General features: G+C 62.6%; 55 protein-coding genes, 4 tRNA genes and 1 pseudogene (1 of these 60 cut by a window edge). 28 read left to right on the forward strand and 32 right to left on the reverse strand.

Going from position 1 to position 55,273, the window contains the following annotated elements; all coding sequences use genetic code 11:
- Window positions 1–541 precede the first annotated feature (541 nt).
- From groL to R6258_RS13600, 3 genes are all read right to left on the reverse strand, one after another.
- Complete coding sequence (gene groL, locus R6258_RS13590; RefSeq protein WP_318451156.1) at window positions 542–2,182, reverse strand: chaperonin GroEL; 1,641 nt, start codon at window positions 2,180–2,182, stop codon at window positions 542–544.
- Window positions 2,183–2,256: 74 nt separating this feature from the next.
- Complete coding sequence (locus tag R6258_RS13595) at window positions 2,257–2,550, reverse strand: co-chaperone GroES (RefSeq protein ID WP_318451158.1); 294 nt, start codon at window positions 2,548–2,550, stop codon at window positions 2,257–2,259.
- Between the two features lie 181 nt (window positions 2,551–2,731).
- On the reverse strand, window positions 2,732–3,244 hold the full coding sequence (locus R6258_RS13600) for an FxsA family protein (RefSeq protein ID WP_318451160.1): 513 nt from the start codon (window positions 3,242–3,244) through the stop codon (window positions 2,732–2,734).
- 158 nt (window positions 3,245–3,402) lie between these two features.
- On the opposite strand from R6258_RS13600, the gene R6258_RS13605 reads away from it, so the two are divergent.
- Window positions 3,403–4,164, forward strand: coding sequence for an SDR family oxidoreductase (locus tag R6258_RS13605; protein ID WP_318451162.1), 762 nt, complete (start codon window positions 3,403–3,405; stop codon window positions 4,162–4,164).
- Window positions 4,165–4,238: 74 nt separating this feature from the next.
- Here R6258_RS13605 and R6258_RS13610 read toward each other — a convergent pair whose 3' ends face one another.
- A complete protein-coding gene (locus tag R6258_RS13610) occupies window positions 4,239–4,508 on the reverse strand; it encodes a ComEA family DNA-binding protein (protein ID WP_318451164.1) in 270 nt (89 codons plus the stop codon).
- A gap of 229 nt (window positions 4,509–4,737) precedes the next feature.
- Here R6258_RS13610 and pyrF point away from each other — a divergent pair, with 229 nt between their 5' ends.
- Window positions 4,738–5,433, forward strand: coding sequence for an orotidine-5'-phosphate decarboxylase (pyrF, locus tag R6258_RS13615; RefSeq protein WP_318451166.1), 696 nt, complete (start codon window positions 4,738–4,740; stop codon window positions 5,431–5,433).
- Between the two features lie 9 nt (window positions 5,434–5,442).
- Here the strand turns inward: pyrF and lapB are convergent, their stop codons facing one another.
- From lapB to R6258_RS13630, 3 genes are read right to left on the reverse strand one after another with little or no spacing between them, the layout of a single operon-like run.
- Window positions 5,443–6,624: a lipopolysaccharide assembly protein LapB gene (gene lapB / locus R6258_RS13620; protein WP_318451168.1), complete on the reverse strand. Its 1,182-nt coding sequence runs from the start codon at window positions 6,622–6,624 to the stop codon at window positions 5,443–5,445.
- Complete coding sequence (locus R6258_RS13625) at window positions 6,625–6,930, reverse strand: LapA family protein (RefSeq protein WP_318451170.1); 306 nt, start codon at window positions 6,928–6,930, stop codon at window positions 6,625–6,627.
- Window positions 6,931–6,963: 33 nt separating this feature from the next.
- Entirely contained in the window at window positions 6,964–7,260 is a 297-nt protein-coding gene (locus R6258_RS13630) for an integration host factor subunit beta (protein ID WP_031383865.1), read from the reverse strand.
- A gap of 200 nt (window positions 7,261–7,460) precedes the next feature.
- Here R6258_RS13630 and R6258_RS13635 point away from each other — a divergent pair, with 200 nt between their 5' ends.
- Together R6258_RS13635 and R6258_RS13640 are read left to right on the forward strand one after the other, a co-directional pair.
- Window positions 7,461–7,742 carry a succinate dehydrogenase assembly factor 2 gene (locus R6258_RS13635; RefSeq protein ID WP_318451175.1) on the forward strand — a complete coding sequence of 94 codons (282 nt, stop codon included), beginning with the start codon at window positions 7,461–7,463 and terminating at the stop codon, window positions 7,740–7,742.
- Between the two features lie 37 nt (window positions 7,743–7,779).
- Window positions 7,780–8,088: a hypothetical protein gene (locus tag R6258_RS13640; RefSeq protein ID WP_318451177.1), complete on the forward strand. Its 309-nt coding sequence runs from the start codon at window positions 7,780–7,782 to the stop codon at window positions 8,086–8,088.
- 34 nt (window positions 8,089–8,122) lie between these two features.
- Here the strand turns inward: R6258_RS13640 and nadB are convergent, their stop codons facing one another.
- The 9 genes from nadB to uvrY form a co-directional block, all read right to left on the reverse strand.
- Window positions 8,123–9,673 (reverse strand): L-aspartate oxidase, encoded by a 1,551-nt coding sequence (nadB, locus tag R6258_RS13645; protein ID WP_412176384.1) that lies wholly within the window; start codon window positions 9,671–9,673, stop codon window positions 8,123–8,125.
- Window positions 9,660–10,856, reverse strand: coding sequence for an FUSC family protein (locus R6258_RS13650; protein WP_318451181.1), 1,197 nt, complete (start codon window positions 10,854–10,856; stop codon window positions 9,660–9,662). Before R6258_RS13650 ends, nadB begins: the two co-directional genes overlap by 14 nt.
- Window positions 10,857–11,035: 179 nt before the next feature.
- On the reverse strand, window positions 11,036–11,296 hold the full coding sequence (locus R6258_RS13655; protein ID WP_318451183.1) for a hypothetical protein: 261 nt from the start codon (window positions 11,294–11,296) through the stop codon (window positions 11,036–11,038).
- Between the two features lie 395 nt (window positions 11,297–11,691).
- Window positions 11,692–11,778: transfer RNA gene (locus R6258_RS13660), tRNA-Leu, on the reverse strand.
- 34 nt (window positions 11,779–11,812) lie between these two features.
- A tRNA-Cys gene (locus R6258_RS13665) sits at window positions 11,813–11,886 on the reverse strand.
- 103 nt (window positions 11,887–11,989) lie between these two features.
- Window positions 11,990–12,064, reverse strand: a tRNA-Gly gene (locus R6258_RS13670).
- Between the two features lie 58 nt (window positions 12,065–12,122).
- Window positions 12,123–12,671 carry a CDP-diacylglycerol--glycerol-3-phosphate 3-phosphatidyltransferase gene (gene pgsA / locus R6258_RS13675; protein WP_318451185.1) on the reverse strand — a complete coding sequence of 183 codons (549 nt, stop codon included), beginning with the start codon at window positions 12,669–12,671 and terminating at the stop codon, window positions 12,123–12,125.
- 60 nt (window positions 12,672–12,731) lie between these two features.
- Window positions 12,732–14,546, reverse strand: a complete 1,815-nt coding sequence (uvrC, locus tag R6258_RS13680; protein ID WP_318451188.1) for an excinuclease ABC subunit UvrC — start codon at window positions 14,544–14,546, stop codon at window positions 12,732–12,734.
- 87 nt (window positions 14,547–14,633) lie between these two features.
- The gene (gene uvrY, locus R6258_RS13685) at window positions 14,634–15,281 is read right to left on the reverse strand and encodes a UvrY/SirA/GacA family response regulator transcription factor (RefSeq protein ID WP_318451190.1); all 648 of its coding nucleotides are present in this window, start codon (window positions 15,279–15,281) and stop codon (window positions 14,634–14,636) included.
- A gap of 195 nt (window positions 15,282–15,476) precedes the next feature.
- Here uvrY and R6258_RS13690 point away from each other — a divergent pair.
- Window positions 15,477–15,552, forward strand: a tRNA-Ala gene (locus tag R6258_RS13690).
- A 93-nt stretch (window positions 15,553–15,645) separates the two neighbouring features.
- Here the strand turns inward: R6258_RS13690 and R6258_RS13695 are convergent.
- Together R6258_RS13695 and R6258_RS13700 are read right to left on the reverse strand one after the other, a co-directional pair.
- Window positions 15,646–15,927 carry a tyrosine-type recombinase/integrase gene (locus R6258_RS13695; protein ID WP_318451192.1) on the reverse strand — a complete coding sequence of 94 codons (282 nt, stop codon included), beginning with the start codon at window positions 15,925–15,927 and terminating at the stop codon, window positions 15,646–15,648.
- Between the two features lie 511 nt (window positions 15,928–16,438).
- Window positions 16,439–16,549, reverse strand: coding sequence for a hypothetical protein (locus tag R6258_RS13700; protein WP_318451194.1), 111 nt, complete (start codon window positions 16,547–16,549; stop codon window positions 16,439–16,441).
- A 476-nt stretch (window positions 16,550–17,025) separates the two neighbouring features.
- Here R6258_RS13700 and R6258_RS13705 point away from each other — a divergent pair, with 476 nt between their 5' ends.
- From R6258_RS13705 to R6258_RS13725, 5 genes are all read left to right on the forward strand, one after another.
- Complete coding sequence (locus R6258_RS13705; RefSeq protein ID WP_318451195.1) at window positions 17,026–18,711, forward strand: methyl-accepting chemotaxis protein; 1,686 nt, start codon at window positions 17,026–17,028, stop codon at window positions 18,709–18,711.
- Between the two features lie 291 nt (window positions 18,712–19,002).
- Window positions 19,003–20,100 (forward strand): acyl-CoA dehydrogenase family protein, encoded by a 1,098-nt coding sequence (locus R6258_RS13710; RefSeq protein ID WP_318451197.1) that lies wholly within the window; start codon window positions 19,003–19,005, stop codon window positions 20,098–20,100.
- 2 nt (window positions 20,101–20,102) lie between these two features.
- Window positions 20,103–20,855 carry a PIG-L family deacetylase gene (locus tag R6258_RS13715; RefSeq protein WP_318451199.1) on the forward strand — a complete coding sequence of 251 codons (753 nt, stop codon included), beginning with the start codon at window positions 20,103–20,105 and terminating at the stop codon, window positions 20,853–20,855.
- The gene (locus R6258_RS13720) at window positions 20,852–21,463 is read left to right on the forward strand and encodes an SAM-dependent methyltransferase (protein WP_318451201.1); all 612 of its coding nucleotides are present in this window, start codon (window positions 20,852–20,854) and stop codon (window positions 21,461–21,463) included. Before R6258_RS13715 ends, R6258_RS13720 begins: the two co-directional genes overlap by 4 nt.
- Before the next feature lie 19 nt (window positions 21,464–21,482).
- On the forward strand, window positions 21,483–22,121 hold the full coding sequence (locus R6258_RS13725) for a glycosyltransferase (protein ID WP_318451203.1): 639 nt from the start codon (window positions 21,483–21,485) through the stop codon (window positions 22,119–22,121).
- A 32-nt stretch (window positions 22,122–22,153) separates the two neighbouring features.
- Here the strand turns inward: R6258_RS13725 and argF are convergent, their stop codons facing one another.
- On the reverse strand, window positions 22,154–23,071 hold the full coding sequence (gene argF / locus R6258_RS13730) for an ornithine carbamoyltransferase (protein WP_318451205.1): 918 nt from the start codon (window positions 23,069–23,071) through the stop codon (window positions 22,154–22,156).
- 286 nt (window positions 23,072–23,357) lie between these two features.
- On the opposite strand from argF, the gene R6258_RS13735 reads away from it, so the two are divergent.
- The gene (locus R6258_RS13735; RefSeq protein WP_318451207.1) at window positions 23,358–23,705 is read left to right on the forward strand and encodes a Grx4 family monothiol glutaredoxin; all 348 of its coding nucleotides are present in this window, start codon (window positions 23,358–23,360) and stop codon (window positions 23,703–23,705) included.
- Window positions 23,706–23,950: 245 nt separating this feature from the next.
- Complete coding sequence (locus R6258_RS13740; protein ID WP_318451209.1) at window positions 23,951–24,589, forward strand: HPF/RaiA family ribosome-associated protein; 639 nt, start codon at window positions 23,951–23,953, stop codon at window positions 24,587–24,589.
- Between the two features lie 86 nt (window positions 24,590–24,675).
- Here R6258_RS13740 and rnt read toward each other — a convergent pair whose 3' ends face one another.
- The gene (rnt, locus tag R6258_RS13745) at window positions 24,676–25,341 is read right to left on the reverse strand and encodes a ribonuclease T (protein ID WP_318451211.1); all 666 of its coding nucleotides are present in this window, start codon (window positions 25,339–25,341) and stop codon (window positions 24,676–24,678) included.
- 202 nt (window positions 25,342–25,543) lie between these two features.
- Here rnt and R6258_RS13750 point away from each other — a divergent pair, with 202 nt between their 5' ends.
- The 7 genes from R6258_RS13750 to R6258_RS13780 all read left to right on the forward strand — a co-directional run bounded on the left by R6258_RS13750 (window position 25,544) and on the right by R6258_RS13780 (window position 32,241).
- Entirely contained in the window at window positions 25,544–26,764 is a 1,221-nt protein-coding gene (locus R6258_RS13750; RefSeq protein ID WP_318451213.1) for an argininosuccinate synthase, read from the forward strand.
- A gap of 56 nt (window positions 26,765–26,820) precedes the next feature.
- A complete protein-coding gene (locus R6258_RS13755; protein WP_318451215.1) occupies window positions 26,821–27,111 on the forward strand; it encodes an HlyU family transcriptional regulator in 291 nt (96 codons plus the stop codon).
- A 138-nt stretch (window positions 27,112–27,249) separates the two neighbouring features.
- Entirely contained in the window at window positions 27,250–27,915 is a 666-nt protein-coding gene (locus R6258_RS13760; RefSeq protein ID WP_318451217.1) for a glutathione S-transferase, read from the forward strand.
- A 70-nt stretch (window positions 27,916–27,985) separates the two neighbouring features.
- Window positions 27,986–29,050, forward strand: coding sequence for a DUF3524 domain-containing protein (locus R6258_RS13765; RefSeq protein WP_318451219.1), 1,065 nt, complete (start codon window positions 27,986–27,988; stop codon window positions 29,048–29,050).
- Between the two features lie 154 nt (window positions 29,051–29,204).
- Window positions 29,205–30,884 (forward strand): carbon starvation protein A, encoded by a 1,680-nt coding sequence (locus tag R6258_RS13770; RefSeq protein WP_318451221.1) that lies wholly within the window; start codon window positions 29,205–29,207, stop codon window positions 30,882–30,884.
- Window positions 30,885–30,919: 35 nt separating this feature from the next.
- On the forward strand, window positions 30,920–31,201 hold the full coding sequence (locus R6258_RS13775; protein ID WP_318451223.1) for a cory-CC-star protein: 282 nt from the start codon (window positions 30,920–30,922) through the stop codon (window positions 31,199–31,201).
- A gap of 38 nt (window positions 31,202–31,239) precedes the next feature.
- Complete coding sequence (locus tag R6258_RS13780; RefSeq protein ID WP_318451225.1) at window positions 31,240–32,241, forward strand: ArsA family ATPase; 1,002 nt, start codon at window positions 31,240–31,242, stop codon at window positions 32,239–32,241.
- A 10-nt stretch (window positions 32,242–32,251) separates the two neighbouring features.
- Here R6258_RS13780 and nth read toward each other — a convergent pair whose 3' ends face one another.
- Genes nth through metG form a run of 3 tightly spaced genes read right to left on the reverse strand, consistent with a single transcriptional unit; the run spans window position 32,252 to window position 35,964 of the window.
- Window positions 32,252–32,890, reverse strand: a complete 639-nt coding sequence (gene nth, locus R6258_RS13785; protein ID WP_318451227.1) for an endonuclease III — start codon at window positions 32,888–32,890, stop codon at window positions 32,252–32,254.
- A gap of 55 nt (window positions 32,891–32,945) precedes the next feature.
- On the reverse strand, window positions 32,946–33,884 hold the full coding sequence (locus R6258_RS13790; RefSeq protein WP_318451230.1) for an RnfABCDGE type electron transport complex subunit B: 939 nt from the start codon (window positions 33,882–33,884) through the stop codon (window positions 32,946–32,948).
- Between the two features lie 37 nt (window positions 33,885–33,921).
- The gene (gene metG, locus R6258_RS13795; RefSeq protein ID WP_318451232.1) at window positions 33,922–35,964 is read right to left on the reverse strand and encodes a methionine--tRNA ligase; all 2,043 of its coding nucleotides are present in this window, start codon (window positions 35,962–35,964) and stop codon (window positions 33,922–33,924) included.
- A 273-nt stretch (window positions 35,965–36,237) separates the two neighbouring features.
- On the opposite strand from metG, the gene R6258_RS13800 reads away from it, so the two are divergent.
- Window positions 36,238–36,828, forward strand: coding sequence for a hypothetical protein (locus R6258_RS13800; protein WP_318451235.1), 591 nt, complete (start codon window positions 36,238–36,240; stop codon window positions 36,826–36,828).
- A gap of 7 nt (window positions 36,829–36,835) precedes the next feature.
- On the opposite strand, the pseudogene R6258_RS13805 reads toward R6258_RS13800, so the two are convergent.
- The 4 genes and pseudogenes from R6258_RS13805 to R6258_RS13820 form a co-directional block, all read right to left on the reverse strand.
- Window positions 36,836–36,952, reverse strand: a pseudogene (locus R6258_RS13805) (class I tRNA ligase family protein); the annotation flags it as partial.
- Window positions 36,953–37,094: 142 nt separating this feature from the next.
- A complete protein-coding gene (nspC, locus tag R6258_RS13810; RefSeq protein WP_318451238.1) occupies window positions 37,095–38,252 on the reverse strand; it encodes a carboxynorspermidine decarboxylase in 1,158 nt (385 codons plus the stop codon).
- A complete protein-coding gene (locus R6258_RS13815) occupies window positions 38,252–39,457 on the reverse strand; it encodes a saccharopine dehydrogenase family protein (RefSeq protein ID WP_318451239.1) in 1,206 nt (401 codons plus the stop codon). Before R6258_RS13815 ends, nspC begins: the two co-directional genes overlap by 1 nt.
- A 229-nt stretch (window positions 39,458–39,686) precedes the next feature.
- Window positions 39,687–41,234 carry an alkaline phosphatase D family protein gene (locus tag R6258_RS13820; protein ID WP_318451241.1) on the reverse strand — a complete coding sequence of 516 codons (1,548 nt, stop codon included), beginning with the start codon at window positions 41,232–41,234 and terminating at the stop codon, window positions 39,687–39,689.
- A 207-nt stretch (window positions 41,235–41,441) separates the two neighbouring features.
- Between R6258_RS13820 and R6258_RS13825 the strand changes: the two genes are divergently transcribed.
- Window positions 41,442–43,805: a DNA polymerase II gene (locus tag R6258_RS13825; RefSeq protein ID WP_318451554.1), complete on the forward strand. Its 2,364-nt coding sequence runs from the start codon at window positions 41,442–41,444 to the stop codon at window positions 43,803–43,805.
- Between the two features lie 172 nt (window positions 43,806–43,977).
- Entirely contained in the window at window positions 43,978–44,640 is a 663-nt protein-coding gene (locus tag R6258_RS13830; RefSeq protein ID WP_318451243.1) for a hypothetical protein, read from the forward strand.
- Window positions 44,641–44,913: 273 nt separating this feature from the next.
- Here R6258_RS13830 and R6258_RS13835 read toward each other — a convergent pair whose 3' ends face one another.
- The 3 genes from R6258_RS13835 to R6258_RS13845 all read right to left on the reverse strand — a co-directional run bounded on the left by R6258_RS13835 (window position 44,914) and on the right by R6258_RS13845 (window position 48,829).
- On the reverse strand, window positions 44,914–45,423 hold the full coding sequence (locus R6258_RS13835; protein WP_318451245.1) for an Hsp20 family protein: 510 nt from the start codon (window positions 45,421–45,423) through the stop codon (window positions 44,914–44,916).
- 210 nt (window positions 45,424–45,633) lie between these two features.
- Entirely contained in the window at window positions 45,634–47,100 is a 1,467-nt protein-coding gene (gene thiI, locus R6258_RS13840) for a tRNA uracil 4-sulfurtransferase ThiI (RefSeq protein ID WP_318451247.1), read from the reverse strand.
- A 142-nt stretch (window positions 47,101–47,242) separates the two neighbouring features.
- Window positions 47,243–48,829, reverse strand: a complete 1,587-nt coding sequence (locus R6258_RS13845) for a diguanylate cyclase domain-containing protein (protein ID WP_318451249.1) — start codon at window positions 48,827–48,829, stop codon at window positions 47,243–47,245.
- Window positions 48,830–49,074: 245 nt separating this feature from the next.
- Between R6258_RS13845 and R6258_RS13850 the strand changes: the two genes are divergently transcribed.
- Complete coding sequence (locus R6258_RS13850) at window positions 49,075–49,617, forward strand: DUF421 domain-containing protein (RefSeq protein WP_318451255.1); 543 nt, start codon at window positions 49,075–49,077, stop codon at window positions 49,615–49,617.
- A gap of 23 nt (window positions 49,618–49,640) precedes the next feature.
- Here R6258_RS13850 and R6258_RS13855 read toward each other — a convergent pair whose 3' ends face one another.
- Complete coding sequence (locus tag R6258_RS13855) at window positions 49,641–50,261, reverse strand: rhomboid family intramembrane serine protease (RefSeq protein ID WP_318451257.1); 621 nt, start codon at window positions 50,259–50,261, stop codon at window positions 49,641–49,643.
- Between the two features lie 190 nt (window positions 50,262–50,451).
- Between R6258_RS13855 and R6258_RS13860 the strand changes: the two genes are divergently transcribed.
- The 3 genes from R6258_RS13860 to R6258_RS13870 all read left to right on the forward strand — a co-directional run bounded on the left by R6258_RS13860 (window position 50,452) and on the right by R6258_RS13870 (window position 52,913).
- On the forward strand, window positions 50,452–50,730 hold the full coding sequence (locus R6258_RS13860) for a peptidylprolyl isomerase (RefSeq protein WP_318451260.1): 279 nt from the start codon (window positions 50,452–50,454) through the stop codon (window positions 50,728–50,730).
- A 169-nt stretch (window positions 50,731–50,899) separates the two neighbouring features.
- Entirely contained in the window at window positions 50,900–52,354 is a 1,455-nt protein-coding gene (locus R6258_RS13865; RefSeq protein ID WP_318451262.1) for an NCS1 family nucleobase:cation symporter-1, read from the forward strand.
- 91 nt (window positions 52,355–52,445) lie between these two features.
- Window positions 52,446–52,913: a TerB family tellurite resistance protein gene (locus R6258_RS13870; RefSeq protein ID WP_318451264.1), complete on the forward strand. Its 468-nt coding sequence runs from the start codon at window positions 52,446–52,448 to the stop codon at window positions 52,911–52,913.
- Between the two features lie 22 nt (window positions 52,914–52,935).
- Here the strand turns inward: R6258_RS13870 and R6258_RS13875 are convergent, their stop codons facing one another.
- Window positions 52,936–53,814, reverse strand: a complete 879-nt coding sequence (locus R6258_RS13875; RefSeq protein WP_318451266.1) for a YihY/virulence factor BrkB family protein — start codon at window positions 53,812–53,814, stop codon at window positions 52,936–52,938.
- Between the two features lie 264 nt (window positions 53,815–54,078).
- On the opposite strand from R6258_RS13875, the gene R6258_RS13880 reads away from it, so the two are divergent.
- On the forward strand, window positions 54,079–54,594 hold the full coding sequence (locus R6258_RS13880; RefSeq protein WP_318451267.1) for a Mut7-C RNAse domain-containing protein: 516 nt from the start codon (window positions 54,079–54,081) through the stop codon (window positions 54,592–54,594).
- Window positions 54,595–54,777: 183 nt separating this feature from the next.
- A protein-coding gene (locus tag R6258_RS13885; RefSeq protein WP_318451268.1) for a putative bifunctional diguanylate cyclase/phosphodiesterase crosses the window boundary here: on the forward strand, window positions 54,778–55,273 show its beginning. The gene runs 1,595 nt beyond the window's last position; 496 of the gene's 2,091 nt are visible here — the first part of the coding sequence; the start codon lies at window positions 54,778–54,780; the stop codon falls past the right edge of the window.

Genomic DNA, 55,273 nt, shown 5'->3' on the forward strand with positions numbered 1-55,273 from the left:
GCGAGAGTAGGTCATCGTCAGGCATTTATTTCGACACCCCCGGCCATTGGTCGGGGGTGTTGTCGTTTAGGGCTTCCCAGGCAGAGGCGCGGAGCGCCGCCCGGCGGGTGGCCGCCCCGACCATCGTCAGGCAGCTTCACGAAAAGGCCCCCGGACACCCGGGGGCTTTTTTTATGCCTGGGAAAACTGGTAAAGCCTGGGTTTTGAACGTCACTGGTGACCAGTATTAGCCCGTCTATTGTTGGAAGGTTGTCTCTAGTGGTTTTGCTAGGCTTTCCTGCGCTCGCTCTACTGGTGACCACAGCAATGCTCGATAAAGAGATGTACTCCTTTACTGTGCTGTCATTGTTTAGCTAGCGGCTTCTAACAAGCTACAAGCGGTCTATCGCCATGGGTGGTCAGAACGGTGCTGCAAAGCGGCTTCATTCAACAAGCCTAATCGGGATTTGCACCGAGCCATTAAGATGGAAACATAAAAAAGCCCCGCCAGAAGGCGGGGCTTAATAGTGTCACCGCAAGCGGTGAGGAGTAAGCGGACAGCTTACATCATGCCGCCCATACCGCCCATGCCACCCATGTCCGGGGCACCACCGGCTTCCTTCTCGTCCGGGTCTTCGGCGATCATGGCCTCGGTCGTGATCATCAGACCTGCCACGGAGCCAGCGGACTGCAGCGCAGACCGAGTCACCTTGGCCGGGTCGAGAACACCCATCTCGAACAGGTCGCCGTACTCGCCGGTCTGCGCGTTGTAGCCAAAGTTGCCTTCGCCGTCCTTGATGCGGTTGACGATGACAGAGGCCTCTTCGCCAGCGTTGGTCACGATCTGGCGCAGCGGTGATTCCATCGCACGCAGCGCGATCGCGATACCATGGGTCTGGTCTTCGTTCTCGCCCTTGAGACCCTGCATCTTGGTCAGGATACGGATCAGAGCGGTACCGCCGCCAGGTACCACGCCTTCTTCGACTGCTGCCCGTGTAGAGTGAAGCGCATCTTCGACGCGGGCTTTCTTCTCTTTCATTTCGACTTCGGTAGCGGCACCAACGCGGATGACGGCTACGCCGCCGGCCAGCTTGGCGACGCGTTCCTGAAGCTTCTCGCGGTCGTAATCGGAAGACGTCTCTTCGATCTGGGCGCGAATCTGGCCAACACGTGCTTCGATGTCGCCCTCGGAACCGGAACCATCGATGATGGTGGTGTTTTCCTTGGACATGGTGATGCGCTTGGCGCTGCCCAGGTGATCCAGGTTGGCCTGCTCGAGAGTCAGACCCACTTCCTCGGAGATCACGGTACCGCCGGTGAGGATGGCGATATCCTGGAGCATGGACTTGCGGCGATCGCCGAAGCCGGGCGCCTTGGCGGCAGCGACCTTGACGATGCCGCGCATGTTGTTGACGACCAGTGTCGCCAGTGCTTCGCCTTCGATGTCCTCAGAGATGATTGCCAACGGCTTGCCAGCCTTGGCGACGCTCTCGAGCACGGGCAGAAGCTCACGAATGTTGGAGATCTTCTTGTCGACCAGCAGCAGGAGTGGATCTTCCAGTTCGACTGCCATGGTTTCCTGGTTGGTGACGAAGTAGGGCGAGAGGTAACCGCGATCGAACTGCATGCCCTCGACGACTTCCAGCTCGTCCTCGAAACCCCGGCCTTCGTCGACGGTAATGACGCCTTCCTTACCGACCTTTTCCATCGCCTCGGCGATGATCTGACCGATGCGTGCATCACCGTTGGCAGAAATGGTGCCGACTTGAGCGATCGCCTTGGAATCGGTGCAGGGCACGGCGAGTTGCTCGATTTCCTTGACTGCGGCTGTCACGGCCTGATCGATCCCGCGCTTGAGATCCATCGGATTCATGCCGGCAGTGACGCCCTTGAGGCCTTCGTTGACGATGGACTGAGCCAGGACGGTCGCCGTTGTGGTGCCGTCGCCCGCTACATCGGAAGTCTTGGAAGCGACTTCCTTGACCATCTGGGCGCCCATGTTCTCGAAGCGATCCTTGAGCTCGATCTCCTTGGCGACGGAAACGCCGTCCTTGGTGACGGTCGGAGCGCCGAAGGATTTCTCGAGCACTACGTTGCGGCCCTTCGGCCCCAGCGTGGCCTTGACGGCGTCAGCCAGAACGTTAACGCCGCGCGCCATGCGCTTGCGTGCATCATCTGAGAACTTGATCTGTTTCGCTGCCATTTTCGTAACTTCCTGAAATTAGTGCGATGAACGAAATAGTGTTAACCGTACGGAAACGTATATAAGCCCGTTGCTCAGCCTTCGACGACGGCGAGGATGTCTGCTTCACTCATGATCAGAACTTCTTCACCATCGATTTTCTGTTTCTCGACGCCGAAGCCTTCCTTGAAGATGACGGTATCACCGACCTTGACGTCCAGCGGGCGTACTTCACCGTTGTCGAGAATCCGGCCGTTACCGATGGCGAGGACTTCGCCCCGAGTCGGCTTTTCCTGGGCGTTGCCCGGAAGCACGATACCGCCAGCGGTTTTCTGTTCTTCTTCGACGCGACGGACAACGACGCGATCGTGCAAGGGACGGATGTTCATTGCTCACGTTCTCCTGATGGTTGCATAACTCAAACGCATTTCCCTGATGAGCAAGGCTCACGGGCGGCGAGCGATCCTCGCCGGTGTTGGTGGTCTGCGGACTGGCCGCCTACCGAAGCTTATCGCTGATCACTTGATGGGGCCTTGCTAAGGCCTTTCAAGGCCTTCCAATGAAAAAAATTCACCGCCGCGTTTCATCGCGCCCTAGGAAGTCTCCTTCAAGCGGCCCATTGGATTGAGGCGTCTCTTCGCCTGGCTGCTCGTCCTGCGAAGAGGGGCGATTCGAACCATCATCCCATCCAGTGTCACCGGGCGGATAACGGGAGTGCATCGAGTAAGCGCTCATGCGTCCAGGTAGCTTCCTTAGCAGCTTGCCGAGCAATCGTCGCGAATTCGGCAACAGGCACATGAAGCCCAGGGCGTCGGAAAGGAAACCGGGGGCCATGAGCAGGGCGCCGCCAAAGATCAATGCGGCACCGGTCATTAGTTCGTCGGAAGGGATTTCACCCTGCGCGAACCGCTGTTGTGCACGCTGGAGTGTCGCGACGCCTTCCCGCTTGACCAGATGCAACCCCAGAAAGCCGGTAGCTATGACGAGCACCAAGGTAGTCAGAAGGCCGATCTGTGAGCCGACCGAAAACAGGATGACGAAGTCCAGCAAGGCAAATAACGTGAAGCACAGTAAGATCGGCATAGGCTCTCCCATGGATTCATACAGCCGAGATGGAGGCACTTGCGCAAAAAAGCAAGTTTGCTGGCTTTGCTCAGTTTCAATGATGGCAGGCATGAGGAATGGCGTGCTACCTTTGCTTATATTGCGCCGCACAACACAATTGCTCGAAGGAGAACGTCATGGAACTGGATGGTGCCGTCGTTGCGATAACTGGTGGGGCCCAGGGGCTGGGACTCGCCATGGCCAAATTGCTAGGCGCGCGCGGCGCGCGATTGGCACTCGTGGACCGCGACGAGGAGAGCCTGGCTCATGGAGCGGGGCAGCTTGCCGAGTTGGGCATCGTTGCTGAAGCGTTCGTGGCGGATGTCGCCGACGAGGATGCCGTAGAACGCTGCTTCGCAAGAATACATGATCGACTCGGACCGCTATCGGGACTGGTCAATAATGCGGGCATCACCCGGGACGGCCTTCTGGTCAAGGCTAAGGATGGCCGGGTCGAGAAGACCATGTCCCTTTCCCAATGGCAGCAGGTGCTCGATGTCAATCTGACCGGCGTTTTCTTATGTGGGCGTGAGGCGGCTCGTCAGATGGTCGAAAGCGGCCTCCAGGGAGTCATCGTCAATATCTCCAGTATCTCTCGCGCCGGAAACATGGGACAGAGCAACTACGCGGCGGCCAAGGCCGGCGTGGCCGCCTTGACCGTGACCTGGGCAAAGGAGTTGGCGCGTTACGGTATTCGCGTCGGCGCCGTGGCACCGGGGTTCATCGAAACCGAGATGACTTCAACGATGCGTCCGGATGTGCTGGAAAAGATCACCAAGGGCGTTCCGCTGGGGCGGTTGGGCCAGCCGGAGGATATCGCGCAAAGCGTTTGTTATATTTTCGAGAACGCCTATTTCAGCGGGCGCGTCATTGAATGCGATGGCGGGCTGCGCATCTAACTCTGGGACGAGACTGGACGCAGAACGGGCATGCCTGCTGGCATGCCCGTTACGCATGGATGATGGCAGAGAGGTTAGAATGTAACCTGCTGGCGCAGGTTGTCGATGGTTCCTTCGCCGATCCCATCTACGCGAGCGAGATCGTCGGCAGTTTGGTAACTGCCATTGTTCTTGCGGTCCACGATGATGGCATGGGCCTTGACCTCGCCGATGCCGGGCAATTGAGCCAATGTCGCCTCGTCAGCGGTATTGACGTTGATCTGGGCCGTTTCCTGAGCCACTACGGTCGTGGATGCCAGGGCGATGGCCAGCGACACGAGCGCAGCCTTGAGCAATTTGGACATCTTTATTCCCTTCTTATCATTACAACATTAGTTTTATTGGTTTCCTGCGAATTACCTTTCTCACCCTAAAGCAATCACCGGAGCGGGGATGTTGGCGTATTCGTCATTTTATGTAATCCATTGACGATAAACGGTGTCAGTATTTTGCCATTTGCTACTCACTGTCAGGCTGCAGTTCGCTCAAGCGGGGCTGGTATACTAGCGACAGTTCATTGCCATTGGAGCCCCCATGCCTAGCCAAACCCCACCGCTGATCATCGCTCTCGATTATTCGTCGCTGGATGCGGCTCTATGCATGGCGGATCAGCTGGACCCTGCTCGCTGTCGACTCAAGGTCGGCAAGGAGCTATTCACGCGCAGTGGACCCGCGGTTCTCGAGGCGCTGCACGGACGGGGCTTCGAAGTATTCCTCGATCTTAAATTCCATGATATTCCCAATACCGTGGCCGGGGCCGTTCAGGCGGCCGCAGAACAGGGTGTATGGATGGTCAATGTCCATGCCTCGGGCGGGCGGCGCATGATGCAGGCGGCCCGGGAACGTCTCGAGGCACAGCGCTTCAAGACGCGACTCATCGCAGTGACGGTCTTGACCAGCCTTGAGCGTCAGGATCTGGCCGAGGTCGGCCTGGATGTAACGCCTGAGTCGCAAGTCGAGCGTTTGGCGCAACTGGCCCAGCAGACAGGGCTAGATGGCGTGGTATGTTCTGCGCAAGAGGCGAGCCGGCTTAAGGAGTTGTGCGGCGAGGCCTTTCTCAAGGTTACACCGGGCATCCGTCCATCGTTTGCTCGGCAGGGAGACCAGCGGCGTATATTGACGCCGGCCGAAGCACTAGCCGCGGGAAGCACCCATTTGGTGATCGGGCGCCCGGTAACCGAGGCCACCGATCCCATGGCGGCGCTTGAGGCGATCGAACGAGAACTGTAAAGCGCCGAATTATTCACCTTCCAGGCCGGTGATTGGCTTGGTTACGCCCCAGCTTCGACAACGGGGGCATTGCCAATGCAAATGGGCGCCTGCGAAGCCGCAACGATGGCAGCGAAAGCGAGGCCGGGACTCGAGCAGCTTTCCGGTATGCCGTTTGAGCAGCGAGAAATGCTGCTGTTCGGGGCCGGCTTCGGTAACGTAGAGGTCCATGAGATAGTCGACGCCACGTAAGCTGGGGGTGACGGCGAGCTGGTCGCCAATGACATTGGCGGCCGCGTTGATGCCCTCATGCTGTTCGGTCAGGCGAGCCAGCATGATCACCGTACTGATATGTGGCGCTTCGCTGATCCATTGGCGCAGGCAGCGTACCAGGCCTTGCTCGTCTTCGAGTTTTAGATAGGCGTCTCGCAGCGGTTCCAGAACGATAGGCGTGAAGTCATGATCCTGGCGGGCGAGGCGTTGGAGCGTACGTATCTCCGCCTTGTAATTGCCTGCTTCACGCTCCAGTTCGGCGATCAGCCAATTGGCTCGTACACAGCGATCATCAATGCTCAGGGCTTGGCGCAGGCGCTTGCGAGCCAGGGCCGGGCTGGCGGTGTGCATGTCTTGCTGGGCCAGTTCGCAAAGCCAGTGAGCGGCTGCGCGGCGAATGTCGGCGTCTTCACGGATCAGTTGCGGCTGCGCCACTTCCAGGGCCTTGGCCCACTCGCGCTCGCGCTCGTACAGATCCACCAACAGGAGCTTGGCGGGTTTCAGCCGGGCCTGATCGTGGCTGGTACGCAAGAGTCCCAGGAGAAGTCTTTCGGCACGATCCAGGAGTCCCAGGTGCAGGAAGTCCCGCGACAGTTCGAGCTGGACCTGGTCGCTTTGTAGCGCGGTCAACGAAGGCCGAGCCAGCAGGTTCTGGTGAATCTTGACTGCGCGATCGGCTTCGCCGCGTGAGCGGAACAGGTTGCCCAGTGCGATATGAGTCTCGATGGTGTCGCTGTTGACCTCGAGTGCCTGGACGAAGGTTTCGATGGCCCGGTCGGGCTGTTCGTTGAGTAGATAGTTGAGGCCGACGAAATAGTCACGCGACAACGGTGATGAGCGGGGCTGGTGTCTTGCGTGTCGGCGGCTCTCGAGTCGGCCCAGCCACCAGCCGATGGCGATTGCCACCAGTAACAGGGCCAGCAGCTTGAGATCAGGCATCTACGGGGTGTCCTTGAACTCCTGGATGCGCAGTCGATCGAGCTCCTTGCGTTGTTGCTGGTTATGGCGCTGGGCGCGGGTGAGCAGGGTGCGCAGACGTAGATACACGCCGGTCATTGCGAGCATGCCAAGGATCACGCCGCAAGCGAGAGCGATGAGTAGCCAGAGCGACAGCGATGCCGGTGGCAACTCGATCCAGATCAAGTTCAAAGGCAACGCCTGCTGGTTGTTGACGGCGAAGAGGATCCCCAGCAGCAACACCACCAGCAAGATGATGGCGAGGAGCAGACCTTTGAGCCAGCGCATAGCGATTTCCTTATGGCAGAACTGTGTCGGGCATCAGTAACCCAGCGCGCGACTGGCGTTGACCTGCTCGCGCAACTCCTTGCCCGGCTTGAAGTGTGGCACGAATTTGCCCGTCAAATCGACCGGATCGCCGGTCTTCGGGTTGCGCCCGACGCGGGGCTCACGATAATGCAACGAAAAACTGCCGAAGCCGCGAATCTCGACTCGGCCTCCATCGGCCAGTTCACCAGTGATGTCGTCGAGGATGATGCGCACGGCGGCTTCGACTTCCTTGATTGACAGCTCGGGCTGTCGCATGGCGATTTGTTCGATCAACTCGGACTTGGTCATCGCATTCACTCCACACGGATGGCCTGCCTAGGGCAGGGCACGTCTTGTTGTTTTCGTCAGCATACTGCCCGAACCGTGAGAAAACAACGCACTAGCCGACATGTACCGCAACTGGCGGATACGGCAGTGATCCTGTGCGTGTCGCGCCGCAGGCTCGGTGCGTATAATCGCCGTCAGTTCCATTCGCGAAAAAGAGGTTAATGGTGACCGAAGACACCACATTGAAGCGCCTTTACTGGCATTCCCGTCGTGGCATGTGGGAGCTGGATCTGCTCCTGATCCCCTTTCTCGAGCATCGCTACGGCGCTCTCAGCGACACGGACCAGGCCGCCTACCAGGCACTGATCGAGCAGGAGGATCAGGATCTCTTCATCTGGCTGATGCGTCGCGATTGGCCACAGGACGAGACGCTACGGCGAATCGTCAAGATGATCGTCGAATATGCTGAAACGACCGGTAACGATCAATATCGCACCCTCTAGGCTGGGATTGGCGTGTTCGGCGCTGTTGGCACTGGCCGTGTGTGTCCTGATTGTACGCTATGGCCCGCTGTGGCTGGCCGTCGCTTCGAGCGTGACGATGCTCGCGGGGCTTGGCTGGGAGTGGCGCCAGGCGCGTGGGCTGACGCTTCGCTGGGTGCCGGGGCAGGGCAACGGTTGGCAGTGCAGACGGGAGCGGGGCTGGCAGCCGGTTGTGGTGTCCTGTATCTATCTCGGTCCGTTCTTGGCGGGTCTGGACGTGGCGGGCCGACGCCACTGGCTGTGGGTGGATAGTGTCGAACAGGGGCAACGCTGGCATCTGCGTCGCCTGCTGCTTTGGAGCGAATGAACCGCCGCTTATTGCTGGTAGCTAGCTGCGGAAATTAAGGAATGGTTGATGGGCAATCACGGTTGTAGTGCAGGCCGCGAGATTCGCGGCGCTGCAAGGCCGAGTCGACTAGCTCAGAAGCCACCAGCAGTGCATGACTCAACCTACGGGTCGCAACAGTCGGCCTGAAGCGATCATTCAACTGGTCACTATCGGCCTTCAGGACTTTCAGCTGGGCCTGAGCCGTCCTCAGGCCGGCGTCGCTGCGAACGATGGCGGCGTGTTCGCTCATCACTTCGCGTAGCCGCTCGAGCAGTGCGTTTGCCTCGCCCTCGGGGGGCGGCGGTGCCTGTTCGTCGGGCGGCGTTGCTAGGCACTCCCGGGCCAGCGGTCGATTCGGTCCATGAGCTTGCCCATGACGCAACGCGTTGGCCACGGAACGTGCGAACACCAGGCATTCCAGCAGTGAGTTGCTGGCCATGCGGTTGGCCCCGTGCAGTCCCGTACGGGCCACCTCGCCGATAGCGTAGAGATGCGCTATGTCGCTGGCACCGTCGAGATCCGTCACGACACCGCCACAGCTGTAGTGCGCCGCCGGAACGACCGGGATCGGCTCACGACGGATGTCGATGCCGCGGGCCTGGCAATGGGCGACGATGGTCGGAAAGTGATGCTCGATTGTCTCCGCGGGCAGGTGAGTGATGTCCAGTGCAACGTATTGACTGTGCGCGCGTTGCATTTCTGCCTGAATCGCTCGCGCGACGATGTCTCGCGGTGCCAGTTCGCCGCGCTCGTCATAGTCCGGCATGAAGCGTCGCCCCTGCGCATTGCGCAGGATGCCGCCTTCGCCACGTACCGCTTCACTGATCAGGAACGCCGGCCCGTCGGGATCGAAGAAGCAGGTGGGGTGGAACTGCTGGAACTCCAGGTCGGCTAGACGCGCGCCCAGCGCGGCGGCCATGGCCATACCCTCGCCGCATGCCGGGTTGGGGCTCGTGGTGTACCGATAGAGGCCGCTGGCACCACCGGTAGCCAGCACGGTATCTCGAGCCCATAGCCGTTGAAGGTGGCCTTCGCTGTCGAGGCCCAATGCACCACAGCAGCCCTGATTGTCGGCACAGAGCTCGATGATCTGCAGGTCGGTGACCAGGCGCACCCGTGCATGGGCAGCAACCCGAGCGAGCAACGTGTCGATGACGGCTCGCCCGGTGGCGTCGGCTGCATGGATGATGCGCCGCGTGCCGTGGCCGCCTTCGCGGGTCAAGTGATAGGGGTAGGGGGCCTCGGGCGATGGGTCGCGCGTAAACGGTACGCCCTGGTCGATCAGCCATCCGATGGCGGCGGGGCCGTTCTCGACGGTAAAGCGGACGGCCCGCTCGTCACATAGACCGTCGCCAGCGACCAGGGTGTCCTGCACGTGCGCTTCAAGCGTGTCCTGTGGTGCCAGTACGGCGGCGATCCCGCCCTGAGCCCATGAGCTCGCGCCGATTTCGTCACGTCCCGGGCGCAATAACGTGATACGGCGATGATCGGCCAGCTCAAGCGCCAGTGTCAGCCCGGCTACGCCCCCACCGATGATCAGTACATCGTGTTCACTTTCGGTCATCGCAATCGCGGCCTTTTCTCGGGGAGCCATGCGGCTCGTTGTCGAAGCCGTCAGGCTCGTCGCTTTTATTGGCCAGTCGTCGGGCATCGCTGATCAAAGTGTGATGGCTGGCGCGTCGACGCAAGCGACGGCTGGGTAGTCGGCGCAATCCACCCAGACGCAGGCTGAGCTCGTGAGCCAGTCGGGCCAATTCACGATTGAGCCACAGATAACCGCTGGGACTGAACAGAATGCGGCCGTCGGGCCCACGCGCCAGCGCGGCCTTATCGGCGTAGCGCTGCAGGTCGAATCTGCCTACCTCGACATCGATCGGCTGACCGGTCCGAACCTGAAAGGCCAGGGTGCCGAGTACCCGGGCCAGGTGGTGTTGCTCTTCACGCAGCCCGTTCATGGCCTCTATGCGATCATGCCCGTCGCGCGTGGTCCAGTGCGATTCGAGCAGTAGCTCGATGGTCGACAGCATGCGCCGTTGCAGCGACAACAAGTCCTCGAGCTCGCCGCGGCGCAGTCGCCGCTCGCTATGGATGGCATCGACCAGTCCGCGCTGTTGAACGAGTTGGGCAGTGGTTGTCTTGAGCAATTGGCGCGTATCCAGGTCCTGCCCGCTGGTCGCACTGGTGTGTGCATGATAGAGCCTGGCCAGCTTATCGAGGTTGTCGGCGAGCAGGAAGCGCAATACATCCGTGGCCTTTTGCGGTAACACGATCAGGGTCACCAAAACCCCTATAAGGGTACCCAGCAGGACGTTACCTGCCCGCCATAAGGCGATGCTCAAGTCGTGATCGCCGCTGCCCACCACCAGCAGCAAGGAGATGCCGAACATCAGCGCACTATAACCATAGCGTGTCGCGAAGGTGGCGTGTGTTGCGATGGCGATGCTGATGAGCGTCCAACCAGGCACGACGCCCGGCGGGGAGTCGGGGATCAGCATCAGCAGGATACCCCACGAGGCGCCCAGTACGCTTCCCAGCAGTCGCTGGACACCCTTGTCGAGGACGCCGCCGATATGGGGCAGGTTGCCCATTACCATCAGAGTACTGACCAGAGCCCAACTGGCATGGGGTATCTGTAGCCCTTGAATGATCAGATAGGTCAACGATAGACCCAGGCTGATGCGCAAGACATGCAGGCGATGGCGATGAAAATAGTTGAAGTAAGGGTCGCGCAATCGCAGCAGTGGCATGAGCGGCTGCCTTAAAGGGGTAAGGATCCAACGGGCCGGGCTCTTATCTGCCCTGGGGAGCCCGCATTTTGCCTGATCTACCCCCGAAATCGCAATTACAAGCTAGCCTGATCAGCCACTTAGCGGCATCCAGGGATGCTTGGCCTGCTGGCAGCAAGAGTGTCCTAGCCAAGGACTTGTCAGCGGGTGGCGCTACGCCGGGCCGGGTGGGCCAGGGCCTCTCTCAACATCATCAGGTCTTGCTCGGAGTCGGACTCGATGAATCTTGCAAGCGTTTGTGCCGCCTCGTTGCGGATACGGTCATGTATATAGCTATCGTAAGTAGTGACGAAAGCCTTGCAATAGCGGCAGTGGAGTTCGTCGGTCGGCTTCGGATCGCCTTTCCAAAAATTGCTTCCACCGCATTGCGGGCAATCGACCCTTCTTGAGCGATTAAGCATAAGAGGAGACCTCCTGTCTCGTTCCCGATATACATAGCCTAGCAATGTCGGGTGACGTTTTTGTTAATCCGGTTTGATGATTGGGCAATAAAAACAACTGCTTATAAGTTTTTTATTTTGAAGCGTTATTGCGAGTGGCTCGTTGCGAAATACGGTAGTGCAACAAATGGCCGATGGCTCGATACAGGCAGCAAAATCCATGCACTGCGGGTTCGCAGGATCGCGCAATATTCGGCATGAGCTGGGTAATGGCGTAGCGATGATGAGCCTTGCAGTCGAGCGAGCGATTAATATCCCGTCGTATCTCTGCGGCCAGAATCGGCTAAGGGATGGGTAGGGGAGGCTAGATGCGGTAACTCACTGAGCTCTAGCTGGGTCATCTAAGCTGGTTTGGCTGGTGCCCGGAGCCGGGCTCGAACCGGCACGGAGTTGCCTCCGAGGGATTTTAAGTCCCTTGCGTCTACCAATTTCGCCATCCGGGCGTTGGAGAATCTAGCCGGCTTAAGCGGGATAAGATGGAGGCTGGAGTCGGAATCGAACCGGCGTACACGGAGTTGCAGTCCGCTGCATAACCACTCTGCCATCCAGCCTCAGGAGTCGCTGTCTTAGCCATTGGAGCGGGAAACGAGATCTATCGGACCGGCGATCCGGCGCGCGATCTTGTTACCTTGACACCTTGGTCGAGACAAATACTGGAGCGGGAAACGAGATTCGAACTCGCGACCCTCGCCTTGGCAAGGCGATGCTCTACCACTGAGCTATTCCCGCTCGACTCGAGTGCGCATTATAAGGATAAGTGCGGAAGTGTCAAACGCTTATCCGCATTTCACAGCGAACGGGTGAGCTCCGGCCAAGCGGCACGCAGGTACTGCAGCATCGACCACAGCGTCAAGATCGCGGCGATATAGAGTGTCACCACACCGAGGTTGGCGATCCAGGTACCCGGCGGAGTCCCGAGCAGCAACAGCAAGGCAACCATCTGCAGCGTCGTCTTGATCTTGCCGATCCATGACACGGCGACGCTGGCGCGCTTGCCCATTTCGGCCATCCACTCGCGCAGCGCAGAAATGACGATCTCTCGGCCGATGATCACCAGTGCCGGCAAGGTCAACAGGGCGGAATCGAAGCGTTCGACCAGCAGCGCCAGGGCGACGGCGACCATGACCTTGTCGGCAACCGGGTCGAGGAAGGCGCCGAACGGGGTGCTCTGGTCCCAGCGCCGGGCCAGGTAGCCGTCCAGCCAGTCGGTGACCGCCGCCAGTCCGAACAGGGCGGCGGTGAGGGGCAGGCTCCAGGCGAATGGCAGATAGAACAGGATCACCAGCAGGGGAATGAAGACGAGGCGCGCCAACGTCAGTAGGTTGGGTATATTCATTGCTGCTTGGGTCGTCCTTGCCGATGATCGGAGGGCTCATTGTACCTGCCCGCTCCCGCCTCATCCATGCAGGGCCTGATGAATGGCCGTCGCCATGTTGGCGCTGATGCCGGGCACGCGGGCGAGCTCTTCACGGGTGGCGTGGCGCACCCCCTGTAAACCGCCAAAAAAGCGTAGCAGTTCGCGGCGACGCTTGGGCCCGACGCCGGGTATGTCCTGCAAGGTCGAGGTGCGGCGTGCCTTGTCGCGACGTTGACGATGGCCAGTAATGGCGAAGCGGTGCGCCTCGTCGCGCACATGCTGGATCAGATGCAATGCCGGCGAGCCGCTATCCAGGTTCAGGGTGTTGTCGACCGTTTCCAGAAACAGCGTTTCCAGGCCCGGCTTGCGCGTGGTGCCCTTGGCGACGCCGACTAGCTGCACGCCGACGACGCCCAGTTCGCTGAAAACCTCTCGTGCCATGTTCAACTGGCCCTTGCCGCCATCCACCAGTAGCACGTCGGGACACTTGCCTTCGTCCTTCTGCAGGCGCTTGAAGCGCCGCTCCAGCGCTTGGCGCATGGCGGCATAGTCGTCGCCGGCAGCCACGCCCTCGATGTTGAAGCGCCGATAGTCCGATTTCATGGGGCCGTCGGGCCCGAACACCACGCACGAGGCGACCGTCGCCTCGCCGTGACTGTGACTGACATCGAAGCACTCGATGCGTTGAGGAGGGGTGTCCATGGTCAACGCCTCGCGCAATGCCTCGAAGCGCCTGGAAAGCTGGCTACGGTTGGCCATCTCGCTGGCCAGGTGCTGTTCGGCGTTGGTGCGTGCCAGTTGCAGCCACTGGGCGCGGTGACCACGCACCTGATGGGCGACGCGCACCCGGCGTGCGGCGTGCTCGCTCAACGCCGACTGCAGCAGTTCGCTATCGGGTAGGGCGTGACTGCCCAGTACTTCGCTGGGCACTTCGCGACCCTGGCCGAGATAATACTGGCTAATGAATTCGCCGAGCAGTTCGCCGCTGGCCAGGTCGAGGCCGTTTTCAGGCGCATAATTGCGCGCGCCGAGCACCCGCCCCTGGCGTATCGTCAGGACACTGATGCACAGGCCGCCGGGCCGCTCGGCGAGCGCGAAGGCATCGACCTCGCCGCTACCGGTATCGACTATCTGGCGCTCCTGCAGGCGACGCAGTTGCTGGATCTGATCGCGCAGGCGCGCGGCTTCCTCGAAATCGAGCGCCTGGCTGGCGGTTTCCATGGCCGCCGTCAATTGCTCGGTGACCAGTTCGCTCTTGCCTTCGAGACACAGGATCGCGTGCTCCAGGTCGCGACGATAGTCCGCCTGGTCTATGTAGTCGACGCAGGGCGCGCTACAGCGATTGATCTGGTACTGCAGGCAGGGCCGGGCACGATGCGCGAACACGCTATCTTCGCAGTTGCGGATGCGAAAGATCTTCTGCATCAGGGCCAGACTTTCGCGCACCGCGCTGGAACTGGGGAATGGGCCGAGGTAGCGGCCGTCGTTGCGCTTGTGCCGGACGCGCTTGAATTCCAGTGACGGGTACGGATGGCGCTCGCTGGCAAACACGTAGGGATACGACTTGTCGTCGCGCAGCAGGATATTATAGGGCGGCCGCAGTTCCTTGATCAGGGTCTGCTCGAGCAGCAGCGCCTCGGTTTCGCTGCGCGTGATCGTCACCTGGACGTCGGCGATGCGTGACACCAGCGCCTGCGTCTTGGCGTTCAACGCACCGCGAAAATAGCTGGCCAGGCGCGCCTTGAGCCGCTTGGCCTTGCCGACGTACAGCACGTTTTGATCGGCGTCGAGCATTCGGTAAACGCCCGGCGATTCGCTCACGTTCTTGAGAAAATGTTTGGCGTCGAAGCTCATGCCAGTTCGCTTTCATCGGTGAAGAGGCAGTTGGATACGTTCCCAGGAAGGGCGGATAGAATAGCAGATCGCCGGCCCGATGGTGTCTCAGGCCGGGTTTTCGTAGCCGTCGACCAAACCAAAGCGCAGCCCCATGTGAGTCAGCTCGACGTCGGACTGTACGCCCAGCTTCTCGAAGATGCGGTAGCGGTAGGTATTCACGGTCTTGGGACTGAGGAACAGGCTGTCGGAAATCTCGCTGACCTTGTGGCAGTTGACGATCATCATCGCCACCTGGAGTTCCCGGCTGGATAACTGGTTGAAGGGATTGTCCTGGCTTTCGAGCTTGGACAGCACCAGCCGCTGAGCGATCTCGGAACTGATGAAACGCTGCCCGGCGTGAACCTGACGAATCGCATGGACCATCTCGTCGAGCTCGCTACCCTTGCTGATGAAGCCGCTGGCGCCCGCGTCGAGCAGGCGCTGAGCGAAGGTGTCCTCGAGATAGGCGGTCAGCACCAGCACCTTGATGTCCGACATGCCGCGTGTGATCTTGCGGGTCGCCTCGAGGCCGCCAATGCCCGGCATGCGAATATCCATGAGCACGATATCCGGCCGGACCTTGCGGCACTGGCTAATGGCTGCCTCGCCGTCGGCGGCTTCGCCGACGACACGAAGCCCCTCTTCGGCATCCAGCATGCGTGCGATGCTGGTGCGAACCATGTGATGGTCGTCTGCGACTAGAACCCGAATCAAAAGCGCTCCTGCTGTCAACGCGATGCCAGTCTTTGCATGCCGGCTTGGACGGCAAATCTGGTTGCCTGGTTCCTCAGTTTACTGGCAACCGCCATGCTGACGCCAGAGACAGCTTTTGATCTGGATCGCTTGACTCATACGGTCGGCTTGCTTACTATGCGCGCCGTCGCTTGGCAAACGCATATCCAAGTGCATGGGGCCTTAGCTCAGATGGGAGAGCGCAACACTGGCAGTGTTGAGGTCACCGGTTCGATCCCGGTAGGCTCCACCAAAAAGCTTCTATGAATCAGCCGCTTAGAGCCATGCTCTAGGCGGCTTTTTCGTGCGCTGGTAAAAACTGGGAAATTCGACACGGCTGGCGGGCTTATCCGCTGCCGAGAAGGCGCGCCATTCCCCGTCCCGGGCCCTTCGCTTCCTGCCATCGAATGCCGTGTCCATCTAGGTAGTGCTGGGTCATCGACTCGTCTGCATGGCTCATCAATACCTGAATATCGCCGAGGTCTGCGCCTCTATCCTCTAGCAATTTCGAGCCGAGAGGCCGTATCTCGTGAAAGCTCGGTCTCTGCCGAGATTCAATCTTGGCAATCTCGGGCAGCTTCACGTGCAGCCTCGCGAACTCCTTACTGATCATGTCCTCGGGAACCATGCTCCAATGGCTGTGCGTCTTGGTCTCTGTGGTGATGCGCTAGTGCACGCGATGCACGATATAGGGCGACACCGGCGACACCAGGCGAGAACGCTGGATGATGGCCCGCTGTCGCCAACGGGCAGGGACGTCTCCTATCTGGGTGACATAAGGCAACCGCGGGAGGATATGAGGTTACCGATTACTGACTTGGCGTAAAGGGTCGTGATGTCTCGTATGCATTCGCATTCTGCATATGCCATTAAATAGCGAGCCGCTATAGTCGGAAAATAGAACACCGACAGGGGGCAGAAAGCCATGCTCAACCCATCACGGAAAGTAGAATGCCCACATTGTCATAGGATGAATCGATGGAAGGGATCTCCTAAGGGCAGCGATACGTTGTGCTGCCGTTACTGCAAAACTTTTATCACGACTTATGATGAATATATAGAGACCATGGTGCATCGCGATGTGACTCGTACCATGGTCAAGTACGCAGATCCTGACTCCGACCAGCAGATCGAGATCCTCAAAAAGGGGCTTTGCAAGAAGACCAAGGAATGAGAGAAGCCTTTCCGCCTGACCGCTTCAATCTTTCCCAGTCAAGGACTTGCAGCTGCTTTCCCTGGTTCTCTATCAAGCCGTCGGCACGCAGAGACTGGAATACTCGATTGAGGTGATGCCGGTCGCGTCGGCCAACTCACTCTGCGTGATCGGCATCGCTCAAGCGGCTTTTTTCATGCCCTGTACATGGCCCATTAGGACCTACGGGACGTACAGGAGAAGCAGCTAGTAAAAGGCCCAGCCCAAGGGGGAGGCCTGGCTGGGTTTAGCAGGATGCATGAATAGAGTGCATCTGCAGTAAGGATAAGCCGTCTGGGATCCTCGACTACCATCCTTGGCTTCCTGCCAGCGTTGCCATCCCTTCCAAGACCTGACCGTCCGGACCATGCGCTTCCTTGCACTGGCGGCCGTTCCATTGCTGCCGCTCACCGCGACGTTGCCGCCGTTTGCCAAAAACGTCTTCCGACTTATTCATTTTTCTTGCGTGCTGCCGATAGCGAGGGTGCGTGAGAACCATGAGCTAAGTAACTTTAAGTTAACTAAGGTAAGAAAATGAAAAACTGGTCCGTAAAGGGCAGTCTGACGGCGGCGCTTTTTGTGCTCGTCGCAATGCTGGGGGTCATCAGTGCGCTGGGGATGTATTCCATGAACTCCAGTAGCCAGGCAATACATGAGCTGGCCGAGATCAATGTCAAGCAGAGCAATACGCTCAACCGCGCCCAGGTGAATCTGATGAGTGCGCGAGCGATGCTCGAGCAGTATGCGAGTGCCATTGGCGCGCAAGCGGCTAGCTCCGAGGTGACTCAGTTGCCCGAGAAAAGCCGGGTGGCGCTAGAGCAGGCCGAACAGCGCTTTGCCAGCTTTGAGTCAATTCACATGGGAGAAAATAGCCGTAGAGACCCCTATGTCGATGCCGTTAAAGCGACTTGGGCGGCCTTGGTCGATGAAACGCTCCGGCCTCTCGTGCAAGATCCCCAGCGTTTCGAAATACGCTTTCAATTGCTTGAGCTGAGCGAGCGATCCGCAGCCTTTGATCAAGCTGTGCGTGAGTTCATTCATTACGCCGAGGCTCGTGGCAGAACGCTGATCGCCGAAAACGATCGCACTTCATCGATCGTTAAGTCGGCTGCCATTGCTCTACTGATACTTGCCTTGCTGGCCGCCTACCTTGTACGCGTGGCTATGATTCGCATGGTGGTCAAGCCCCTTCAAGAAACGGTCGACCATTTCGATCGTATTGCCAAGGGGGATCTCACGGCACGTATCGATGATCGGGGTACCAACGAGATCGGTCAATTGTTCGCCTCGTTGAAAGAAATGCAGGGCAAACTGGTTGAGTTGGTGCGGTCTCTGCGCAGCAGTAGCGACAATGTGTTCACAGGGGCCCGCGAGATCGCGTCTGGCAGCCAGGACCTGTCGTCACGTACCGAGGAGCAGGCTTCTGCGTTACAGGAGACGGCATCGAGCATGGAACAGATGGCCTCCACGGTGCGCCAGAATGCTGACGCCGCCAACGAGGCCGACCAACTATCCACGAAGGCCTCCCGCAAAGCGGAAGAGGGTGGCCGTGAGGTCCAGCAGACGGTCGATGTGATGCGCTCGATCGAGGAAAGCGCTCGCAAGATCAACGAAATCATCGGCGTCATCGACTCAATCGCCTTCCAGACCAACATTCTGGCGCTCAATGCATCGGTCGAAGCGGCACGTGCGGGAGAGCAGGGGCGTGGGTTCGCGGTGGTGGCCAGCGAGGTTCGGTCGCTAGCCAGTCGTAGCGCTGAATCCGCCAAGGAGATTCGCAGCCTGATCGAAACGACTTCAACTCGTATTGAAGCGGGCGCCGAACAGGCTGAGCGGAGCGGGAAGACCATCAACGAGACCGTCGAGGCCATCGGCAAGGTTTCCAAACTCATGGCTGAGGTCGCGGCGGCAACGCATGAGCAAAACGGTGGCATCGATCAGATCAATGTTGCCGTGACCCAGATGGACTCAGTGACGCAGCAGAACGCATCACTGGTCGAGCAGACGAGTTCCGCGGCGGCTTCTCTCGAAGACCAGGCGGAGCGGTTGTCGGCGCTCATCGCCACGTTCCGGGTCGCCGGTGCAACTGCTACATCGTCTCCCCAAGCGCTGCCCAGCATCGCCAAAGCCGAAAGGCAGCAAGCCCAAGCGCCTATTCAGGCCAAGAAAGCCGTAGCTCATGCACGTGCGACAGCGACGGAGGAATGGGAGGCGTTTTAAGACACGGCCATCTCCAGGCAGCCATTGCTAGAGCTACTGGTGCAGGCAGACAAAGCCCGGCCCTTGCGGTCGGGTTTTTTGTCGCTTCGTCGATAGCCGCGGCGCTCTCGCGGCGATGGCGAAGGTGCTCGGAAAGCCGCTTGGCACCTTATAAACTATTGTTAAAATTCGCCGCTGCTCAACGTGCGTTCGGTGGCTATGCTTGGGTTGGCAGGTGCATGCTCCAGTAACGGCGTGCACATGGGAACCTGCCAGCGGCCAAGAAGGACGATCAATGTCAAAGGAAGACACATGCACAATGCCGAGAAATCGAGCCATGATCTTCACGACTGCCTGATTCGCCACTTGCGACAGGAATTCCCGGCACCGGCCGTGACGATAGATTCACTGGCACTTCAGTTGCAGCGTCTGATCGACGGGGGCGGCGATCAGTTGCCGCTACCAGGCAAAGGTAACACGCTGGAGCGTTGGCGAATGCTCGCCGCAGTCGCTAGTCATGATCTGGGACTGGCCAAGCTCTTCGAAGGTCATACCGATGCGTTGGCGATCATCGATGAATGGAGCGCTCAGGAATGCCTGCCGCCGAGCGGCTTAATCGGCATGTGGGCTGCCGAACCGCCTTTCGCAAGAGTGTCGATTACCGACAACCCATCCTCTTCAGGGCCATGCGCTCAGGCTCCCTCACGCCAGGTTCGCCTCGACGGTCGCAAGGCATGGTGCTCGGGCGCGCCAGTTCTCTCGCATGCCTTGATCACCGCCTGGCATGGCGAGCACCAGCGGTTGGTGCTGGTCGAGCTGGAACAGCCGGGAGTGACGATCAGCAATGAGGGTTGGGAAGCGGTCGGCATGGCCGCCACCGCCAGCGTCGACGTCCTATTCGACGGCGCCCGGGGCATGCTGGTCGGCCCGCCGGATGGCTATCTGCAGCGCTACGGCTTCTGGCACGGTGGCGCGGGAATCGCTGCTTGCTGGTTCGGCGGCGCCCGCCGGCTCGTCGAGACGCTGCAAGCCAAGGGGGCGCGCAGTGACGATCCTCATCTCAGCGCTCATCTGGGCGCCGTCGATGTGGCGCTGGCCAGCGGCGCCGCGATGCTGCGCGAGAGCGCGCAGTGGATCGACGCCAATCCTGGCCGCGACGCCTGGCTGGTGGCCGAGCGCACCCGGGCCAAGATCGAGCAGGTCGTCGAGCAGGTCATCCATCACTGCGGGCGCGGGCTGGGCGCCGGCCCCTACTGCCGGGACCCGGCGTTCGCACGAATGGTTGCCGATTTGCCGGTCTATGTGCGCCAGAGCCACGCCGAGCACGACCTGGCAGGCATCGGCCGGTATATCGCCGCTGGGGGAGCGGTGTCAGAAGCATCGCCCGATGTCTCGCCCTGGGAGCTTTAGCAATGCCGTCTGGGGACGATCGCCGCATCGAAGGGGCGGGGACGCCGGAAGCCGACTGGGCGGGTCTCGCGACGCTGCCCGCCATCGCGCCTGGCGAGCTGGTCGCCGAGGGGCAGCGGACGGTCGTCGTCGCGCCCCATCCAGATGACGAGATCCTTGCTTGCGGCGGGTTCATGCTGCGTCTGCTGGAAGCGCGGCGCGAGGTGGTGCTGGTCGCCGTCACCGATGGCGCCGGTAGCCACCCCGGATCGAATGTCTGGACGCCCGGGCGGCTGGCCCGCGAGCGCCCGCGCGAGAGTCGCGAGGCCTTGCAACGGTTGGGCGCAGGCGCTGTCGACGTCCAGCGCCTGGGGCTGAGCGACACCCGGGTCGCGGAGCAGGCGAGCCGGCTGCTGGGGTGGCTCGGGCGGTTCCTGCGCCCGGACGATGTGGTCGTGACTACTTGGCGCGGCGATGGCCATCCGGATCACGAGGCTTGTGGGCGTATCTGTGCCCAAGCGGTCCAGGCGGCAGGCTGCGGCATGCTCGAGACGCCGGTATGGGCCTGGCATTGGTCGTGGCCCGGCGACCCGCGCGTACCCTGGCAGCGCGCGCGACGCATCGTACTGACTCCGGATCAACTGGCCGCCAAGCGTGCAGCGATCGAAGCCCATGTCAGTCAACTCGGCGAGGATGCCTCGACCGGCCAGGGACCGGTGCTGCCCGAGACGGCGCTGGCGCGGCTGCTGCGTCCGTTCGAGGTCGTCCTGCAATGAGCTTCGGGCCGGATGATTTCAAGGCGCTGTACGCCCGCAGTGCCGACCCGTGGCACTACGAGACCTCCTGGTACGAGGCCCGCAAGCGTGCCCTGACGCTTGCCGCGCTGACCCGGGAGCGCTACGCCCGTGCGTTCGAACCCGGCTGCTCGATCGGCGTGCTGACCGCCGAGTTGGCTGCGCGCTGCGATGTATTGCTGGCCTGGGACACCAGCGAAGCGGCGCTCGCTGCGGCGCATGGCAGGATGGCTGCGGCGGGCCGGGATGCCGATGTCGTGACCTTCGCCTCTGGCTGGGTGCCGCATGTCTGGCCGAGCGGCGAATTCGACTTGATCGTGTTCAGTGAAATCGGCTATTTCCTGTCGCGTGCCCAGCTGCTCGAGGCGCGCGAGCATATCGCTGAGTCGCTGGCTCCCGGCGGCGAGTTGCTGGCCTGTCATTGGCGGCACCCGATCCAGGGCGGTGAACTGGATGGCGATGGCGTCCATCGGCTGCTGGACGCGATACCTGGATTGCAATCGGTCGTGCATCACCACGAAGCCGATCTGGTGATCGATCTTTGGTCGCGGGTAAGTGATTCGTTGGCCCAACAGGAGGGGCTGTTATGACTCGAAAGGAACTCGTCACATGATCGGCGTGGTGGTACCGGCGCACAACGAGGAGGCTTACCTCGAAGGCTGTCTCGAGGCGCTGCTTACAGCAATCGACCACCCGCGGCTGGGCGGCGAAACGGTCAGCGTGGCGGTGGTGCTCGATGCGTGTCGCGACGGCTCGGCGGCGATCGCCCGGCGCTATCCGGTAGCTATCATCGAAGTCGCCGGTCCCAATGTCGGCATGGCGCGCCACGCCGGTGCCCAATGGCTGCTGGCGCACGGTGCGCGCTGGCTGGCGTTTACCGATGCCGACAGCCGAGTCAGCGACGACTGGCTGGCCTCGCAGTGCAATGCGGGCAGCGACGTGGTCTGCGGGGGGATTCGGCTGGCCGAGTGGGAGCGGCTGCCTGCCGGCTTGCGGCAAAGCTATCTGGGCTACGATCACGGCGATCAGCGTATCTATGGCGCCAATCTCGGAGTCTGCGCACTGGCCTACCAGGCGGTAGGCGGCTTCAGGCCGTTGCGCTGTCACGAGGACGTGCAACTGGTGCGTGCCCTGGAAGCCGACGGCTACCGCATCGCTTGGGACCGTACGGCGCGGGTCACCACCAGCGCGCGGGAGGATGCCCGCGCGCCGGAGGGCTTCGGCGCGTTGATGAAGGCGCTGAAATGAACCGCCCCGTCGCACGGGGTGGGAACGAACGCTCAGTCCACTCGACCGAGCATCAAAAATTCGAGCAGGGCCTTCTGGGCGTGCAGCCGGTTGCCGGCTTCCTGCCAGACCACCGCGCGCGGGTCGTCGAGTAGCGTCTCGCTGATCTCCTCGCCGCGATGGGCCGGCAGGCAATGCAGGAACAGCACGTCATCGGCGGCCTCGTCGAGCATCGCCTCGTCGACCTGAAAGCCCTGGAAGGCTCGGGCGCGCTTGGCCTGCTCCTCCTCCTGGCCCATCGATGCCCAGACGTCGGTGGTCACCAGGTTGGCGCCGGCGACCGCCTGCTGCGGGTCGCGCATGATCGAGACGCGCTCTCCGGCGGCGGCGAGGATCGCCGCGTCGGGCTCGTAGCCCTCCGGGCAGCAGACGCGCAGTTGAAAATCGAACTGGCGGGCCGCATTGATCCACGAGTGGCACATGTTGTTGCCGTCGCCGATCCACACGGCGGTCTTGCCGCGCACCGCGCCGCGGCATTCGCTCCAGGTCATGACATCGGCGAGCAACTGGCAGGGGTGGTAGTCGTCGGTCAGGGCATTGATGACCGGCACATCGCTGGCCGCGGCGAAGGTTTCAAGGCTGGCGTGCGAGAAGGTCCGGATCATCACCGCGTCGACCATCTCCGAGAGCACGCGCGCAGTATCGGCGATCGGTTCGCCGCGGCCCAGTTGCGTGTCGCGCGGCGAGAGGAACAGCGCGTGGCCGCCGAACTGGGCCATCGCCGTCTCGAACGAGACCCGGGTGCGGGTCGACGACTTCTCGAAGATCATCGCCAGCGTGCGGTTGGTGAACGGGGTATAGGTCGGCCCGTGGGTCTTGAGTCCGTTCTTGATGGTCACCGCGCGACGAATCAGGTAGCCGAGCTCGTCGGGGGTAAGGTCCAGCAGGGTCAGAAAGTGGCGTGTCGCCATGGCTAGCTCCTGTCATCGGCAGGCCGCGAACGAAAAGGGCGCCGTACCCTGATGAGTCGTTGCCCACCAGCGCTAGCGGCGCCCCGGCCATGGTGCGTCGCAGCACACGGCCGTGCGAAAGACGACTATCCTAGCCACAGGCCGGAAGCGACGCAACGCGCGGTGTGCGATCTTGGCGGGGCAGGGCTGCTTTCGCCCGGCGAGGCGCGTAAAATGGCCGGCACGCCAACATTCACCGGTAACGCGGCATCGCCGAATTCCGCGGTGCCCCGGTAAGGAAGGTCCCATGAGTACGACCCTAGAGAACATCCAGCAACAGATCGCCGAAAACCCGATCCTGATCTACATGAAAGGCACCCCGCAGCTGCCGCAGTGCGGTTTTTCGGCGCAGACCGTGCAGGCGCTGATGGCGTGCGGCGAACGCTTCGCCTTCGTCAATATCCTCGACAATCCCGATATCCGCGCCGAGCTGCCCAAGTACGCAAACTGGCCGACGTTTCCCCAGTTGTGGGTCCACGGCGAGCTGGTCGGCGGTTGCGACATCGTCGTCGAGATGTATCAGAACGGCGAACTCGAGACGCTGATCAAGGACGCCGCCGCCAAGGCCGGCGCCGAGCAGGGCGACAAGGCCTGATCCGGCGTCTGGCGTAGCGTAGCCAACTGCCGTCCAGGCAGGGCCCGCGAGTTCATGCTCGCGGGCCTTTTTTGTGAATGCCTGTTGTGCTCGCCTCTTGAGTTCGGCCGCATGAGCCGAGGGGATACGCGCGGATACGAAATTGCCTGATCCTGCCGTTGAAATGCGCGTGCGCGGCCATCACGCTGAACTATGGAGGGGTCGAGCGGATCGGCCTCGCAATGAGCATGAAAGGGAGACCCCCGATGCAGGTACCACTGGAGATCACCTACAACCATATTTCCCGTTCCGAGTGGATCGACGACTACGTCAAATCACGCGTCGAAAAGCTCGAACACTTCAGTGACAACATCATTTCCTGTCGCTTCACCATCGAGCAGACACAGAACCCGCACCGTAACGGCAACCCCTATCGCGCTCATGTTTCGGTCTCGCTGCCCGCCAAGCGCGAGTTGGTCGCCGAGAAGACCGATACGGTCACCGACATGCAGGTCCAACTGCGCCCGATCATCAAGCACGCCTTCGAGGCGATGGAAAAGCAGCTGAAAAAGGAGAGCGGCAAGCGCGAGGCCAAGAAGATCAAGCACTCCGAGGGTGACGAGGCGATGCCGCCGGTGGCTACCGTGGTACGCATGTTCGAGGAGGAAGGCTACGGCTTTCTCAAGAACCTCAGCGGCGAGGAAATCTATTTCCACCGCAATTCCGTACTGCACAATGACTTCGAGCGGCTAACCGTGGGCTCACAGGTGCGTTTCGAGCCCGAAGCGGGGGAGAAGGGGCCTCAGGCCAGCACGGTTCAGATCATCGACAAGCCCGGAGTCGCCGGCTCGCAGGATGTCGAGAACGATATCAGCCAACCTGCCGGTTGGGAGCGTCGCCCCTGAAGGCATTAGGCGCGCCCCGGTGAGCCTGCTCATCGGGGCGCGCATTACCATCCCGCCATACAGTGCTGGGCCGCCCTCTGAAAGGTTCAGTCTTCTTCCATACCCTGCTCGCGCAAGGCGAGATCCCAGCCGCCCAGGTCCTTGAAGCGATTGACGATGGCGCAGAACAGCTCGGCGGTGCGTTCGGTATCGTAGCGCGCCGAGTGCGCCGCGGCGTTGTCGAACTCGATCCCCGCGGCGCGACAGGCGCGGGCGAGCACGGTTTGGCCATAGACCAGCCCGGAGAGGGTCGCCGTATCGAAGCTCGAGAAGGGATGGAAGGGATTGCGCTTGATGCCGCAGCGGGCGATCGCGGCGTTGAGGAATGTGTGGTCGAAGGCGGCGTTATGGCCGACCAGTATCGCGCGGGTGCAGTTGTTGGCCTTGATCGCCTTGCGCACCGGGCGGAATATCTCGCCCAGTGCCTGCGATTCGGTTAGCGCGACGTTCTTGCGCAGCGGATTGTCGAGATCGATACCGGTGAAGTCCAGCGCCGCCTGATCTATGTTGGCGCCCGCGAAAGGCTCGACATGAAAGGCGTAGGTGTCCTCGGGCATCAGATTGCCCAGCGCGTCCATGCTCAGGGTAACAGCGGCAATTTCCAGAATGGCATCGCCCTGGGCGTTGAAGCCGCCGGTCTCCAGGTCGACCACCACCGGCATAAAGCTGCGGAAACGCTGTGCCATCAGCCCTTGGGCGTTCGCTTCGGTCATGCCTCTCTCCCGTCCAGAGTCGCTCCTTCGCGGTCGCCCCGCGCGCAATGGCCGAGAGTCTAGCATCTCACTTGCGGGGCGTCCCCACCGCGGCGGTATTCGCCGCCCGCCCTGGGCGCTATAATCGGCCGATCGCCAAGTCGCGGTGTCGACGCCAGCCACTGGCGTCATCGCCCATGTCATGAGTCACAAGGAGCTCCCGATGTCCGATGTCAAAAAGGTAGTCCTCGCCTATTCCGGCGGTCTGGATACCTCTGTGATCGTCAAATGGCTGCAGGAAACCTACGACTGCGAGGTGGTGACCTTCACCGCCGACATCGGCCAGGGCGAGGAGGTCGAGCCGGCGCGCAGCAAGGCCCAGGCGCTGGGGGTCAAGGAGATCTACATCGAGGACCTGCGCGAGGAGTTCGTGCGCGATTACGTCTATCCGATGTTCCGCGCCAATACCATCTATGAAGGCGAGTACCTGCTGGGCACGTCCATCGCTCGGCCGCTGATCGCCAAGCGCCTGATCGAGATCGCCAACGCCACCGGCGCCGACGCGATCTCCCACGGCGCCACCGGCAAGGGCAACGACCAGGTGCGCTTCGAGCTCGGCGCCTACGCGCTCAAGCCGGGGGTCAAGGTCATCGCGCCGTGGCGCGAGTGGGACCTGACCTCCCGCGAGAAGCTCATGAACTACTGCGAGCAGCACCAGATTCCGGTCGATTTCTCCAAGAGCAAGAAGAAGTCGCCCTATTCGATGGATGCCAACCTGCTGCACATCTCCTACGAGGGCGGCATCCTCGAGGATCCGTGGGCCGAGGCCGAGGAGGATATGTGGCGCTGGAGCGTGGCTCCCGAAGCCGCACCGGATACGCCCACCTACATCGAGCTGACCTTCGAGAAGGGCGATATCGTCGCCATCGACGGCGAGCGCCTGGCCCCCCACGAGGTGCTCTCCAGGCTCAACAAGCTGGGTGGCGACAACGGCATCGGCCGTCTCGACATCGTCGAGAACCGCTACGTGGGCATGAAGTCGCGCGGCTGCTACGAGACGCCGGGGGGCACCATCATGCTGCGCGCCCATCGCGCCATCGAGTCGATCACCCTGGATCGCGAAGCGGCGCACCTGAAGGACGAGCTGATGCCCAAGTACGCCGAGGTGATCTACAACGGCTACTGGTGGAGCCCCGAGCGCAAGATGCTGCAGGCGGCGATCGACGAGACCCAGACCTACGTCAACGGCGTGGTACGCTTGAAGCTCTACAAGGGCAGCGCCAGCGTGGTGGGCCGCAAGTCCGAGCAGTCGCTGTTCGACGAGTCGATCGCGACGTTCGAGGATGACGCCGGCGCCTACAATCAGAAGGATGCTGAAGGCTTCATCAAGCTCAATGCGCTGCGCTTGCGGATCGCCGCCGGCAAGGGCCGCCAGGCCGATTAACGGGCGGCTGGCCGGACCGGGTGTCCAGGCCGGCCACGTCCTGCAAGGAGGAAGGCATGCTCAAACGGCTCATCGACGGTCTGTTTCGGACCGGTGACGTCAATGACGAAGAGATCCCCGCGACCGAATACCGCGGTTATCTGATCACTCCGGAGCCACAGGACACCGGCGGCCAATACCGGGTCAGCGGCTGGATCCGCAAGCCGGTCGAGGGCGGCGAGACGCTCGAGCATCGCTTCGAGCGCTCGGACGTGGTCGCCTCCCGCGAGGCCTGCGTGGAGTTGACCCTGAACAAGGCCAAGCGCTTCGTCGACGATCTCGGCGACGAGATGTTCAAGAAGCGCTGACCTCGGCGTCCGACCTTGACGCGCAACGGCACCTTCCAGGGTGCCGTTTTTTTATGCGCGGAAGATGGGCCGTATCGTCGTGGTTGGCTTCGGCGCATGGCGGAGGGCACACTGGGGGCCGCCTTCAGGAGGTTGGTCATGATTCGTGTTCATCATCTGGAAAACTCGCGTTCGCAGCGCGTGCTGTGGCTGCTCGAGGAGCTGGAGCTCGACTACGAGATCGTCAGCTACCATCGCGACCCTGCAACGATGCTGGCGCCGGATTCGCTCAAGCAGGTCCACCCATTGGGCAAGTCGCCGGTGATCGTCGATGGCGAGATCACCGTCGCCGAATCCGGGGCGATCATCGATTACCTGATCGAGACCTACGATCGTCAGTACCGGCTGGTGCCACCGGCGGGCAGTGCCGAGTACCGCCGCTACCGCTACTGGCTGCATTACGCCGAAGGCTCGGCGATGCCCTTGCTGGTGATGTCGCTGGTATTCACCCGGCTCGGCAAGCCGCCGGTGCCCTTGGTGATGCGCCCGTTCGGGCGCGCGCTGGCCAACGGGGTCAAAGCGAAATATCTCGAGCCGCAGATGCGTCGTCATCTGGACTTCTGGGAAAGCGAACTGACCGCCTCGACCTGGTTCGCTGGCGAGCACTTCACCGCCGCGGACATCCAGATGAGCTTTCCGCTGCTGGCGCGGGGGGCGCGTGGCGGATTGGGCGAGCGCCCCCATTTGACGGCCTGCCTGGCGCGGATGCGCGAACGTCCCGCCTATCGGCGCGCCATCGAGAGGGGCGGCGAGTTCGCGATGTAGCCCGCCGAAGAGATGCCTTGCCAGAGAAAACCGCCAAAGGACACTCCCAAGCTTGCGTGAAGGCCCTGTTGTGAAAGCCCTATTGCTATCCGGCTATGCCGCCGTCAGCCATCGCCACTGGACGCGGGGGCTGTTGCGCGAGTTCCCCGATATCGACTGGACGCTGCTCGAATTGCCGCCTCGCCATTTCCAGTGGCGGGTACGCGGCAACCCATTGATCTGGCTGAGCGAGCGGGCGAATCTGCTGGCCGAGCCCTACGACCTGGTCCTGGCGACATCGATGGTCGATCTGGCGACGCTGATCGGGCTGTTCCCGACGCTGGCGCGGGCGCACAAGGTGGTCTATTTCCACGAGAACCAGTTCGCCTTTCCGCGTTCGCCGAACCAGCCGCTGCGTCCCGAGCCGCTGATGGTCAATCTCTACGCGGCGCTGGCCGCCGACAGGGTGGCGTTCAACAGCGCCTACAACCGCGACAGTTTCGTTGCGGGCGTGAGCGACTTCCTGAGCCGCATGCCCGACAAGCCGGCCATCGGGCCCCGGCTCGATCGCCTCGCGGCACAGGCGCAGGTGTTACCGGTGCCGCTCGATGAACCGCCTTTATCGTCGGCCCGGGCGGCTGCGTCGCGCCATGCCCGACGCATCGTCTGGAATCACCGCTGGGAATACGACAAGAATCCCGAGACGTTCTTCGCCGCGTTGGCGACGCTGAGCGAGCGCGGCATCGACTTCGAGGTCGCGGTGATGGGCCAGCAGTTCCGCCAGCGACCGCCGGTCTTCGACGAGGCGCGGGAATGGCTCGGCGAGCGCGTAGTGTGTTGGGGCGAACAGCCCGTCGAGGCCTATCGTGCGATGCTGGACAGCGCCTCGATCGTCGTTTCGACCACGCATCATGAATTCCAGGGCCTGGCGATCATGGAAGCGGTGCAGCGGGGCTGCCTGCCGCTGGTACCGGATCGGCTGTGTTTTCCACAGTTCTATCCCGAGGCCTGCCGCTATGCGGGCAGCCAGGTTGCGCTCGAGGCGCGTCTCGCGCAGTGGCTGAGCGAGCCGGCTTCGCGTCCCGCGTTGCCCGATGCGCGCGTCTGGCAATGGCCGGCCTGGCGTGACGCCTATCGGCGCCTGCTGGGCGTGTAGCATCGGTGGGGGGCGCGGTATCCTCGCATGATCTCCCGGCCGCTTGGTACATGGGGCCTGCATCACTGTTTGTCGTTCGCTTTGACGCTTGGCTACGCTGATAACACTCGCTCGTTAGCAAGCGTCGACGACAACGACAGACAAGGAGTAGGCGATGAGCGCGACGATCCTGATGCTGCTCGGGCTGGGCGGAATGGCGCTCGGCTATTTTGTGTATTCCGCCTTCATTGCCCGGCGGGTCTATGGACTCGACCCGGACTTCGAAACCCCCGCCCATGCCTACGAGGATGGCGTCGACTACGTCCCGACCAACCGCTTCGTGCTGTGGGGGCACCATTTCACCTCGGTGGCCGGCGCCGCGCCGATCGTCGGCCCGGCGATCGCGGTGATCTGGGGCTGGCTGCCGGCCTTCCTGTGGGTGGTGATCGGCACCGTGTTCTTCGCCGGCATGCACGATGCCGGGGCGATCTGGGCCAGCGTGCGTAACCGCGCGCGCTCGGTGGGCTCGCTGACCGGCGACGTGGTCGGCAAGCGTGCGCGCAGCCTGTTCATGATCGTCATCTTCCTGGTGCTGTTGATGGTCAACGCGGTGTTCGCGGTGGTCATCGCCGGGCTGATGATGGACTTTCCCAGCGCCGTGGTGCCGGTCTGGGGGGCGATCGCGGTGGCCCTGGTCATCGGCCAACTGATCTACCGGCGGATGATCAGCCTGCCCGTGGTGTCGCTGCTCGGCGTGATCGCGCTCTACGCGTTGATCGCCGTCGGCCCGGCGGTGCCTCTGCCCATGCCGGACCAGGTCGGCGGCGTCTCGGGCAACGCGCTGTGGGTGTTGATCCTGTTCGGCTACGCCGGGATCGCCTCGCTGTTGCCGGTGTGGATGCTGCTGCAGCCGCGCGACTACATCAACGGGCTGCAACTGTTCATCGGCCTGATCATCCTCTATGGCGCGGTGGTGCTCGCCAACCCGGCGATGGTCGCGCCGATGTTCAATCAGCAGGTGCCGGAGGGCACGCCTTCGCTGATTCCGCTGTTGTTCGTGACCATCGCCTGTGGGGCGATTTCCGGCTTCCATGGGCTGGTGGCGTCGGGGACCACCTCCAAGCAGCTCAATCGCGAGACCGACGCGCGATTCGTCGGTTATTTCGGCGCGGTGGGCGAGGGCGCGCTGGCGCTGGCGGCGATCCTCGCCACCGCGGCGGGCTTCGCCAGCCTCGCCGATTGGCGCGGCATGTATCAGGCGTTCGGCGAGAACGGTGTGGGTGCCTTCGTGCAGGGCGGCGCCTACCTGATCCAGAACGGCATCGGCCTGCCCGAGGCCACCGCCTCGACGCTGCTGACGGTGATGACCGCGCTGTTCGCCGGCACCACCATGGACACCGGCCTGCGCCTGCAGCGCTATATCTTTCAGGAGTGGGGCGATATCTATCGCCTCGAGTGGATGAAGAAGCCGCTGCCGGCCACGCTGCTGGCGGTCGGCAGCTGCCTGTTGCTGGCCTTCGGGGCCGGCGGCGCCGATGGCTCGGGGGGGATGATCATCTGGCCGCTGTTCGGCACCACCAACCAGTTGCTGGCGGGGCTCACGCTGCTGGTGATCTGCGTGATGCTGGTACGCCGGCGTCGCCCGATCCGCTACGCACTGGTACCGCTGTGCTTTCTGCTGGCGATGACCATCCTGGCGCTGTTGACCCAGCTCAAGGGCTTCTACAGCGAGGGCAACTACTTCCTGCTGTGCCTGGATATCGTGGTATTGATCGCCTCGATCTTCGTCGCCTTCGAAGCCGCCTCGGCGCTCAGGCGTCAGCGCCGGGAAATGCTCGAGTCGCCCGAGGCCTGAACCAATAGAGACGAAAGAGCCGTGAGGAGACCGCAATGAGCGATTCGCGCCGCGAGCGCCTGCGCCATTGGCTGGCGCAGTTGCGCCACTACAGCGAGGAGGTCTATGCGGCGCCGTACCGCGGGGCGGTCGCCCGGGCACGACGCGACGAGGACGACCTGTTCATGCTGCTGGTGTTCAGCGAGCTGATGGGCGTGCCCAACCCGGCGGCCTATTACACGCTGGAGCTCCAGCCGCTGCTGCTCGAACGCTTTCACGACTGGCACCGGCGGATGGGCATGGAGCGCTCGCCGCTCGATCATTTCCGCTGCTGCTAGTCGTGATACGGAGCGCCAATTCGACCAAGAGAAATATCATGGACTCGCTACTCATGCGCCACCTGCTGTGGGTCGGGGGCAAGGGCGGGGTCGGCAAGACCACGGTGGCCGCGGCGCTGGCCGTGCTCGCCGCCCGGCGTGGCCGTCGCGTGCTGGTGGTTTCGACCGACCCGGCGCACAGCCTGGGCGATGTCTTCGCGCGGCCATTGAGCGATCGGCCGCAGCGCCTGCTGCCCAACCTCGACGCCCTGGAGATCGATCCGGATAGCGAGGTCGACGCCCACCTGAAGCGGGTCACCGCGCACATGCAGCGCTTTGCCGCGCCCGAGATGATGCGCGAACTCGAGCGCCAGATGCAGCTCACCCGGCAATCGCCGGGCACCCAGGAAGCGGCGCTGCTCGAGCGCCTGGCGCGGCTGATGCTCGACGAGGGACGCGACTACGAGTCGATCGTCTTCGACACCGCGCCCACCGGCCACACCCTGCGTCTGCTCACGTTGCCCGAGGCGATGGCCGCCTGGACCGACGGCCTGCTGGCGCACAACCGGCGCTCCGAGCAGCTCGGCAAGGTGCTCAAGCATCTCACCCCGGGGCGCGATGTCGACTCGCCGTTCGACGACCCGCAGCAGAGTGCCAACGACGGCCTCGATTCGCGCACCCGCGACATCGCCGAGACGCTGCTCGAACGCCGCCGGCTGCTGCATCGCGCGCGACGCGCGATCGAGGACCCCGCGCAGAGCGCCTTCCTGTTCGTGATGACCCCCGAGCGCCTGCCGATCCTCGAAACCGTGCGCGCCGTTCAGACGCTGGAGTCTGCCGGCGTGCCGATCGCCGGCACGCTGGTCAACCGGGTGATCCCGGACGATGCCGACGGCGACTTCCTGCGCCGCCGACGCGAACAGGAGGCGATCTACCTGGAGCGTATCGACGCCCAGCTTGGTCACCTGCCGCGGCCCCGTCTGCCGTGGCTGGACAGCGACGTCCAAGGGCTGGACTCGCTCGAGACGCTTGCCGATCGGCTGGAAGCGGCGGGATTCTAGAGGGAAGAGCCTAGCCGATATCGAGCTTGTCGGGGTACTCACAGAGATCCTCGATCACGCAGCTGCCGCAACGCGGCTTGCGCGCCACGCAGGTGTAGCGGCCATGCAGGATCAGCCAGTGGTGGGCGTCGCGGCGAAACTCCCGGGGCACGTGGCGCAGCAGTTTCTGCTCGACCTCGACGACGTTCTTGCCGGGGGCGATGCGGGTACGGTTGGAGACCCGGAAGATATGCGTGTCCACGGCGATCGTCGGCTGACCGAAGGCGGTGTTGAGGATCACGTTGGCGGTCTTGCGGCCCACGCCGGGCAGCGCCTCGAGCGCCTCGCGGGTCTGCGGTACCTCGCCGCCGTATTGCTCGACCAACATCCGGCAGGTTTTCATCAGGTTCTCGGCCTTGGTGTTGTACAGGCCGATGGTCTTGATGTGTTCCTTGAGCCCATCGATGCCCAGATCGAGGATCGCCTGCGGGGTGTTGGCCACCGGGAACAGCCGTGCGCAGGCCTTGTTGACGCCGACGTCGGTGGCCTGTGCCGACAATAGCACCGCGGTCAGCAGCTCGAACGGCGTGGTCCAGTTGAGCTCGGTGGTCGGCTCGGGGGTGTGCTCGCGCAGGCGGGCGAATATGGCTTGGCGTTTCTGGGCGTTCATGGCATTCCGAATACGGGGACGAGGCTCTTCGAGGACGCGTTATTGAAGAACAGGGTCAGTGGCGCTGCCGGGCGGCGTCGCGCATCGCCTGGGCCTGGGCGATCTGAACGTGGGCGGCATCGATGGCCGCCGTGTCGTGCTGGCGCTCGGCGTGGGCGAGTTGCGCTCGTGCCCGACGTAGTGCCTGCTCGGCGGCGTTTTGCGCCAGCCGCTGGCGGTTGTCCCGAGCGGCCGGCGGTGTCTGGCCGTCGAGCTGGCGGGCAATCTCGTCGAGCCGCGTCCGGTGCTCGGCGATGCGCGTGTCGAGTTCGCGGCGCTCGTCGTCGGTCGCGGTCCTTTGTCGTTTGCGTTCCAGGCGCTTGAGCGCCACCGCCAGCGTCGCGCGCGACGCCTTGAGCGTTGCCGCATCGGCGGGCGGGCCGGAGTCCTCGGGCGCTGGCTTGTGAGCCGCCGCCTGGCGGCGCTCGCGGCGTTGCCGGCGCTCATCGGCCTGGCGCCGCAAACGGGCCTGGCGCGCCTCGAAGCGCCGGCGGCCGAGTGTCGCGCGGCGGGCGAGAAAGCCCTCCTGGTCGGCCGGCCTCAACGCCATCTGCCAGTCCGGGTGGGGCACGATGTCGATGCAATCCACGGGGCAGGGCGCGACGCACAGCTCGCAGCCGGTACATTCGCCGGCGAGCACGGTATGCATCTGCTTGGCGGCGCCCAGGATGGCGTCGACCGGGCAGGCCTGGATGCACTTGGTGCAGCCGATGCATTCGTCCTCGCGAATCACCGCGACCTGCGGCGATTCGGCCGGCTGAGCCAGCGGCTCGGCCGGGCGGCCGGTGAGCCCGGCCAGCCGCACCACGGTACGCTCGCCGCCCGGCGGGCACCGGTTGATCGCCTCGCCGGCGGCGATCGCCTCGGCATAGGGACGACAGCCCGGATGGCCACACTTGCCGCACTGCGTCTGCGGCAATTCGGCGTCGATGGCATCGATCAGCGTGACGCTCATATCGTTTACCTGCATGCAGTCGCGGGTAATCGGCTAATCAAGTAACGCGCTGGCCGGGTTCTGCACCGCTGTGCGGCTCCAGCAGGTAGATGCCATCGCCGCCACCGGCGGCCAGCACCATGCCCTCGGAAACGCCGAAGCGCATCTTGCGCGGGGCGAGGTTGGCGACCATCACCGTCAGGTGGCCTTCCAGCGCCTCGGGCGCGTAGGCACTACGGATGCCGGAAAACACCGTGCGCGTCTCGCCGCCGAGATCCAGCGTCAGCTTGAGCAGCTTGTCGGCGCCCTCGACGTATTCGGCCTTGGCGATGCGCACGATGCGCAGGTCGACCTTGGCGAAATCGTCGAAGGCGATTTCCGCAGCGATGGGGTCGTCGGCGAGCGGGCCCTTGGGGGTTTCCTTCAACTTCTTCTCCACGGCGAGGTCCTCCTTCGAGGCTTCGATCATGGCGTCGATCCGGTCGCCTTCGATACGCGTCATCAGCGGCTTGAACTTGTTGATGCTGTGGCCTTCGAGCAGCGTGTGGCGGCTCTCCCAGGCGAGGCTGTCGAGATTCAGGAAGACGCGTGCCTGCTCGGCCATGGCGGGCACCACCGGGGCCAGGTAGACCATCAACTGGCGGAACAGGTTGATGCCCACCGAGCAGATGTCCAGTACCTCCTGCTCGCGACCTTCCTGCTTGGCCAGTACCCAGGGCTCGGCCTCGGCGATATAGGCATTGGCCTCGTCGGCAAGCTCCATGATCCGGCGCATGGCGCGGGCGAACTCGCGCGCCTCGTACTCCTCGGCGATCGCCTCGCCGGCGTCGATGGCGCGCTGGACGAGTTCGGGCTGGCCGACACGCTCGGCGAGCTTGCCGTCGCCGAGCTTCTTGACGAAGCCGGCGCAGCGGCTGGCGATGTTGACCACCTTGCCGACCAGGTCGGCATTGACCCGGTAGGCGAAGTCCTCGAGGTTGAGATCGAGATCGTCGACGCCGGCGGTCAGCTTGGCGGCGAAGTAATAGCGCAGGTACTCGGGATTCAGGTATTCGGCGTAGGTCTCGGCCTTGATGAAGGTGCCCCGTGACTTGGACATCTTGGCGCCGTTGACGGTGACGAAACCGTGGCAATTGACGGCGCTGGGCGTGCGCATGTTCGCGCCTTCGAGCATCGCCGGCCAGAACAGCGCGTGGAAGTAGACGATGTCCTTGCCGATGAAGTGATAGACCTCGGCGTCGGAGTCCTTCTTCCAGTAGCTGTCGAAGTCGATGCCTTCGCGATCGCAGAGGTGCTGGAAGCTCGCCAGGTAGCCGATCGGCGCGTCCAGCCAGACGTAGAAGTACTTGCCCGGCGCGTCGGGGATCTCGAAGCCGAAGTAGGGCGCGTCGCGGGAGATGTCCCACTCGTTGAGGCCCGAGGCGAACCACTCCTGCAGCTTGTTGGCGATCTGCGGCTGGACGTGGCCGGGGCGTACCCAGCCCTTCAGGAACTCGGCGAAGTCGGGCAGCTTGAAGAAGTAGTGGGTGGAGCTGCGCACTTCCGGCGTGGCGCCGGAGATCGCCGACACGGGGTCGATCAATTCCGCCGGGGTGTAGGTCGCGCCGCACGCCTCGCAGTTGTCGCCGTACTGATCCGGCGTCTTGCACTTGGGGCAGGTGCCCTTGATGAAACGGTCGGCGAGGAACAGGCCCTTGACCGGGTCGTACATCTGCTCGATGTCGCGGGTCGAGATGTGACCGGCGTCGCGCAGTGCGGTGTAGATGCGCTCGCTGTGCAGGCGGTTCTCTTCCGAGTGCGTCGAATGGTAGTTGTCGAAGGCCACCCCGAAACGCGCGAAATCCGCCTGATGCTCCTTCGAGACGCGCTCGATCAACTGCTCCGAGGTGATGCCTTCCTGCTCGGCGCGCAGCATGATCGCGGTGCCGTGGGCATCGTCGGCGCACACATAGTGGCAGTCGTTGCCGCGGCTCTTCTGGAAGCGCACCCAGATATCGGTCTGGATGTACTCCAGCAGGTGACCCAGGTGGATCGAGCCGTTGGCATAGGGCAGGGCACTGGTGACCAGGATCTTGCGCTTGGCGTTGGCGGTAGTCGGCATGGCGGCTCTGTGACAGGTTCGAAAACGAGGAGTTCGGGCGTCGGCTAAGACTCGGACACGAGCTAGGACGAAAGGGCGATTGTAGCCCGCCTGACGGCTGGGTGCATCCGTGGTGCGGGTGCCGTGTTCACAAGCCCTAGCTGCCTGCCGAGTGCTAGGCGTTCTACCTTGTAGTTGAGAAATCACTAAAGGATTCGCCGCACAAGCCGATTCAACCTTATGGAGGTTAGTAAAAAATGTTGCCAAGGCCCGGCTGGTTCAGAGGCCAATGGAATGAAAATATTAAAATTGAGGATTCAAGTGATAAGGATAATTTTGGCGCTAGGAGCTTCTTTGTTGTTGGTTGCTTGCTCTTCTATTTCTTACAAAGAGCCGACAGGCGGGGATCGGGCAAGAGTCCGTTTTGTAACCGAAACGGAGTCAGTTATGGTGATCAGAGGATATGATGATTCAAGCTGCATGACGAACGAACGTGAATGGATGCGTCTTAGAAAAGGTTTTTTATTCAATAGCCAACCCAAGCGCCTTGGAATTCCGCTGTGGTCATACCATAAGAATGCTGCGAAAGAGGTCTACGTAACTACTGGTAAAAATTACACCTTTTTATTCAGCGGGAGTGAGCAGGGAGGGGCTTTAAATTACTCGTGTGGTGTGCCCATCACAGTAAGATTCAAGTCGGGTCATGACTATGAGTTATATTTCAAATGGGATGTTAGAGATTATCAAAAATGCACTGTCTCGTTTGGTGAGATAGTCTCGGATGGTTTGAAGTCAACTTTCAATACTTTGAGTGAACAGAAAAATATAGTGACTGCTGCTACTAGTGGTTGTATGGAGGTGTTTACAAAGCCGCGGCTTTATTGATGCTGCACAGGAATATATCGAGCTGGATGTACTCCAGCAGGTGACCCAGGTGGATCGAGCCGTTGGCATAGGGCAGGGCACTGGTGACCAGGATCTTGCGCTTGGCGTTGGCGGTAGTCGGCATGGCGGCTCTGTGACAGGTTCGAAAACGAGGAGTTCGGGCGTCGGCTAAGACTCGGACACGAGCTAGGACGAAAGGGCGATTGTAGCCCGGCTGGCGGTCGGGTGCATCCGTGGGACAGGCGCAAGCCTGCCCCACGAAGCGATCAACTCAAGCGCTGCATGTAATCCACGTAGCCGAAGGTCTTGACCGTGCGCACCGCGCGGCTCACCTCGTCGACCCGGCAGATCGCCGGCAGGCGGATGCCGTTGAAGGTGGTGGTCTTGACCATGGTGTAGTGGGCCATGTCGGTGAACACCAGTCGGTCGCCGATGGCGAGCGGCGCATCGAACGAATAGTCGCCGATCACGTCGCCGGCCAGGCAGGTAGTGCCGCCCAGGCGGTAGGTGTGAGGTTTCTCGTTCGGGGCGCCGGCGCCGATGATCTCGGGCCGGTAGGGCATTTCCAGCACGTCTGGCATATGAGCGGTGGCGGAGGTGTCGAGAATGGCGTTGGGTACTTCGCCGTCGACGATGTCCAGCACGCTGGCCACCAGGTAGCCGGTATTAAGCGCGATCGCCTCGCCCGGCTCCAGGTAGACCTCGAGGTGCGGATAGCGCACCTTGAAATCGCGGACTATTCGCACCAGCCGATCCACGTCGTAGTCGGCGCGGGTGATGTGATGGCCGCCGCCGAAGTTGACCCAGCGCAATTGGGGCAGGTACTTGCCGAAGCGGGCCTCGAAGGCGTCGAGCGTGGCTTCCAGCGCGTCGCTGTTCTGCTCGCACAGCGCATGGAAGTGCAGGCCCTCCAGGCCGTCGAGGTCGGCCGGCGCGAGGTTGGCCGCGCGGGTGCCGAGCCGCGAACCCGGCGCGCAGGGGTCGTAGATGGCGACTTCGCCCGTCGAGTGCTCGGGATTGACCCGCAGCCCGCATGAGATGTTGCGTGGCGTCGAGGCGACCTTGTCGCGGAAATGCCGCCACTGCCCCGGCGAGTTGAAGCTCAGGTGGTCGGCATAGCGCAGTACCACGTCCATCTCGGGATCGGTGAAGGCCGGCGAATAGACGTGGACCTCGCCGCCGAAGGTCTCGGCACCGAGGCGCGCTTCGTCCTGCCCGCTGGAGGTCGTGCCCACCAGGTACTGGCTCACCAGCGGGAAGGTGTCCCACATGGCGAAGCCCTTCAGCGCCAGCAGGATCTTCGCCCCGCTGCGTTGCTGAACTTCCTTCAGGAGCTCCAGGTTGCGACGCAGCAGGGCGTCGTCGACCACGTAGGCCGGCGACGGGCAGGCATGAATGTCGAACGGGTAGGTCGCTTGTGCCATCACGAATCGGCCAGCGGATCGTCGTCGGGATCGAGCTCGACCATCTGCCACGGCAGGCCCATGTCGCCGATGCGCTCCATGAACGGGTCGGGGTCGAGCTGCTCGACGTTGTAGACGCCGTCGCCCTTCCAGATCCCTTGGAGCATCAGCATCGCGCCGGTCACCGCGGGTACGCCGGTGGTATAGGAGATCGCCTGGGACTTGACCTCCGCGTAGCTCTTCTCGTGGTCGCTGATGTTGTAGATGTACACCTTGCGACGCTTGCCGTCCTTGATGCCGTCGAGGATCACGCCGATGTTGGTCTTGCCCTTGGTGCGCGGGCCCAGCGAGGCCGGATCGGGCAGCACCGACTTGAGGAACTGCAGCGGCGAGATCTCGCAGCCGTTGACGTTAATCGGCTCGATACTGGTCATGCCGACGTTTTCCAGCACCTTGAGATGGGTGATGTACTTCTCGGAGAAGGTCATCCAGAAGCGGATACGCTCGAGCCCCTTGATGTTCTGGGACAGCGATTCCAGCTCCTCGTGGTAGAGCAGGTAGATGTCCTTCTCGCCGATGCCGTCGAAGTCGAACTTGCGCTTCTCGGCCAGCGGCGCGGTCTCCTTCCACTCGCCCTTTTCCCAGTAGCGGCCATTCGCGGTGATCTCGCGAATGTTGATCTCCGGATTGAAGTTGGTGGCGAACGGGTAGCCGTGATCGCCGCCGTTGGCGTCCAGTATGTCGATGCGCTGGATCTCGTCGAACAGGTTCTTCTGGCCGTAGGCGCAGTAGATGTTGGTCATGCCGGGGTCGAAGCCGCAGCCCAGCGTGGCCATGTTGCCGGCCTTGGCGAAGCGCTCCTGGAACGCCCACTGCTCCTTGTACTCGAACTTGGCCTCGTCGGGATGCTCGTAGTTGGCGGTGTCCAGGTAGGGCACGCCGGTACGCAGGCAGGCTTCCATGATGGTCAGGTCCTGATAGGGCAGCGCCACATGGATCAGCACGTCGGGCTTGAACGACTCGATCAGCGCGACCAGCGCCTCGACGTCATCGGCATCGACCTGGGCGGTCTGGATGGGGCGGTCCAGTTGGTCCGCGATCGCCTTGCACTTCGCTTCGTTGCGACTGGCTAGACAGATTTCGTGGAACACCTCGGGGTGCTGCGCGCACTTGTGCGTCACCACACCGCCGACGCCGCCGGCGCCAATAATCAAGGCTTTACTCATGCGTTCGCCTCCAGATCGGAAATTCAACAGTGGTCGAATCGCGGGGCGCCGCGACCCGATGCCATTCTCGCCCGGCCACCCCGGCAAGAGGGGGCCGATAATCGCCCCGACGGCGGCGGGGCTCAAGTATTTTTCGCTGAAAAAGCTGAAATCCGGGCGATGCGTGGCGCGTTCAACCCTATCATGGTCGCTGTGGCGTTATGGGGTGGCGGCGCTGTGAAACGCCGGGTCAGGCCGGCTGTGGCTCGAGCACCTGGCGATGCAGCGCCGTGCCGGCCGAGTCCATCAGCGTCACCGTGAGGGCGTCGCTTTCCCCATCCAGGTCGACCTGGCCGAAGAACTGGTAACCCTCGGAGGGCGGCAGGTTCGACCGCCCCTCGGGCGGGGCCTTCTGGAACACCACCCGCGGGCCGAAGGTGGCGTCAAGCTCGCCCGGGCCGAAGGTGCCGGCATGCAGCGGGCCGCTGACGAATTCCCAGAAAGGGGCGAACTCCTTGAAGCTGGCCCGCTCGGGGGCATAGTGATGGGCGGCGGTGTAGTGAACGTCGGCGGTCAGCCAGACCACGTTGCGGATGCGCTCGTCGCGGATGGTCTTCAGCAGCCCGGCGATTTCCCGCTCGCGACCCAGCGGCTTGCCGGCCTCGTCGTTGGCCACCGCCTCGAAGGCATCACCGTCGCGCACCACCAGTCCGATCGGCATGTCGGAGGCGATGATCTTCCAGGTGGCCGTCGACTGACGAAGCGCGCTCAACAGCCAGGCGATCTGGCGTTGCCCCAAAAAGTTGGGCTCCTCGCCGCCCGACTGCCGGTTGCGGCTATTGGCGTTGCGGAAGGTGCGCATGTCCAGCATGAAGATCTCGAGCCCCGGGCCATAGGCGAAGTTGCGATAGATCCGGCCCGGCGCATCGGGCATCTGCCGCAACGGCATGGCCTCGAGAAAGGCCCGGCGTGCCCGGGCCGCGAGCAGCGAGACGTTCTTCTCGCGGTAGCGATCGTCCTCGAGCAGCTCGCCGGGGTACCAGTTGTTGGTCGTCTCGTGGTCGTCCCACTGGGCGAGCATCGGCACTTCGGCATTGAAGCGGCGCAGGTTGGCGTCCTCGAGGTTATAGGCGTGCTGACCGCGGAACTCGTCGAGGGTCTCGGCCACCTTGCGCTTGGCCGGCGTCACCAGATTGCGCCAGAGCTCGCCATTGGCCAGTTCGACGCTTTCCTCGAGCGGTCCGTCGGCATAAACGGTATCGCCGGAATGGATGAAGAAGTCGGGCCGCTGCTGGCGCATGGTTTCGTAGATGCGCATGCCGCCGCGCGATTCATCGATGCCCCAACCTTGGCCGACCGTGTCGCCGGACCACACGAAACGCACATTGCGACGGGTCGTCGACGGCAAGCGAAGCTGACCGGCAACCGGCTCGCTGATGGCCCGGTGATCGTCGAGTGCGGCGAAACGCACGCGGTAGTGAACATTGTCCAGCGAACTCAACCCGGTGGCATCCAGCTTGGCGGTCAGGCCCGTTTCTGGCAGCGTTTCGGGGCCACGCAGCAGGCGGGCACCGCGAAACTCGGGATTGTCGGCGATCTCGACCAGCATCCGGGCGGGACGATCGACGCTCGACCACAGCATCGCGCGATCGCCGAGCATGTCACCGCTCATCACGCCGGAGGAGATCACCGGCCGGCGTCCCTGCGCCAGCACGATCGACGGCGCCGCCGTCAGAGCGCCCAGCGTGGCACCGCCCTTGAGTCCCAGCTTCAACATGTCCCTGCGTGAATACGGCATGACGCCCTCCGGTTAGCGATGATCGAATCGAGGTCATCCTGCCGGGCCAAGGTGACATTCGTTTGCCAAACCGATGGCAAGTCAATGACGGGCGTATTACCGCCTATAATGGGCGGCTTGAATCCCTCTTTGTTAGTATGGCCGGCCGCGCCCGCGCAACAATGTGGCCGATTCCTTGTCGCCACCTCCTATCGAGAGACGCCCGTGATGCAGCAGGGCTTCGTCCTGACCCGCCATTGGCGGGACACCGCGGACGGCAGTGAAGTGAGTCTGTGGCTGGCCGCCGACGCCGGCCCTCGCCATGTTCGTCTGCCGTTGCAAACCTCGGTGGCGTTCATCCCCAATGACTACCGTGCGGCGGTCGAACGGCTGATCGGCGATGAGTCAGGCGTCGAGCTACGTCCGCTCGAGCTCTGCGATTTCCGCCATCGGCCGGTGCTGGGACTTTACTGCCGCCAGCATCGCCAGCTGATGAACCTTGAGCGGCGCCTGGTCGACGCCGGCGTCGAGGTCCTCGAGGCCGACGTTCGCCCGCCGGAGCGCTACCTGATGGAGCGCTTCATCACCGCCCCGGTCGGATTCACGGGAGTGGTGCAGGCGGACGGCTCGATCGGCGATGCGCAATTGAGGCCCGCCCCCGACTATCGGCCACGGCTGAGGCTCGCCTCGCTGGATATCGAGACCAGCGAGCGTGGCGATCTGTACTCGATCGCCCTCGAGGGTTGCGGCCAGCGCCAGGTTTTCATGCTGGGCACGGCGGGCGGGCAGAGGGGGGACGCCGAGGCGTGCGACTTCGAACTTCGCTACTGCGAAAGCCGCGAAGCGCTGCTGACGTGCCTCAACGAGTGGATGGCGCGCCACGATCCCGATGCGATCATCGGCTGGAACCTGATTCAGTTCGACCTGCGTATCCTGCAGCGCCACGCCGAGGAACTGGCCGTGCCGCTGACGTTGGGGCGCGGCGGCGCGCCGATGGAGTGGCGCGCCCACGCCAGCAATCCCAATCACTTCTTCGCTGCCGCGCCCGGGCGACTGCTCATCGACGGCATCGAGATGCTGCGCCAGGCAACCTGGCGCTTTGCCTCGTTCAGCCTGGAGAGCGTCGCCCAGGAACTGCTCGGCGAGGGCAAGGCGATCGACAATCCCTACCAGCGCATGGACGCCATCAACCGCATGTTCGCCGAGGACAAGCCGGCCCTGGCTCGCTACAACCTCAAGGACTGCGAGCTGGTCACGCGGATCTTCGCCAGGACCGAGCTGATTGACTTCTTGCTCGAGCGTGCCACCGTCACCGGCCTGCCGGTCGATCGCAGTGGCGGCTCGGTGGCCGCGTTCTCGCATCTGTACCTGCCGCGCATGCACCGGCTCGGTTTCGTCGCCCCCAGCCTGGGTAGTCAGCGTGGCGAGAACAGTCCCGGCGGCTTCGTGATGGATTCGCGCCCCGGCCTCTACGATTCGGTGCTGGTGCTCGATTTCAAGAGTCTCTATCCATCGATCATCCGCACCTTCCTGATCGATCCGGTAGGGCTGGTGCAGGGGCTGGCCGAACCCGAGAACGATACGGTGCCCGGCTTTCGCGGCGCGCGCTTCTCGCGCACCCGCCATGCGCTGCCCGAGATGGTGGCAGGGGTCTGGCAGGGGCGCGAAGTCGCCAAGCGCGAGGGCAATGCGCCGCTTTCCCAAGCGCTTAAGATCATCATGAACTCCTTCTACGGGGTGCTGGGCGCTTCGGGCTGTCGCTTCTTCGACCCGCGCCTGTCGTCCTCGGTCACCCTGCGCGGCCATGAGATCATGCACCGGACCCGTGAGCTGATCGAGGCCGAGGGATATACCGTTATCTACGGCGATACCGACTCGACGTTCGTGTGGCTAGGTCGTGCCCACGAAGACGACGAGGCCGCACGGATCGGCCGGCATCTGGTGCAGCGCGTCAACGCATGGTGGAGTGAACACCTGCGCCGGGAATACGCGCTGCAGAGCGCCTTGGAACTGCAGCTGGAGACGCACTTCCGGCGCTTTCTGATGCCGACCATCCGCGGCGCGGAGGCGGGCAGCAAGAAACGCTATGCCGGCCTGGTGCGCGAAGCCGACGGCAGCGAGCGGCTGGTGTTCAAGGGGTTGGAGACGGTGCGCGCCGACTGGTCGCCGCTGGCCAAGCTCTTCCAGCAGGAGCTTTACCGGCGGATCTTCGTCGGCGAGCCCTACCGCGACTTCGTGCGCGACTATGTGCAGCGTACCCTCGCCGGTGAGTACGACGAGCGTCTGATCTATCGCAAGCGACTGCGGCGCAAGCTCGACGATTACCGCCGCAACGTGCCGCCGCACGTACGCGCGGCGCGCCTCGCCGACGCGTACAACGATCAGCTCGGCCGGCCGCGGCAGTACCAGCACGGGGGCTGGATCAGCTACGTGATGACCCTGTCGGGGCCGGAGCCGCTGGAAACGCGTCGCTCGGCCATCGACTATCATCACTACTTGACTCGCCAATTGCAGCCGGTGGCCGACGCGATCCTGCCGTTCGTCAATGACGACTTCCACGCCCTGACCGATCGTCAATTGGGGCTTTTTTGACTCGGGGCTTTCTACCTATTGTGACTCGAGCATTTTCATACGAGATATGGGCTTAAAGAATTCTTCGACGTTGCCGTTATGAACAAATGACGCCTTGTACTGATCCCAGGACGGTTGCTTGTGACCGCCAATGGGGCAAAGGCTAACAAAAAATAATTGGAGGAAAAGAAAAGTGAAGGGAATTTTTAGGAATATTTTGCTGACTATATTTATAGCCGGGTTGGCAGGTTGTGTTAGCACAAGAAATATCCCATTAGACAAAGTGGCGCTGGAATCGAGCACCCCTGAGAGTATTGTTAATACGCATCGGGAAATGCCTGATTTCATGGCAATGACAGCTGGTAAGGCTGCATTTGGCCTAATTGGAGCCATGGCCATGATTTCTTCCGGTAATTCTATTGTCGAGGAAAATGGGGTAAAGGATCCGTCAGAATATATCATTGCCTCGCTAGAAAAAGAGATTTCCGAGAAATATGACCTGGCGGAACTGGACAGCCGAGGTCACATGATCAATACACGGAATCCCTCTGAAATTGCCTCCGCCTATCCTGAGTCAGACTTAATTATTGATGTTGAAACGACAGGTTGGGGGTTTACTCATTTTTCTACCGACTGGAATAATTACCGTGTCCTCTATAGTGCTAAGCTAAGATTGATCGATACGAAGAAAGAAACCATTTTGGCCGAAGGATACTGCTCGCGAGTTCCCGATAAAGATGATAGCGCCCCCTCTTACGAAGATCTGCTGGCGGATAAAGCGGCTCGGCTGAAGTCCGAACTACATGAAGCGGCTAATTACTGCATAGAAGAGTTCAGGCATATCGTTTTGATATAGGAAAAGAGCCTGTTGCGGCGGACATGCATGGCGCATGCCCGCCACAACCAAGGATCTCGCTAATCGCTGCGCCCAAATGCGCTTCTCTGTTTCAGCGAGTAGCGAGGTCGTGGGCAACGTCTAGGCGCGCTCGTCCATCGACTGTCACCGCTATGCGACCCGTCAGCCGTTCCCGCAAAGCTAGCTTTACACGAAAACGAGGCCCCGCAAATGCGGGGCCAATTTCTTTCCAGGATCAGTCTGTTAGTCGGTATGTCGCGCCAGCCCACGAACTCAGGCGGACGCTTTTACCTGTGCGGATTCCTCCATGGGTGCCTGCTTGGTGGCTTCCAGGCGCCGAACCTCGGAGCGATCCGCACTACTGATCTCGATCTCACGCGGCTTCTGCGCTTCGGGAATCTCGCGCAGTAGATCGATGATCAGCAGGCCGTTTTCCAATTTCGCACCGCGCACCTCGATATGATCCTCGAGTCGATAGGTCAGCTTGAAGGCGCGCTGGGCGATGCCCTGGTGCATGTAATGGACCGCGTCGTCCTGTTCGGCCTGGGACTTGGAGCCCGAGACGCTCAACACGCCGCCCTCGAGCTGAATGCTCAGTTCCTGCTCAGTGAATCCGGCCACGGCCAGAACGATGCGATACTCATTCTCGCCATGCTTCTCGACGTTGTACGGCGGGAAGCTGGTCGGTGCACTACTTTCGAAGGCGCGCTCGAACAGATCATTGAAACGGTCGAAACCGATCGAGTGACGGAAGAGCGGTTCCAGTGAGAATGCCGTGTTCATAGTATGTTCTCCCTATTTGGATAGCGAAGTCATACCCTCGTCGACGGACCCACTTGGCGGCATCCCGTTCCCGAGGGATCTACCTTTCGGCACTTCATAAAATGGGGGTTGCGGCAATCGCTTCAATAGACTTTTTTGTAAAAAAATGTTTCCAAAAGAGCCGGGAGTACCTGGAACGGTATTCGTTGGAGAGCAGCTTTTCGTGGCTGGCTAGTCGCCCCGATAGACACCGAACTGCGTCAGCCCCTTGTCGGCCAGAAGCTGCGCCTGCATACGGCTCATCACGCCCTGGGCGCAATACAGCAGGTAACGTCGATTGCAGGGCAACTGCTCGGCGCGCTCGGCCAGTTCGAAGAAGGGGATTTCCAGCGGCTCGCCTTGGGGCAGCGTCAGCGGTGCCGCCTCGCGCTCGTTCGGATGGCGAATATCGATCACAGTGACGTCTTGGGCCAGGGCCGTGGAGGCGCCGACCTCGGCCACTTCGACAGCGTGCGGCAGATCGTCGAGCAGGCGCGACGCGCGGGTCGCCACGGCGGCCTCGACGGCGGTATCGAGCACGCCGAAATCGAAACCGGTCTCGGCACGTTCGACCTGCTCGGCACGCGGGTGCACATTGGGACGCTTGGAGACCGCACCGCAATATTCGGGAAGGCCTTCGGCATAGGCGGCGGTGCCGATCCGTCGGGCGTCGTCGATGATGGTCTGCTTGTCGCTGGCGATCAGCGGACGCAGGATCGGCCGTTCGCTGACCGCGTCGATGAGCCGCAGGTTGGTGAGGCTCTGGCTGGAAACCTGAGCCAGCGCGTCGCCGGTCACCAGGGCGGGAATGCGGGCGCGGCCGGCGACACGGTTGGCGGCGCGCAGCATCATGCGCTTGAGCACCACGCCGGCAACGCCCGACGGTACCTGTCGCTGGATCTCGTTGATCACGCCCTCGAAGGGCACGCTGATGAAATTGAGCCGGTGCGAGGCGCCGTAGCCTTGCCACAGATGATGGACGATCTCGCGAACCGCGGCTTCATGGGCCGGGCCGCCGAGATTGAAGAACACGAAGTGCGTCTTGAGGCCGCGCCGCAGTAGCCGCCAGGCGGCGACCGGCGAATCGAAGCCGCCGGAAATCAGCGCCAGTGCCTCGCCCTGGGTCCCCAGCGGATAGCCGCCGAGCCCCGGCAGGCGTCGGGTGATCAGCAGCAGTTGCTCGTTCTTGAGCTCGAGGCGCACCGTGACCTGCGGGTCGCTCAAGTCCACCGATGCGTCGTCGGCCGCCTCGAGCAGGGCGCGGCCCAGATAGCGTTCGAGGTCTTCCGAGGTAAAGTCATGACGGCCGCGGCGCTTGACGCTGACGCGAAAGCGCCGGCCGGCCAGCGCGTCGCGCCACAGCGGAACCACGAGCGCGGCGGTCGCGTCGAAACCGGTGAAGGTATGGGAGTCGACGACCAGTATTTCGTGGATGCCGGGAATGCGGGTCAGGCCGGCTTCCACCTCGGCGTGCGTCGACGCGTCGAGCTCGCCGTCGCGGCGTACTTCGAGGGCGTCCCAGCAATCGACCACGCGGACCCCGGGGATGAAGCGCGCGAGGCTATTGCGGATATTGGTGCGCAGGCTACGGACCATCTCCTGGCGCACCGACCGGGACTTGATGGTGATCTCGGGGAACAGCTTGAGCCGATAGCGCATGCGTGCACACCACTGCCGATGGGGCGCGCCATGATAGCAATGCGACGTACGCTTCTCCACCGCACGGTTCGGCCGAGCCAGTGTGGCCGCGCTCGCGAGAGCGTTCAGTGGGAAGGCACCGGTGCCGCAAACTACGCTGTGATCAGGCGAGGGACATGGCGTGATCCAGACGCACGCAGTCGCGCCCGGCCTGCTTGGCGCTATACAGCGCCGTGTCGGCGGCGGCGATCAACGCCTCGCTGTCGATGGCCCTGGGAGGCACGTAGCATGCGACGCCGATACTCACGGTGACCACGCTCGCGGTCGGCGAGGCGGCATGTTCCAGGCGCAGCGCCGCGATTGCCTGGCGCAGCGTTTCGGCGCGCTCCAGACCCGCCGCGGTGGTCATCGCCGGCAGGATGATCATGAACTCCTCGCCGCCGGTGCGCGCCACCAGTTGCGGCGGTTCCTCGAAGCGCTCGCGCATGGCGCTGGCGATGGCGATCAGGCATCGGTCGCCGGCCGGGTGGCCGTAGTGATCGTTGTAGGCCTTGAAGTGGTCGATATCGACCATTATCAGCGCCAGTGCCTGATTGGACTGTGCAGCCTTGGTCAGCGCATGGCTCAGTCGCTCGTCGAACAGGCGACGGTTGGCCAGTCCGGTCAGCGGATCGTGCTGGGAAAGCTCGACCAGCGAATGCGTCTGGCGCCGCTGGTAATCGAGCAGACGCTGGAAGGCATGCGCCAGCTGGCCGATCTCGTCGCTGCGCCTGACCAGCCGGGATGGCGCGTCGTTCCACTCGGTGCTCTGCACGCTTTCGGTAAACCGGGCCAGCTGGCGCAATGGCAACAGTATCATGCGCTCGAGCAGGATCAGTACCACCACCACTACGACCACCAGTAGCCCCAGTGTCCAGTAGAGCGCGAAGCGAAAGGTGCCCAGGTTGGCCTGGAACTGGGTGCGTGGCAGTGTCGTTTGGAGACTGATCGAGTAGCCGGACGGGGCGGCCTCGATCAAGCGGCTGGCCTGCATGTAGCGCTCGTCGGTGCGGGTTATCTGGGAGAGTTGGGGATGCGGCCCGGTCGAGCCGGCAGTTTCCAGGCGCATCTCGATGTCGGTGCTCTGTTGCAAGCGGGCCAGCCACTGATCGTTCATGACGCGAACCATGGCCAACCAGCCGGCCGCTGGGCCGCTGCCGTCGCTGTGCATGATCGGCCAGACGCTGACCATCGAGCGCTCGGGCCAGGCATGTAGCCAGGTATGGAGAGTGTTCTGCGGTCCGCCGGCGACATGCTCCTGCACCGAATGGGTGATAGGCGCCGCCCAGGCGCAGTCGCCACTGGCGCTGGGACAGGCGACATAATCGCCGCTTTGCGGATCGAGGCCGGCAATCAGGTGTGGCGTGCCGTCGGGCTTGAGAAACAGCATTGCACGCAGGTTGGCGTCCTCGAAGACCAGGCCGCTGGTCAGGTTGGACTCCACGTAGTCGGTTTCTTCGCCGGACAGAAAGTGATAGCTGTCGTCCCACACCGACCAGTCTCTGGTGAACAGGCTGAGGTGGCCCAGCTCGTTATCGATGGCGCGCTGGGCGCGATCGAGCTCGGCGTTGGCATGCTGCTCTTCCTTGGCGAGCAGCACGGGGATGACCTGAAATTGGGCGATCAGGCCCAATGCCAGCAGCGCCATGAACAGCACGAGGCCGAGGGCGGTAAAGAAGCGATAACGCAGCGAGGAAAGCGCTCGGGGCATGATCAGGGACCGTTGCCGTTTCGTGTGACTTGAATACCTTGTAAGACATTGCTTACAAGGTCATATGGCAGCTATCGGCAAATAGCGCCGAAGATTGAGCGTTCGGTCGATTAAAAATCGAAAACGAAGCGACCGATCTCCGCCCCCCAAGTTGCGCGTACAGACTACCGCGGATACGTCACCCCGGCTGCTACGCTGATTAGCGTATCGCTTGCCACTCATCTGCCAGTCAAGGAGGACGGCGCTTGCAACCCTTGTTCTTCAATGAAGCCATTGCCCTGTTGCGTGTGGCGCTGATGGGCGTGATGGCTTATGTCGCGCTGGTCTTGCTGCTGCGCGTGTCGGGTCGGCGCACGCTATCGAAGATGAACGCCTTCGACCTAGTGGTGACGGTGGCGCTGGGTTCGATCCTGGCGACCGTGATCCTCAATCCCGGGGTAACGCTGGCCCAAGGCAGCCTGGCGTTCGGCCTGCTTATCGCCATGCAGTACGCGTTGACCTGGAGCAGCGTGCGTTGGCCTTGGGTGCGCCGGCTGGTGACCGGCGAGCCGGCCTTGCTGCTGTACCACGGCAAGCCCTTGCCGGGAGCGCTGTTGCGGGCGCGGGTGACCATGGACGAGTTGCGCGCGGCGGTGCGCGCCGCCGGTCTGGTGTCGCTCGACGAGGTCGAAGCGGTCGTGCTGGAGACCGAGGGCTCGCTGAGTGTGGTGCGCCGAGACCCGGGCGCGACTGAAGGCGCTTCGAGCCTGGAGGGCGTCGAGTTGCCGGGCGACGAGGCTCGCCGCTGAGCCTTCGGCTTGCTGCTGGCCGGTCAGAAGCCAAGCTGCTGCAGAAAGTGCGGTAGCAGCGCCGGCTCTAGGGCGAGCGCGATGACCACGCCGCCGATAGCGCCGCCCAGGTGCGCTTCGTGGGCCAGCCCGCCGGCCTGACCGGGTGTGCGGCTACGCATGGCATACAACGACAGGGCGACGAAGCCGATGGCGAACAGGATCGCCGGAATGGGAATGGCGAAGAACAGATAAAGCAGCCGGAACGGCTCGTAGAGGCAGAAGGCGAACACCACCCCGGTGATCGCGCCCGACGCGCCGACCGCGGAGTAGCGCGGGTTGCCGCGCTGGACGATCAGCACCAGCCCCTGGGCGGCAAGATCGGAGCCGAAATACAGCAGCAGATAGCGCAGCGGCCCGAGGCCGGCCTCCAGCCAGGGGCCGAAGAAGTACAGTGTCAGCATGTTGACCAGCAGGTGCGCGCCGTTGACGTGCAGGAAGCCCGCGCTCAGCAGGCGGTGGAACTCGCCGTGATGCAGGATGCGCTCGGGGCGAAAGGCCAGCTTGGCGAAGAGTTGCGGCCGGCGATGCAGCACGAACAGGCTGATCGCGACGTTGGCGACAAGCAGCGCCAGAGTGATCGGCGTTTGAGTCAGATCGAGCATGGCGTTCCCCGCTGTGTCTGCTGGTGAGTACGCTGAGAGGGTGGCACGGCGCTAGCGTACAGCATGCCAGGCTCCGGTGTAGTCCGTTTCGCCGCCGGCCGTGAAACGCTTGCCAGCGTCGCGCCGTGGCGTCAGGATTCGACCTTCGATACGTTTTTATCCCGAAAGTTACCCGCCCAGGAGCATGACGATGAGCCAGGCAAGCGCACGCCACATACTGGTGGACAGCGAAGCGAAGTGTGAGGAACTCAAGGTCGAGATCGAGGGTGGACGCGATTTCGCCGAGGTGGCCAGGCAGCATTCGAGCTGCCCGTCGGCGCGCAACGGCGGCGATCTGGGCTCGTTCGGCCCGGGCCAGATGGTGCCGGAATTCGACAAGGTGGTGTTCAACGGTGAACTGAACACCGTGCATGGGCCGGTGAAGACCCAGTTCGGCTACCATCTGCTGGAAGTCACCAGCCGCTCGTGACGAAGGGCTGGGGTCGCAAAGCCGCGAGGATGACCTCGCGGCTTTTTTATGAGGGGTCGGTTTGGCCCATGCGCAGGGCGCAGAGCCTCACCCGGCGCGGAGCGGCCTGTTCTACACTGTTTGGGGCGGCGCAACATAAACATAATCATAACCCTGCCGGAGACAGCTCATGTCGAATCCGAACCTCGAAATCAAGAGTCGCGAGCCCAGCCTCTATAACGAGGACCTGGCACCCATTCCCCGGTCGCAACGTAGCTGGGGCTGGTTCGAGATCTTCAATGTCTGGTCCAACGACATCCAAAGCCTGTTCGGCTACACCCTGGCCGCTTCGCTGTTCCTCAGTTACGGGCTCAATGGCTGGGCGGTGATGGCGGCGATCGTGCTGGCCGGGGTGGTGGTGATGGTGCTGGTCAACTGGTCGGGCGCGCCGAGCGTACGCTACGGCATTCCCTTCCCGGTGCTGGCGCGGATCAGCATGGGCGTGTTCGGCGCCAATTTCCCCGCCCTGGTTCGGGCGGTGGTGGCGATCTTCTGGTACGGCGTGCAGACCTATTTCGCCTCGACCGCGGTGGCGCTGCTGATCAATTCGCTGCTGGGCATCGAGGGCGGCGCGCAATGGCTGGGCATGACCGTCGTCGGCTGGCTGTCGTTCCTGCTGGTATGGGTCTTCCAGATCGTCCTGTTCTGGCACGGTATCGAGCGCATCCGCCAGTTTCTCAACTGGGCGGGGCCGCTGGTCTATGTGGTGATGATCGTGCTGACCGCGGTGATCTGGTACCAGGCCGGCGACGAACTGCTGCCGGCGATAGGCACGATCTTCAGCGGGGAGGGCGACTACGCCGGCGGCTCGGTTGGCGCGTTCATGGCGGTGACGGGGACGATGATCGCTTACTTCGCCGCGGTGGTGATCAACTATGGGGACTTCTCGCGCTTCGTGCGCAGCGAGCGCGAGATGAAGATCGGCAACTTCCTGGGGCTGCCGCTCAACGTGGCGTTCTTCTCGTTGATCGCGCTGATCGTCACCGCCGGGACCGTGGTGCTGTTCGGCGAGCGACTGACCAATCCCACCGATATCATCGCCCGGGTCGATTCGCTGCCGCTGACATTGATCGCCGCACTGACCTTCTTCGCCGCCACGGTGGGTATCAATATGGTCGCCAACTTCGTGCCTCCCGCCTACGACCTGGCCAACCTGATGCCGAATCGCATCGATTTTCGCATCGGCGGGCTGATTACCGCGGTACTGGCGCTATTCATCGGTGGCCTGTGGGTGGCGCTCATCAGCCAGATCGGCATCGCCGGCTTCGTCAATACCCTGGGCGCGGTGCTGGCGCCGGTCTATGGCGTGATGATGGCCGACTTCTATCTGATCAAGCGTCAGCGGATCGACATCGAGCAGCTGTTCACGGCCGACCCGCAGGGCGAGTACTACTATCGCGGCGGCTGGAACGTCCATGCGCTGGGCGCTTTCGCGGTGGCCGCGTTATTCTCGGTGGCCTCGGTCTGGTGGCCGACGCTCAGCGTGCTCTCGGGCTACGCCTGGTTGCTGGGAGCGTTACTGGGCGCGGTGCTTTACTACCTGCTGATGAGGCGCGCCACGGCGCCGTTGACCGTCAGTCGCTGAGTCCGCAAGCACGAGCCATGCAACCTCTGCGCCGAGTGCCTGTCGGAAAGATAGCTTTCGTCACTACGTTATCGATCCAAGGAGACATCCCGTGCTCGACACCATTCAGCAATTCTTCCAACGTGCCCTGAACGTTCCAGAGGCCGATGGTCAGCGTCAGGTGACGCTGGAGCTGGCCACCGCGGCGCTGCTCTGCGAAATCGTGCGTGCCGATCAACGCACCGCCCCGGCGGAGCTCGCTGCCTGGCGACGAATGCTGCAGGAGCGCTTCTCGTTGAGCGCCGAGCGGGTCGACGAATTGATGGAACTGGCGACTCATGAGGCGGACCAGGCGGTCGATCATTTCCAGTTCGTGCGTCTGGTCAACGAGCATTACGACTACGCCGACAAGGTCGCGCTGGTGGAATTGATGTGGCGGCTGGCCTACGCCGACGAGGCGCTCGATGCCCACGAGGAGCACCGCATTCGCAAACTGGCGGATTTGTTGTACGTCCGCCACAGCGATTTCATTCGCACCAAGCTGCGGGTCCAGGAGGAGCGGGGCGGGGCGTCGGCGTGAGGGCGTGCGCCGGCCTGCGCCTTTAGCGGCGCGGGCTCTGGTGCCAGGGCAGGCCGGCGCGGGCGCTGCGTTCGAGCTCGGCGATCACCTGGGCGCCGAGCAGCAGGATCACCGCACCGATCTCGAGGCTCAACAGCACGACGATCAGCGTCGCCAACGAACCGTAGACGGCGTTGACGTAGGAGATGTTGGCGAAGTAGTAGCTGAGGATCAGCCGAACGATTTCCCACAGCAGGGCGGCGACGAAGCCCCCGATCAACGCGCGATGCGGGGCGATACGCACCACCGGCATGATCTTGTAGATGGCACTGAACAGCCCGCACATGCCGACGAAGCTCAGCACATTGAGTGAAACCACGGCCACGCTGGCCGAGGGCAGTTCGATATCGAACAGCATTATCACCATCTGATTGAAGGCGTTGCCCATCGCGACCAGCACGGTCAGCGCCAGCAGGCCGGCGCCGAGCACCAGCATGAAGGCGTAGGGCAGCAATGCCGAGACCCAGAAGCGGCGCTTCTGGGTCTCGTCGGGCTGATGGAAGATCAGGGCGATGGAGTCCTCGAGCATGCGAAAGGCGAACGAGCTGAAGAACAGCAGCACCAGAGTGCCGACGAAACCCACGACATTGCGCGAATCGACCAGGGTGCGCACCGAATCGAGAATCACGTCGGCATGGGCCGGTGCCAGGTGCTGGGCCTGGATGGCGATGATGCCCAGCAGGCGCTGTTCGTCGACGATGTGGGTCAGCAACACGCAGAGCAGGGCGAACAGCGGTATGGTCGAAAGCAGTACGTTATAGCCGACGCCGCCCGCCAGCAGAATGCCCCGATTGTGCAGAAAGGCGACGAGTACGCGCCATGAAAACTGCCAGATCTGGTGGACCAGGACGAGACGTTGCATTCCATTCCCTTGCAGCTTGGGCCAAAGGCCCGGAAACAATGGCGCTTCCGACAATCGTTGTCGATTCCCTGCCGGGCGGCTGGCAACGAGGGTGGCTGTCATCCGACACTGACAGTATCCGCCAGGAAGCGGTCGAGCACCAAGCCGCGACAGGAACCAGAACGCGTGATGAGCGCGATAGCGAGCACCCGCTGGTCGGTTGCATGTCATGGGTTGGCCTCGGTGAGGCTACAGCGGTCATGGGCAGCGTCAAGAGGAGTCGGCATGGCCAGCGATAGTGCTGAAGGTAATCCCCTGCGACCGGTTACCCGTTTCGTCGCCGACGCCATGCTGGCGCGTCTGGCACGTTGGCTGCGGGCGCTGGGCTTCGACACGCTCTTCGATCCGGCGATCGACGATCCGCAACTGGTGCAACTGGCCGAGCGCGACCAGCGCTGGTTGCTGACGCGCGACCGAGCGCTCGTCGCACAGCGCCGCCCGAGCCGCAGCGTGCTGATCGCCGCCGACGCTCCGCTCGAGCAGCTTCGCGAGGTGGTCGAGCGCTGCCAGCCGGCATCGCCGGCGGCGCTGTTCACCCGTTGCCTGGTGTGTAACTGCCTCTTGCAGGAAGTCTCCCGGGCCTCGGCAGCGCCATGGCTGCCTGAACGGGCCCGAACCCTTCCCGATCCGGTTCGTTACTGTCCGCGTTGTCAGCGTCATTACTGGCCGGGCACCCATACCTGGCGCATGCGCGAGCGGCTGGCAAGAACCCTGCCCGAGTGGTTTTCAGAGCGCAGCTGACACGCCGAAGACATGGCATGGCCGCTGGCGATTCCATGGGTGTTTGGGTGTGCCGGCGCCCACTTCGCTTTCGAAGCGCTCTCGGCCGTGATCGTAAAGCTTTCGGCGAAGCCGGCCGATAACACCAGAAGATAATCAGCGTTAGCCGCTTGATACCATGCTACGGGAGCCGATTAGAAGACGATGGTAGAACACTATGGGTATGACCCCTGGCTGGTCGGCCTGTCCTTTGCCATGGCATCCCTGGCCTCACTGACGGCGCTCAACCTGGCGGGACGGCTGCGCGACACCGCTGGCCTGGCGAGATACGCCTGGCTGGCCGGCGGTGCCTTCGCGATGGGTGCGGGCATCTGGGCGATGCATTTCATCGGTATGCTGGCGATGCACACGGCGATGCCGATGCGCTATGACCTGACGATAACGCTATGGTCGCTGCTGGCCTCGATACTCACCTCGGCCCTAGCCCTGGCATTGGTGCGCAAGGCGCAACTGAGCGTCGTACGCCTGCTGTTCGGCGGCGCGGTCATGGGGCTCGGCATCTGCCTGATGCACTATCTGGGCATGCAGGCGATGCAACTCGAACAGCCGATCAGCTATCGAATGGACCTGCTGCTGCTGTCGATCGTCGTGGCGATCGTCGCGGCGAGCGGCGCGCTGTGGCTGTTCTTCCGGCTCAACC

This window comes from Halomonas sp. HP20-15 (assembly GCF_033446685.1).
GTDB lineage: Bacteria > Pseudomonadota > Gammaproteobacteria > Pseudomonadales > Halomonadaceae > Modicisalibacter.

Coding starts and splice junctions, on each gene's coding strand:
- groL (WP_318451156.1), bottom strand. CDS start 2,182: ATGGCAGCGAAACAGATCAAGTTCTCAGATGATGCACGCAAGCGCATG.
- R6258_RS13595 (WP_318451158.1), bottom strand. CDS start 2,550: ATGAACATCCGTCCCTTGCACGATCGCGTCGTTGTCCGTCGCGTCGAA.
- R6258_RS13600 (WP_318451160.1), bottom strand. CDS start 3,244: ATGCCGATCTTACTGTGCTTCACGTTATTTGCCTTGCTGGACTTCGTC.
- R6258_RS13605 (WP_318451162.1), top strand. CDS start 3,403: ATGGAACTGGATGGTGCCGTCGTTGCGATAACTGGTGGGGCCCAGGGG.
- R6258_RS13610 (WP_318451164.1), bottom strand. CDS start 4,508: ATGTCCAAATTGCTCAAGGCTGCGCTCGTGTCGCTGGCCATCGCCCTG.
- pyrF (WP_318451166.1), top strand. CDS start 4,738: ATGCCTAGCCAAACCCCACCGCTGATCATCGCTCTCGATTATTCGTCG.
- lapB (WP_318451168.1), bottom strand. CDS start 6,624: ATGCCTGATCTCAAGCTGCTGGCCCTGTTACTGGTGGCAATCGCCATC.
- R6258_RS13625 (WP_318451170.1), bottom strand. CDS start 6,930: ATGCGCTGGCTCAAAGGTCTGCTCCTCGCCATCATCTTGCTGGTGGTG.
- R6258_RS13630 (WP_031383865.1), bottom strand. CDS start 7,260: ATGACCAAGTCCGAGTTGATCGAACAAATCGCCATGCGACAGCCCGAG.
- R6258_RS13635 (WP_318451175.1), top strand. CDS start 7,461: ATGGTGACCGAAGACACCACATTGAAGCGCCTTTACTGGCATTCCCGT.
- nadB (WP_412176384.1), bottom strand. CDS start 9,673: ATGACCGAAAGTGAACACGATGTACTGATCATCGGTGGGGGCGTAGCC.
- R6258_RS13650 (WP_318451181.1), bottom strand. CDS start 10,856: ATGCCACTGCTGCGATTGCGCGACCCTTACTTCAACTATTTTCATCGC.
- R6258_RS13655 (WP_318451183.1), bottom strand. CDS start 11,296: ATGCTTAATCGCTCAAGAAGGGTCGATTGCCCGCAATGCGGTGGAAGC.
- pgsA (WP_318451185.1), bottom strand. CDS start 12,671: ATGAATATACCCAACCTACTGACGTTGGCGCGCCTCGTCTTCATTCCC.
- uvrC (WP_318451188.1), bottom strand. CDS start 14,546: ATGAGCTTCGACGCCAAACATTTTCTCAAGAACGTGAGCGAATCGCCG.
- R6258_RS13695 (WP_318451192.1), bottom strand. CDS start 15,927: ATGGTTCCCGAGGACATGATCAGTAAGGAGTTCGCGAGGCTGCACGTG.
- R6258_RS13705 (WP_318451195.1), top strand. CDS start 17,026: ATGAAAAACTGGTCCGTAAAGGGCAGTCTGACGGCGGCGCTTTTTGTG.
- R6258_RS13710 (WP_318451197.1), top strand. CDS start 19,003: ATGCACAATGCCGAGAAATCGAGCCATGATCTTCACGACTGCCTGATT.
- R6258_RS13715 (WP_318451199.1), top strand. CDS start 20,103: ATGCCGTCTGGGGACGATCGCCGCATCGAAGGGGCGGGGACGCCGGAA.
- R6258_RS13720 (WP_318451201.1), top strand. CDS start 20,852: ATGAGCTTCGGGCCGGATGATTTCAAGGCGCTGTACGCCCGCAGTGCC.
- R6258_RS13725 (WP_318451203.1), top strand. CDS start 21,483: ATGATCGGCGTGGTGGTACCGGCGCACAACGAGGAGGCTTACCTCGAA.
- argF (WP_318451205.1), bottom strand. CDS start 23,071: ATGGCGACACGCCACTTTCTGACCCTGCTGGACCTTACCCCCGACGAG.
- R6258_RS13735 (WP_318451207.1), top strand. CDS start 23,358: ATGAGTACGACCCTAGAGAACATCCAGCAACAGATCGCCGAAAACCCG.
- R6258_RS13740 (WP_318451209.1), top strand. CDS start 23,951: ATGCAGGTACCACTGGAGATCACCTACAACCATATTTCCCGTTCCGAG.
- rnt (WP_318451211.1), bottom strand. CDS start 25,341: ATGACCGAAGCGAACGCCCAAGGGCTGATGGCACAGCGTTTCCGCAGC.
- R6258_RS13750 (WP_318451213.1), top strand. CDS start 25,544: ATGTCCGATGTCAAAAAGGTAGTCCTCGCCTATTCCGGCGGTCTGGAT.
- R6258_RS13755 (WP_318451215.1), top strand. CDS start 26,821: ATGCTCAAACGGCTCATCGACGGTCTGTTTCGGACCGGTGACGTCAAT.
- R6258_RS13760 (WP_318451217.1), top strand. CDS start 27,250: ATGATTCGTGTTCATCATCTGGAAAACTCGCGTTCGCAGCGCGTGCTG.
- R6258_RS13770 (WP_318451221.1), top strand. CDS start 29,205: ATGAGCGCGACGATCCTGATGCTGCTCGGGCTGGGCGGAATGGCGCTC.
- R6258_RS13775 (WP_318451223.1), top strand. CDS start 30,920: ATGAGCGATTCGCGCCGCGAGCGCCTGCGCCATTGGCTGGCGCAGTTG.
- R6258_RS13780 (WP_318451225.1), top strand. CDS start 31,240: ATGGACTCGCTACTCATGCGCCACCTGCTGTGGGTCGGGGGCAAGGGC.
- nth (WP_318451227.1), bottom strand. CDS start 32,890: ATGAACGCCCAGAAACGCCAAGCCATATTCGCCCGCCTGCGCGAGCAC.
- R6258_RS13790 (WP_318451230.1), bottom strand. CDS start 33,884: ATGAGCGTCACGCTGATCGATGCCATCGACGCCGAATTGCCGCAGACG.
- metG (WP_318451232.1), bottom strand. CDS start 35,964: ATGCCGACTACCGCCAACGCCAAGCGCAAGATCCTGGTCACCAGTGCC.
- R6258_RS13800 (WP_318451235.1), top strand. CDS start 36,238: ATGAAAATATTAAAATTGAGGATTCAAGTGATAAGGATAATTTTGGCG.
- nspC (WP_318451238.1), bottom strand. CDS start 38,252: ATGGCACAAGCGACCTACCCGTTCGACATTCATGCCTGCCCGTCGCCG.
- R6258_RS13815 (WP_318451239.1), bottom strand. CDS start 39,457: ATGAGTAAAGCCTTGATTATTGGCGCCGGCGGCGTCGGCGGTGTGGTG.
- R6258_RS13820 (WP_318451241.1), bottom strand. CDS start 41,234: ATGCCGTATTCACGCAGGGACATGTTGAAGCTGGGACTCAAGGGCGGT.
- R6258_RS13825 (WP_318451554.1), top strand. CDS start 41,442: ATGCAGCAGGGCTTCGTCCTGACCCGCCATTGGCGGGACACCGCGGAC.
- R6258_RS13835 (WP_318451245.1), bottom strand. CDS start 45,423: ATGAACACGGCATTCTCACTGGAACCGCTCTTCCGTCACTCGATCGGT.
- thiI (WP_318451247.1), bottom strand. CDS start 47,100: ATGCGCTATCGGCTCAAGCTGTTCCCCGAGATCACCATCAAGTCCCGG.
- R6258_RS13845 (WP_318451249.1), bottom strand. CDS start 48,829: ATGCCCCGAGCGCTTTCCTCGCTGCGTTATCGCTTCTTTACCGCCCTC.
- R6258_RS13855 (WP_318451257.1), bottom strand. CDS start 50,261: ATGCTCGATCTGACTCAAACGCCGATCACTCTGGCGCTGCTTGTCGCC.
- R6258_RS13860 (WP_318451260.1), top strand. CDS start 50,452: ATGAGCCAGGCAAGCGCACGCCACATACTGGTGGACAGCGAAGCGAAG.
- R6258_RS13865 (WP_318451262.1), top strand. CDS start 50,900: ATGTCGAATCCGAACCTCGAAATCAAGAGTCGCGAGCCCAGCCTCTAT.
- R6258_RS13875 (WP_318451266.1), bottom strand. CDS start 53,814: ATGCAACGTCTCGTCCTGGTCCACCAGATCTGGCAGTTTTCATGGCGC.
- R6258_RS13880 (WP_318451267.1), top strand. CDS start 54,079: ATGGCCAGCGATAGTGCTGAAGGTAATCCCCTGCGACCGGTTACCCGT.